The sequence below is a fragment of the Acetobacter sp. genome, from assembly GCF_047723915.1.
In the GTDB taxonomy this organism is placed as follows: Bacteria; Pseudomonadota; Alphaproteobacteria; order Acetobacterales; family Acetobacteraceae; genus Acetobacter.
Genome location: NZ_JBDOBQ010000001.1, coordinates 178,772 through 234,640 on the forward strand (window position 1 = coordinate 178,772; position 55,869 = coordinate 234,640).

Consider the following 55,869-nt stretch of genomic DNA (forward strand, 5'->3'; position numbering starts at 1 on the left):
AGTAGCCAGTAGCCAGTAGCCAGTAGCCAGTAGCCAGTAGCCAGTAGCCAGTAGCCAGTAGCTGAATGTTATGGGCGTGGGCGGGGGGATATTCGCCGCCTCCGGTCCGTACGCCGGAGGCGGGTCGTCAGGCGTTTCCTCGCGGGCCTTGGGGTTAGCGCAGCGGCAGCGGAAAGCCGTTGACTGTCAGCACGCCGCCTTCCCAGTTTGTGTCCCAGGTATTCTGTTCGCCCGAACGGTGGCTGACAAGGCGTGCGACCACGAGGGCGGCCGCGAGCTTGATCTGCTTTTCGTTCCGGGCTTTCTCGATCAGTGCTTCCAGATTGGTGATTTTGAGATGACCGGAGGCAGATGTGTTGCCCACATTGCCGGTCAGTGTTGCCTGACCGTGACCCTGTAGCCTTATGGCGCCCTGACTGGCTTCAAGACTGCTGATAGTGGCATGCACGGCCGGGCTTGAGGTGCTGCGCCCGCCAATGGCGTCCATCAGGGCGGGCAGTTCGTTCGCGGGCAGGGAAAACACAGCCCGTGCTGACGATGGCAGCAACCCCTGATTGGCGACATTGCGGTAGCTCAACTCGTTCATGGTCAGGGAAACCGAACTGACATGCTCGGGGTTTGTCGGCTGCATCTGGTAGCGTACGGTACCGACCCCGACCTGTGCCATGCCATGAACAATCGTGGCGTTCTGCCATGTCAGGTCATATCCGTGGCCGGCCTTAAGCGCTGCACTGACCTGCTGCCCCTGTGCCGCCAGCCAGTTCGAACAGGCCGGGTTATGTCGCCCGGACATGGCCGAGACCAGCAGGAGCGCTGCGGCTTCCGCCTGGTCGTGCCGGGCGTCCGCACCAGTGGCCGGACCATGAAAGACATACTGTGCCGCGTTCAGGCGCGTGCCGCCGTCGGGCGTGCTAATGGCAAAGCCGTCATATACCACGCCCTGCGGGGTGTCCTGCACGGCGGCATGGCGCACAATGGCGCAGCCTGCTGGGGGGGCGGCACAGGCTGTGGCTGCGATGCCTGAAACGGTACCCAGGCTCACGACACCGCGAACAAGAAAGTATAAAAAAGAGTTATGCTTCATTTCGGGTCGAGAGTGCCGTAAGTAAACACCGCAAGCAAGCCCGATCATGGAGGATCAAAGCCTGTGCGGTTTTTGAAAATGGACCCTTTTCTGCTCGGGTTGATATGCGCAATTCTGCTGGCGACATTCATACCCTGCCACGGTGCCGCCGTGCCGGTTTTCCACTGGCTGTCCATCGGGCTGATTTCGCTCATGTTCTTTCTGCAGGGGGCCAGACTGTCACGCGCCGCTGTGGTGGAAGGGCTGGTTGCCTGGCGGCTGCATGCCATTATTCTGTGCTGCACGTTCGTGCTGTTCCCGCTGATCGGGCTTGCGGCCCATGCGTTGGCACCCGGTCTGCTGCTGCCTGATGTGTGGCTGGGTATTCTGTTTTTGTGCTGCCTGCCGTCTACGGTACAATCTTCCATTGCGTTTACATCTATTGCTGGCGGGAACGTGCCTGCGGCGGTCTGTGCAGCGACCGCGTCCAATGTGCTGGGTATTTTCATAACGCCCGTTCTGGTGGGGCTGGTGCTGCGCCAGCATGGGGCCGTGGGCGGAAACCCGCTGGATATCGTCTACCAGCTTCTGCTGCCGTTCGTGCTGGGGCAGCTTGTGCAGCCCTGGCTGGGGGCGTGGGCGCACCGCAACAAGACCCTGTTGTCCTTTTCCGACCGGGGGTCCGTGCTGGTGGTGGTTTATGCCGCCTTCAGCGACGCGGTCATGCAGGGGCTATGGCACAAGCTGCCCGCGACAGAACTGGGCATGATCGCCCTGGCGGACACGGCATTGCTGGCCACGGTTCTTGTCATCACCATTCTGGGCTCGCGCGCGTTGGGCGTGCCCCTCAAAGACGAGATCGCCATCGTGTTCTGCGGTTCCAAAAAAACGCTGGCATCGGGGGTGCCCATGGCCAACGTGCTTTTCCCGGCAGCCACGGTCGGCATTATCGTGCTGCCGCTGATGATGTACCACCAGATCCAGCTTTTTGTCTGCGCCATGCTGGCCCGCCGGTTCGCCCGCCAGACTCGGGATGAAAACAGCCTGGCGGAACAGACGGTTTAGGCGGCACATCATGCAACACCACGGAAGGAACGCCTGTGGCTGGTCTTGATCCGGATGACTGGGACACCCTGCGCACCCAGGCGCACAGGATGCTCGACGCCATGATCGACAACATTCGTGCCGTACCGGCAGGGCCTGTCTGGCAGCCCATGCCACCCGCATTGCGGCAGGGTTTCGACACGGCTCCATTACCGGAACACGGTCGCGACCTTGCTGAACTGCATGCGCGCTTTGTGCAGGCCGTGCAGCCTTATTCGGTGGGGAACCGGCACCCGCGTTTCATGGGCTGGGTGCATGGGGGCGGCACCGTTCAGGGCATGCTGGCCGATATGCTCGCTGCGGGGCTGAACGCCAATCTGGGCGGGCGCAACCACGCGCCGGTCGATGTCGAACGTATGGTCATTCGCTGGGCGGCGGCCATGTTCGGTTTCCCCGCTACCACGACGGGGCTGCTGGTGACCGGGTCGTCCATGGCCAATTTCATCGCCATTCTGACAGCCAGCCGCGCCGTCGCGGATGGCGCGGCCCTTCGGCAGGGCGGTGTGGGCGGCCGCAGGCTGGTGGGGTATGCGGCCAGCACGGCGCATGGCTGTGTGGCGCGTGCCTTCGATATGGCGGGGCTGGGCACGCAGGCCCTGCGGCGCGTTCCGACAGGTCCCGACCACCGGATGGATATGGCAGCGCTGCGCCGCATGCTGGCCGAAGACCGCGCGACCGGGGCCGAGCCGTTCATGGTAATCGGCACGGCCGGAACGGTGGATACCGGCAGCGTTGACCCGCTGGATGAACTTGCCGACCTGGCCGAGGCTGAAAAGCTCTGGTTCCATGTCGATGGCGCATTCGGCGCGCTGGCGCGTCTGTCGCCGGAGCACGCACCCCTTGTGCGGGGGATGGAACGCGCCGATAGTCTGGCGTTCGATTTTCATAAATGGGCGCAGGTTCCCTATGATGCGGGCTGCGTTCTGGTGCGCGATCCGGGGGCGCAGGCCGCGGCCTTTGCGCAGACACTGGATTATCTGGCGCGCGAGGATAGAGGGCTGGCGGCGCATGCGCCCTGGTTCTGCGATCTGGGACCGGACCTGTCACGCGGGTTCAGGGCGCTCAAGGTCTGGTTCGCGCTGGAAGGATTTGGCACCCAGCGGCTGGGCGAGGTCGTGGCCCGGTCCTGTGCGGTCGCCCGGCATCTGGCCGCACGTGTCAGCCACACGCCCTGCCTGGAACTGCTGGCCCCCGTGACCCTGAACATCGTCTGTTTTCGACTGGTGGTGGACGGGCAGGACCTGGACCGGCTGAATGCAGAACTGGTGAAAGACCTGCACGAAAGCGGCATTGCAGCTCCGTCTACCACGCGGATCGGGGGCCAGCTTGCCATTCGCGCGGCCATGGTCAACCACCGCACGACCGAGCAGGATGCCGATATCATGCTCGATGCCTTGCTGGATCTGGCACAGGCCCGGCTGGGCTTTGCGCTTCAAACCCGGTCTTCAGCCCCGGTGGCGTAGCCCGTCACGTGTGGCCCGGGGTGCGTTGCCGGGGCGCGTAATGGCACATGGCCGAGCGACCCTGTTCGGCAGGTGTACGGGCCGGGAGCGCGGCCATACTCTTCTTGCATGGGGGCGCGTTTTTGTGTCTTTCGGCGCCCCCATGACTGGTGGGGGCGCGTGTCCTTACCGCCCGGAGCGACGGGCCCCGGGCTGTCCACGTTTTTCAGCGAACAGGGCAGAGAGCGACTGCAGCATTGTGCCGCCCAGTTCCTCGGCATCCGTAATGGTCACGGCGCGCTGGTAATAACGGGTCACATCGTGCCCGATGCCAATGGCGGTCAGTTCCACGGCGCTGCGATTTTCGATCATGTGAATGACTTCGCGCAGGTGATCCTCCAGGTAGGACGCCGGGTTGACCGACAGCGTGCTGTCATCCACCGGTGCGCCATCCGATATCACCATCAGGATCTTGCGCGATTCCGGGCGTGCTTTCAGGCGTTGCCAGGCCCAGAGCAGGGCCTCGCCGTCTATGTTTTCCTTCAATAGCCCTTCACGCAGCATCAGCCCCATATTGGCGCGTGCGCGCCGCCATGGTGTGTCCGCAGCCTTGTAGATGATATGCCGCAGATCGTTCAGCCGTCCGGGGTTGGGGGGCTTGTGGTTCTGCAGCCAGAGTTCCCGACTTTGCCCGCCTTTCCAGGCGCGGGTGGTAAAGCCGAGAATTTCCACTTTCACGCCGCAGCGTTCCAGCGTGCGGGCCAGAATATCCCCGCAGGCGGCGGCAACCGAAATGGGGCGCCCCCGCATGGAGCCCGAATTGTCGACCAGCAGGGTCACGACCGTATCGCGGAATTCCGTATCGCGTTCACGCTTGTAGGACAGGGACAGTCTCGGATTGGCCACGATCCGCGACAGCCTGCCCGCATCCAGAATGCCTTCTTCCAGATCGAACGACCATGAGCGGGTCTGCTGCGCCATAAGCCTGCGCTGCAGCCGGTTTGCCAGGCGCGAGACAATGCCGTGCAGGGTCGCCAGTTGCAGGTCAAGCTGGTGGCGCAGGCGGTTGAGTTCCTCCGGGTCGCACAGGTCCTCGGCCGGGATTTCCTCATCGAAACGGGTGGTAAAAGGGTGGTAGACCTTGCCGCAGTCGCCCGGTTCGATCTCGGACCGGCCACCGGGGCCCGCGGCATCTCCCGTCCCTTCGGCCGAGCCGGATTCCTGCTCTTCATCAGCGATATCGTCGGTGCTTTCGCCGCTGCCTGCCAGAAGCTGCGGCTGTGTCACCGCCTCGGACAGGTCGGGCTCCTGCGCGCTTGTTTCATCCTGTTCGTCGGGCGGGGGCTGGTTCGCGTCGTCATCGGGCGAATCGGTCGTGTCCGCGCCGGAATCGTCCTGTGTTTCCTCGTCCTCGGAAGTGGCTTCCTCTTCCGTCAGAGAACAGGCGGCCAGGAGCTTGCGTGTCGCGCGTGAATAGGCGCGCTGGCTGTCCTGGTCGCGCACCAGCGCGTCCAGTGCATTCAGGGCCTGCGGGGGCAGGGTTTCCTTCCACTGGGTCACGATCGCCCGGGCCGCTTCGGGCATGGGCTCGCCCGTCAGTTTCTCACGCGCCAGCAGTTCAAGCCCAACCACGGGCGAAAGCTGGCTGGGGTCGGTCATACGGTCCAGCCCGGAGGCATGCACCTCGCGCTCCAGCCGGTGGCGCAGGTTGGCCGCAACACCTTTCATGTGGCGCGCGCCCACAGCTTCTATGCGGGCCTGCTCCAGTGCGTCATACACCTCCCGCGCCACCGTGTCGGCGGGCTGGCGGCTGGCATGCAGCGCGAAGTCATGGTGTTTCAGGCGCAGGGCCTGGGCGTCGGCCGTGCCACGCAGGCGCTGTTTTTCAGCCTCGTCCAGCGCCATTGACGGGTTGGGCAGGCGCACTTTCTCGCCCAGGCTCAGGGGCGCAAGAGGCATGTTCCCGCTATGGAAAGACAGGTCAGCCTCGCGCTGGCCACCCATGGCCCGCAACGTGGCGGCTGTGGCCTGCTTGAAAGCGTCAGCCTGTTTTTCGGCTGCTTCGCGGCTCAGGCGGGAGGTTGGACCTGCCGGTCCCTTTGTGTGCTCGGCCATCGGGTCTGTGCTTTATCTACCTGCCCCTCAACCGCGACCGGGCAGGGGGCTGCTGTTGAAGCAGCGCTGATAATATTCCGCCACCATGCCGCGTTCGGCCTCATCGCATTTGTTCAGGAAGGTAACGCGGAACGCAAAGGCGGTATCCTTGAAAATGCGTTCGTTTTCCGCCCAGGCAATGACCGAGCGCGGTGACATGACGGTGGACAGGTCCCCCGCCATGAAGCCGGCCCGCGTCAGGGCGGCAAGAGCCACCATGTTGTCGATCTTCGCCCGTCCTGCCTTGTCATCCGCCGCAATGCCCAGACGGGAGCAGACAATGCCCACTTCCTGCTGGTGGGGCAGGTAGTTGAGTGACGTTACGATATTCCAGCGGTCCATCTGGCCCTGGTTGATCTGCTGCGTGCCATGGTACAGGCCGGTCGTATCGCCCAGACCGACGGTGTTGGCGGTGGCGAACAGCCGGAACCACGGGTTGGGGGTAATGACGCGGTTCTGGTCCAGCAGGGTCAGTTTGCCTTCCACTTCCAGAACGCGCTGGATCACGAACATGACGTCGGGGCGGCCGGCGTCGTATTCGTCAAAAACCAGCGCGCAGGGGCGTTGCAGGCACCAGGGCAGCAGCCCTTCCTGGAATTCGGTCACCTGCTGGCCGTCCTGCACCACAATGGCGTCCTTGCCGATCAGGTCGATACGCGAGACATGGCTGTCCAGATTGATACGGATACACGGCCAGTTCAGGCGGGCGGCGATCTGTTCGACATGGGAGGATTTGCCCGTGCCATGAAAACCCTGAACCATGACGCGGCGGTTGAACGCAAAACCAGCCAGAATGGACAGGGTTGTGTCGTGGTCGAACAGATAGGCCGTGTCGATTTCGGGCACGTGGTCGGTGCGGGTGGAAAAAGCCGGCACGGTCATGTCGGAGTCGATTCCGAAGACATCCCGGACCGAAACCTCCCGGTCCGGTACCGAAATGGCCGAAATGGGGGGCAGGTCGCTGGTGGATGTGGAGGAAAGGATATCCGTCATGATGGTCCGTCTGGTCGTGTGGTGGGGCAGGAGGCTGGCCCGCTGCGAAAAGAAGCGGGGCAAGGATACATGATCAGCCTGTTTTTTCGAGGTTTTCCGTCGCCAGATGTGTCTTCACGATCGTAAAGGCGACGTTGATCTGCTTGAGCCGTTCTTCCGCCGCCCGGCTGCCGTTGTTGGTGTCCGGGTGGTTCTTGCGGGCAAGGGCGCGGTACTGGGTCTTGGCTTCCTCCAGGGAGACCGGCCAGGGCAGGCCCAGAATGGCCAGGGGTTCGCGCAGGGCGGAGGGTGTGCGGGGGGCTGCCTGCGCGCGTGCGCGCTCGGCCCGGGCCTTGCGGTGCTGGCCCAGAATATCCAGCGGGTCCAGAATATCGTCATCCTGCGGGGCGGCCCGGCGGGCGGATGTGCTCTGGCCAAAGGCCCAGCTTGGGCGGTCCCAGCGCGTATCGGCCCTGAGCTGGGCTTCGATCTGGGCTGTTGTCATACCTTTATAGTAGTCCCAGCGTGCGTTATATTCACGCACATGCTCAAGGCAGAACCAGTAATACTGGTTCAGCGCGTCGCGCGAACGCGGCGCGCGGTACCCTGCCGGGCTTGCGCAGTCCGGCATGTCGCAGCAGCACTGCGGCGCGTTGGGGTCGGGGTCAAACGCGCGGGGACGGGTGTTCCTTCGCTTCATCATTCAATGTTATTTGCGTCGCAAACGTGTCGGTCGCAAGGGGTTAACGTGCATATGACCAGTCTTTCAGAATCTGCCGCCTCCGCCACCCAGGCCGGAGCGCGCGCATTGCGGGTGCGCCAGACGCTGGAGACCCGCTTCACGCCCGTGCGGCTGGACATTCAGGACGAAAGCAGCCGCCATGCTCACCATGTGGCCATGACGCGTGGACCCGAGGCAGGCGCGACGGAAACGCATTTCCGAGTTTATATGGTTTCCGAGGCGTTTGCAGGTGTAAACCGCGTAACCCGCTCGCGTATGGTCCATGATCTTCTGGACAGCGAATTTGCAAGCGGTCTGCATGCGCTTGCACTGACCCTGCGCACCCCCGAGGAAGAAGGGCGCAGCGCGTGACAGCCCGCTCCCGGAAAGTCCGCCCCCTGCCAGATCGCCCCGTGCCAGCCCGCCCTGTGGCAGTCCGCCCCATGACACGGCGGGGCTGGATGCTGCTTGTCCCCGCAGTTGCACTGACCGCCTGCGCGACACCGCAGACTCGCACCCCTGCCGTGGGACAGGACCCGCAGGTCGCGCGGGTTGAAGCGTATCTGCGCCACGTGAACCTGATCGACGCACCCTTTACCCAGGTCTGGCCCGACGGGGCGCAGGGCGGCGGTGTGCTGACCTATCGCCCCGGCACGCTGGACATGCGGTTCAGCGTGCCCCACGCCATGGAACTCCGGGCCGCGGAGCGCCATGCCATCTTCACGGACAGTCAGTCCGGTTCGGAAACGCGGATCGGTCTTGCGCATAATCCGCTCGGGCTTCTGCTGGATGATCCGGTGCGCCTGTCAGGCCCCGTGACCGTAACGGATGTGCGCCAGGGCAACGGTTTTCTCCAGCTTTCCCTGGCGCGGACCGACAACCCGTCTCAGGGGCTGGTGACGTTGCGGTTCCGTGACCAGGGTGACAGGCTGAGCCTGTACCAGGCCCATATTGTCGATGAACGGCGGCAGGTCACGCTGATCACCCTGGCTCCGCAGTAAGGGGACGGGCTGCAAGGTCCACCTCCGTCAGGGCGGAAGGCTTGCTTCCGAACACCGTCTCCCACGATGTCATCAGGGCGGCATCCAGTTCGGCCATTGTGGTGGCAAGCCCGAGCTTGCGAAAGCTGGTCACGCCGTAATCGCGGATGCCGCATGGCACGATGCCGTTGAAATCCGCCATGTCGGGCGACAGGTTGATGGCTACGCCGTGCCAGCTGACCCAGCGCGAGACACGCACGCCAATGGCGGCGATTTTTTCCTCCCGGCCGGTTGCAGGGTCCGTGACCCATACCCCCACGCGGCCGTCGCGCACTTCTCCCGCCAGACCGAAATGCGCCAGCGCGGTAATTACCCAGCGCTCAAGCGCCTGAACATAGGCACGCAGGTCACGCGGGGGCACCTGTGCATGCGCGCGGGCAAGGTCGAGCATGACATAGGCCGTTCGCTGGCCGGGGCCATGGTACGTCCACTGGCCGCCGCGCCCGGCATGATAGGTGGGGTAGCCGTGCGGGTTGAACAGGTCTTCGGGTTTTGCGGACGTGCCCGATGTGAACAGGGGCGGATGTTCAAGCAACCAGACCCGTTCGGCGGCGTTGTCAGCGCGGATATCGCGGGAAATCCGTTCCATGCGGTCGAGGGCAAGGGGGTAGGGAGCATGGTTTTTGCTGATTTCCCATAAAATTTGTTCTTTGGTCATTGCCGCCTGTTTATGGTTCGGTTATACGCATCTCACCTCACGGTATCGCTTTTCTGGTGCCGGTTGTCACGTGCGGTCGTGGCGGAATGGTAGACGCGCAAGCTTGAGGTGCTTGTGGGGGAAACCCCGTGGAAGTTCGAGTCTTCTCGACCGCACCATATTTTTCAGAACCTGTGACAGTATTCAGATGGCAAGTGCCACGCCCACCCGGGCGGGCGCCATACCCCCGCATGGCCTCTCCCTGCGGGGTTTTGTCCGTTTTTGGTCCCGTCTTGGTCATAATCACGCCGTTCTTTTCGTGTTTTTGGAAAAGATCGGCTACTCAGCTATATGTCGATAAAGCGGGGCTGCCGGTGGAAATGTCGTGATGTGTCATGACGTCTGGCGTGGCCTGTTATGATTAAGTATCGTGAATCGTATTGCGCGGGTCTGGCCGCGCGGGCCGGTTCAGACGGTCGATGTTCAACTATATTTTAAGGTGTTGCATTCGTGTCTAAACCCAAGCGTTTACGTAAAGCAGTTCTGCCGGTTGCAGGTCTGGGAACCCGGTTCCTCCCGGCAACAAAAGCCATGCCCAAGGAAATGCTGCCGGTCGTTGACAAGCCGCTCATTCAATATGCGATCGATGAGGCGCGCGCTGCCGGGATCGAGGAATTCTGCCTGATTACGGGCCGTGGCAAGGATTCCCTGATCGATTATTTCGATATCGCCTACGAACTGCAAAGCACACTGAAGGAACGCAACAAGATCGACTGCCTGGAGGCGCTGGCCCCCAGTTCGATCGAGGCCGGGTCGCTGATCGCGGTCCGCCAGCAGGAGCCGCTGGGGCTGGGGCATGCGATCTGGTGCGCACGGTCGTTCATTGGCGACGATCCGTTCGCCATTCTTCTGCCCGACGATATCGTGCAGTCCAAGGTAGGGTGCCTCAAGCAGCTTGCCGATGCCTATTATGAAACGGGCGGCAGCGTGGTCGCGGTGACGGAAGTGCCGCGCGACCATACCAACCGTTACGGTATTCTCGATATCGGCACGGATGACGGGCGTCTGGTTGAGGTCAAAGGCCTGGTGGAAAAGCCGCAGCCCGAAAAAGCGCCGTCCAACCTGTCCATTATCGGGCGTTATATCCTGACACCTCATGTCATGAAGCACCTGGCCAAACTGGAAAAAGGTGCCGGGGGTGAGGTGCAGTTGACCGACGCCATGGCCAAGACCATTGGCGAAGCGCCGTTCCACGGCCTGCGGTATGAAGGTACACGCCACGATTGCGGCAACAAGCTCGGCTTCCTGGAGGCGCAGATCGCCTTCGCGCTGGAACGCCCCGACCTTGCCGATGGCGTGCGGGAATTCCTCAAGCGTTATGCGGAAGCAGTCTGATGTCCTTTAACCATACCTTTGATCCGACAAGTCTGCGCGAATACGATATCCGTGGCATTGTCGGCAAAACGCTGAATGCGGAAGATGCGTTCGCCATCGGGCGCACGTTCGGCAGCATCGTGCGCCGCAACGGTGGCAAAACCGCCGTGGTCGGTTTTGATGGGCGTCTGTCCTCTCCCATGCTGGAACAGGCCCTGGTGGAAGGGCTGAGCGCCTGCGGGCTGGATGTAACACGCGTGGGACGCGGGCCCACGCCCATGCTGTACTACGCGTCGGCCACGCTCAAGGCGGACGGTGCCATTATGGTGACGGGCAGCCACAACCCGCCTGACTATAACGGCTTCAAGATGATGCTGGCGGGCAAGCCCTTCTATGGCGCGCAAATTCGCGAACTGGGCGAACTGTCCCAAAAGGGTGATGTGGTCGCGGCCGAAAAAGGCAGCGTGCGCGATATTGACCTGCGCGACGATTATGTCCGCCGTCTGGTCAAGGATTATGACGGCGGCGAGCGCAAGCTCAAGATCGTCTGGGACAACGGCAACAGTTCCGCTGGCGAAATACTGGAAAAGCTGGTGGCGGTCCTGCCAGGCGAGCATATCGTGCTCAATGCCGCCATTGACGGCACCTTTCCCGCCCACCACCCCGACCCCACGGTTGCCAAGAATCTTGAGCAACTGATCTCGGCAGTACGGGACAACAAGGCCGATCTTGGTATTGCCTTCGATGGCGATGCCGACCGGATCGGCCTGGTGGACGACAAGGGCGAAATTCTCTGGGGCGACCAGACCCTGGTACTGCTGGCGCGCGATGTGCTGAAAAGCCATCCGGGCGCGACCATCATTGCCGACGTCAAGGCCAGTCAGGTCCTGTTTGACGAGGTTGCGCGCGCGGGCGGCAAGCCGCTGATGTGGCGCACCGGGCATTCGCTCATCAAATCCAAGATGGCGGAGACGGGCTCTCCGCTGGCCGGTGAAATGTCAGGCCATATCTTCTTTGCCGACAAATGGTATGGTTTTGACGACGCGCTGTATGCCGGCGTGCGGGCTCTGGGTATTATCGCCCGGATGAACACCCCGCTTTCGGCCTTCCGCGAAGCGCTGCCGGGTACAATTTCCACCCCGGAAGTGCGTTTTGACTGCGACGATCATCGCAAGTTCAAGGTTATTGAGGAAGTGGCTGAACGCCTGCGTAAAGAGGGCGCGGACGTTTCGGAAATCGACGGTGTGCGGGTGAACACGACCGATGGCTGGTGGCTGCTGCGTGCGTCCAACACGCAGGCCGTGCTGGTGGCCCGGGCCGAAGGTCGCGACGCCGCAGGGCTGGAGCGTCTGAAAGGCGCGCTGGTGCTCCAGCTTGAGCAATCCGGTCTTGAACAGCCGGATTTCTCGGGCAATAACGCGGGCCATTAAGTCAACATCTGGCTGGCCCGGGTCGGTCAGGTGTTGCATTGGGGGCGGTTCCGGCATGACCGGGCCGCCCTTTTTTGCGTGCCGATACCGCGATCTGTCCGGTCCCTGCGTTGCCAACATGGTGGGGCTGCGGGGAATTTGTGTTTTAAAGCATCACTGCTTTCTGATATAGGGGACCTATGTTGTCCTCTTTAATGGACCCTGCCGGTCGGCGGATCTCCTACCTTCGTTTGTCGGTGACGGACCGGTGCGACATGCGCTGCACCTATTGCATGTCCGAAACCATGACGTTTCTGCCCAGGGCCGAGGTGCTGGATTTCGAGGAACTGCTGCGGCTGAGCCATGTCTTTGTGGGCCATGGCGTGCGCCACCTGCGTATTACGGGGGGCGAGCCGCTGGTGCGCAAGGATATCGGGTCGTTTCTGACCGAACTTGGCACGCTGCTGCACCGCCCGGATGATGCAGGACGCCTGCGGGAACTGACCCTGACAACCAATGGCAGCCGTCTGGCCGGGTTTGCTGACCTGCTGGTGCGGGCTGGCGTGCGGCGGATCAATGTCAGTCTCGATTCCCTCGATGCGGAACGTTTTGCGCGTATTACCCGGCGTGGAACGCTGGCCACCACGCTGGAGGGTATTCGCGCGGCGCGGCTTGCAGGGCTTGCGGTTAGGATCAACACCGTGGCCATGGCGGGCGTGAATGATGACGAGTTCGATGCCATGCTGGCCTGGTGCGGGCAGATCGGGGCCGATCTGTGCCTGATCGAGACCATGCCCATGGGCGATACAGGGGTGGCGCGGCAGTCGAGCTACCTGCCGTTATCCGATGTCAGGGCGCGGCTTGAAAAGCGCTGGACGCTGGATACGATTCCCGCTGCGGTCGCGGCAAACGGTCCGGCCCGCTACGTGCGGGTGAGGGAGACCGGGCAGAGGCTGGGTTTTATTACGCCGCTGAGCCATAATTTCTGCTCCACCTGCAATCGGGTCCGGCTGTCCTGTACGGGCAGGCTTTATACCTGTCTCGGTCATGAGGATGGGGCTGATCTGCGCTCCCTCCTGCGTGGCGGTGCGACCGACCGCGATCTGAACGATGCGATTGGTGCAGCCATTGCCCGCAAGCCCGCGCGGCATGATTTTCTGCTTGAGCGCGCGACGGGGCAGGTCATGGGGCCCGAACGGCATATGAGCGTAACCGGCGGCTGAGGGACGGCGGGCCGAGATGGTCTCTGTATCGTTTGGCAGGTCGGGCAGCGTTTGGACCTGTCGGCGGTGTTTATGCCCCGTCGGCTAAGTATTCTCCCAGATTGTGCTGGAACTGCCCCGGAGCCAGAGGTTTGGGTTGCGTGGGGGCAGGGGCCCAGCCAGAAAGCACGGCCATATGCAATGGCATGGCAAAGCTGCCTTCATCCGTGTCTTCCAGCATGGCGGTTGCGGCGGGAAAAAGCATGCGCGGCGTCATGCCGCGCGGGCGTAGCGCCAGGGCATTGGTTTCGCCCGCCGCGCGCAAATCCGCCATCAGGGCTCCCAGCGTGCGGTAACGCAGGTCCAGCACGTCGCTATCCACGACCGGCAGGGCAAAACCCGCCCGCTGCATGAGATGCGCGCAGCTTTGCTGGGTGGGCAAGGGCGACACACGTGGAGAAACACCGTCGCTCACGGCCAGTTCGGCGGTTTCCAGCGCTTTGCGCAACGGGCCAAGTGTCGGCAGGATGGGGAGGGACGCGAGAAAAAGCCCGTCAGGGCGCAATATATGCCGGATCTGGGCGAACAGCCCCGGCAGGTCGTTGACCCAATGCAGCGACAGGCAGGCCGTGACCAGATCGAAGCTGTGGGCGGCAAAGGGCAGGGTCTCGAGATCGGAGCAGAGGGCAGGTGCGTCCGACAGGGCTGCCTGTGGCGCCGAAATATCGAGCGCTACTGTCGAAATTCCGCGTTGCGCCAATGCGCGGCAGACCAGTCCTCTGCCCCCGATATCCAGGGCGGTGGCGAAAGGTCTTGCCATGTCGTCCAGCCGGTCTATCAGATGATCGGTGGCGGCTTGCAGGATCGGTAAAACCTCTGCCTGCCGACGGGCGGCGCGATCCCGGTGCAGCCTGACGGCGCGGTGGTCGAAAATCAGCGGTGTGCTCATGGAACAAGATGTGCGCGTTCGGGCGTGTTTTGCCAAGCCGGGCGGGTGGTAACGGGAGCGGGAGCCCAGAATGCGCGCGACTGTCATGGGCAGGGTGGGGCGGCAGGCGCTGGATCTGCTTTATCCGCCATCGTGTCTGTTATGCGGGACGGATGTGGTGCAGGCCGGGCTTGTCTGTACGCACTGTTTCGGTCGGCTTCAGCCGGTCAGTCATCCCTTCTGCAAGGCCTGTGCCGCTCCGCAGTCCTCGGCCGCCTTGCTGGGGTCGCAGGGGTTGTGCAGGGCCTGCGAACACCGGCACCCGCTCTGGGGGCAGGCCCGTGCGGCATTTCTCTATGCCGGGGCTGTGCGCGAGCTTATCCTGCAACTCAAATATGCCGACCGTCTGGACAATGCGGCCTATCTTGCGGCGCGCATGGTCATGGCCGGGGCGGATATTCTCCAGCCGGGCTGCCTGCTGGTGCCTGTGCCCGTGCACAGGTGGCGCCTGCTGACCCGCCGTTATAATCAGGCGGCCCTTCTGGCGCAGGGGATCGCGAGGCGGAGCGGCCTGGAGTGCATGCCCGACGCGCTGGTGCGTGAGCGACCTACGGCCCGGCTTGCACGTTTTTCCAGGGCGGCGCGGCAGAAAGAGGTCGGTCAGGCTGTGGGCGTGCGTGATTCCCGGCGCATATTGCTTGCTGGGCGGACGGTGGTGCTGGTCGATGACATGCTGACAACAGGCGCTACGGCTACGACCTGCGTGCGCGCGTTGCTGCGGGCAGGTGCGCAAAACGTGCATGTTCTTGTCGCCGGAGTGGTGCCTGAGCGTGCAGATGTTGATATAGAGTTGTCGGATATGAACAAAACCCGCGCCTGACAGGGCGGGGAGGCACGCCGGTTCTGGCCGGGTGCCCGTAACATGACAGAAGGTCTGCCCATGCCCAATATCGAAATATATACCCAGCCCGGTTGCCCGTACTGCATGCGGGCTGTGGCGTTGCTGGAACGCAAGGGCGTGTCCTTCAGGGAAATCAACGCGCCGCGCGGTACGCCCGAACGTGCCGCATCCACCAGCCGGTCCGGTGGGAGCACCACGGTCCCCCAGATTTTCGTTGACGATAAAGCGCTGGGTGGCTGCGATGACCTGATGGCACTGGAGCGTTCGGGCAAGCTCGATGCGCTGCTGGGTCTTGGCTGACCGGCGGCCCTTGCGGTTCATATCCACGCGAAAGTAAGGCGGAATGATCTGTTACCAGTTGCGCTGTGCGGCCGATCACGGGTTCGAAGGATGGTACCGCGACAGCAGCACTTTCGCGCGGCTTCAGCACGCGGGCCTGCTTTCCTGCCCGGAATGCGGTACGGCGCAAGTGGAACAGGCCCCGATGGCCCCGGCCATTGTCAGTGGTGGCCGCAAGCGTGCTGACCAGACCGGCCCGCAGGTGAATCAAGCAGGTCCGGAGCATATGGCGGGCGAGAGTGCTGGCGGAGGGGCGGCACAGAACCCGCCAGCCCCGGCAGTTACGCCAGATATGATCGTCAGCGCCATGCGGCAGATGCGCCGTACGATTGAAGACAACTGCGAGCATGTGGGTGAACGCTTTGCCGAGGAGGCTTTGCGCATCCATAACGGCGAAGCGCCTCAACGTGGCATTTATGGTGACATGACGCAGCCCCAGCGTGAAACGCTAGAAGACGAGGGGGTGGAATTCCATACCCTCCCCTGGATCGACAAGACCGAGAACTGAAGGGCGATGGACAAGGTTGTACCATAAGGGACTTTCGGCACGGTCGGGGCGTTTTCTCGCTGTTGCTGGCATAGGTATGGTACTATCCGTTCAGGGCCTGATGGAGGAAAAAGGCATGAGAAGGCACAGGGATATGGGCCAGGCAGGCCAGAGCCCCATAGGCCCAAGCCCCATAGGCCAGAGCCCGGCAGGCTGGTGCCGTAGGGTGTGCGCACTGGCGGTGGTGTTTCTGGGGGTATGCCTGGGACTGGCCGTTCCCGGAGCGGTGCATGCCGATACCGCAGCAGGGGCGCTGACCGGATACTGGCTCAGCCAGGATCACGACGGCGTTTTCAGGATCGAGCAATGCGGGCAAACCGTCTGCGGTCGTCTGGTGGGGCTGCGTTATGACGGCACGGATGTGCCGCACGGGCATGACGGCAAGTCCGAATGCGGAATTACCATGCTGACCGGCTTCGTCCCTCTTGGCGACAGTCAGGGTCGACTGGGCGGAAACATTCTCGATCCCGATACGGGTCATGTCTACGATGCGCAGATCTGGTCCCCACGCCCCGATGTGCTGAAGTTGCGCGGTTATCTCGGCCTGCCCATTTTCGGCGAAACCCAGACATGGACCCGTTACACCGGCCCCCCTATGGGGCCCATGTGTAAAATGCCCTGACATGACTGACGGAGGCCGCACGATGACAGCACGAATTTCGCGGCGTGTTTTTGGCCGGGGCGTGCTTGCCGCCGGGTTTGTGTCGAACGTTCTGCTGCCCGAAGGTGGCCACGCGCAGGAGCAGGTCGCCCAAAAGCCGCCTGTACCGGCTGATGCCGAAAAAGCCGCGCCACGGCGGATACTATGCTTCGTGGGCGGATATACCCAGCACGGGCCTCCAGGCGGGAATGCCGGTGGTCTGACGACGTTTGAAATGAACCCCGATACGGGTGCGCTGACCCATCTGGCTACGTATACGGATATTGCCAGCCCCTCCTTCATCGCATTGTCGCCTGACGGGCGGTTTCTGTACGCGGTGAACGAGATCAACGACTATAACGAAGAACATAGCGGTTCTGTGACGGCATTTGCCATCAACCAGGCCAGTGGCGCTCTGACCAAGCTGAATACGGTTGCGTCGGGTGGGGCGGACCCTGCCCATCTGAGCGTGCATCCCTCGGGGCAGTACGTCATGGTCGCGAACTATACCGGTGGCACGTTCTGTCTGCTGAAAGTCAGGCCCGACGGCGCGCTGGGGGAAATGACGACCCTTATCCATAATTCCGGCCCGCGCATGCCGGACCGGGCGGCGGATAACCCGCCGGGTAATTTTGCAATCAGCGATCATTCATCCGCCCATCCGCACATGATCCACGCCGACCCGTCAGGCCGGTTCGTACTTGTCGCGGATGCCGGGCTCGACAGGGTGTATGTCTGGCGGATCAATATGCAGAACGGCCGCCTGATCCCCGCCAGGGTGCCGTTCGTTCCCATGACCCCCGGTTCCGCCCCGCGGCATTTCCAGTTCAGCGCGGATGGTCGCAGGCTGTTTATTTTATGTGAACAGGATTCCAAGGTTGTCGTGGCCGATTTCGACCCGCAAAGCGGGCTGATTACCCCCAAGCAGACCGTCAGCAGCGTCACGGCGCATTTCCATGGCAGTACGCTGGCGGCGGGTATTCTGCTCTCGCCCGATGCGCGCTTTCTGTATGTGTCCAACCGGTTGGGGGATTCGCTGGCCGTATTCCAGATCGCTGCGGATGGCACACTCACGCTGGTGGACGAAATCTGGACCCATGCCGATTACGGGCGTGCGCTGAAATTCGACCCGACGGGGCGCTACCTGTACGTAGCCAACCAGCGGAGTGATTCCATTACGTCCTTCAGGGTCGACAGTCTGACCGGCAAGATCAACTTTACATGGGACTTCACGTCGGTGGGCAGCCCCACCTGTATCGAATTCCTGACCCTGCCGCCCAGACCTGAATAAAAACGACCCGGACCTGAGTAAAAAAGCTTTAAAATCAGGATTTTCTGAACGCAGCGATGTAGTTGATGCTCAGGTCACGGGTCTCTTTCCAGGGGCTGCTCAGGGGGATCAGGCTGGTGGGGGCCATGCCCGTCATGGCGTCCATGCGCAGGCCGGCACTACGGGCATAATGGGCGAGTTCGGCCGGGCGGATGAATTTGCGCCATTCATGTGTGCCAACGGGCAGCAGGCGCATGACATATTCCGCCCCGATCTTGCCCACGGCGAGCGAGCGCAGGGTCCGGTTGAGCGTCGAGACAATAACCACGCCACCCGGTTCCACCAATTGTGCGAGCATTACAAAAAATGCTTCAGGATCAGTGACGTGTTCTATAATTTCTAATGCTACAACAGCGTCAAAACGCTGCTGTTCCGCGACCAGTTCCTCCGCGCTGCCAGCCCGGTAGTTGAGCGGGCCCGATCCCTTGGGCAAAGGGTGTGCCTCAAGGTGGCGGCGGGCGGCTGCAATGCCGTCGGCGGATGCGTCCAGCCCCAGAACGTCGTAGCCCGCTTTTGCCAGCGCTTCACTCGCCAGACCTGCGCCACAGCCGATGTCCAGCACGCGGGCATGGCGCGATGTTTTGCCGCGCAGGGGCAGGTGGCGGCTAGCCCAGCCAATACGCAGGCCGTTCATGGCATGCAGGGGCTGCATGGGGCCGGTCGGGTCCCACCACTGTTCCGCCAGGGCGCTGAAACGGGCGATTTCCTCGGCGCAAACGGAGCCAGCGGGCTGGGGGTCTTTCTGCGGGTCTGCCTGGGGCATGGATGCAAACATACAACAAATTCCTTTCCTGCTGGTCTCCCCGCTGGACGAAAGGGGGCCGGGAAGGGTATGTGACGCGCCTTGTAAAGCTGCGCAACTGTCCGCGCGCCTCTTTTCTGTCATCGCTGATAGCAGGAGCGCGCGTGAGGGGCAGGTTTTTTTGCGACCTGCTCAGGTGGAGATAAAAGCTATGTCCGGTTCCGCACCCCGGGTTGTCATGAAGTTCGGTGGCACGTCCGTGGGGGATCTCGATCGTATTCGGGCTGTGGCCCAGCGTGTCAAAAAACAGAGGGACGCCGGGTGCGACGTGCTTGTGGTTGTGTCGGCCATGGCGGGCGAAACCAACAGGCTGGTCGGCTTCTGCCAGGCTCTGTCTCCCCTGCATGACCCGAAGGAATACGATTCGATCGTTGCCACCGGAGAGCAGGTGACAAGCGGGCTGGTTGCGATCGCACTTCAGGGTCTGGGTGTATCCGCGCGGTCGTTCGCGGGCTGGCAGGTGCCGATCCGTACCGATTCGGCGCATGGCAAGGCCAGCCTGGACACGATTGATGGCGAACACCTGCTGGGCTGCATGGCCGAAGGTGTGGTGCCGGTTGTCGCCGGTTTTCAGGGCGTTGCGCCGGACGGCCGAGTCTCGACCCTGGGACGTGGCGGTTCCGATACCTCGGCCGTGGCCCTGGCCGCCGCGATCAAGGCCGACCGGTGCGATATCTATACCGACGTGGACGGGATCTACACGACAGATCCCAGGATTGTTTCCAAGGCGCAGAAGCTCGATAAGATCACCTACGAGGAAATGCTGGAACTGGCGTCTGTCGGCGCGAAGGTCCTGCAGACCCGCAGCGTGGCTCTGGCCATGCGCGAAGGCGTGCGTGTGCAGGTGCTGTCGAGTTTTGAAGATGGTCCGGCGGTCATGGAAGGCCAGCTCCCCGGATCCCTGGTGGTGGATGAGGACGAAATCGTGGAAAAGAAACTGGTCACCGGCATTGCTTACTCCCGCGACGAAGCCAAAGTGTCGGTGCGGCGCATTCCAGATCGCCCGGGCATTGCCGCGGCCATTTTCGGCCCGCTGAGCGAAGGCAACGTGAATGTCGACATGATCGTGCAGGCCACCGGGGCTGACGGCACCACCAACATCACCTTCACGACCAGCAAGACCGATCTGCCGCGCGCCATCAGCGTGCTGGAATCCGTGCGCGACGCTGTGCAGTACGAGGAACTGCTGACCGACCCCGATATCGTCAAGGTCAGTGTGGTGGGCACGGGCATGCGCTCGCACGCGGGTGTTGCCAGCACCATGTTCCGCACCCTGTATGAGCGCTCGATCAATATCCAGGCGATTTCCACCAGCGAAATCAAGGTCTCGGTTCTGGTCGCCGCCGAATACGCGGAGCTTGCCGTGCGTGCCCTCCACACAGCGTACGGGCTGGACAATGTCTGAAGCAGTTCTGGCCGAACACCCGCCCACGGATGCGGAACGGACACGCGCGCGTAACCGCCTGAACCGGCTGTGGGCCCGTGGCGCCGATTTCCTGGGCACGCCTTACGCCATTCTGGGCGGGGCGATGTCCTGGCTGAGCGAACGGCATCTTGTTTCTGCCATTTCCAACGCGGGTGGTTTTGGGGTCATTGCCTGCGGGGCCATGGAGCCTGCTCGCCTGGCGGAAGAAATTGCCGCCACACGGGCAATGACCGACAAGCCCTTTGGCGTGAACCTGATTACCATGCACCCTATGCTGGATGACCTGATCAGGGTCTGTCTGGACGCCGGTGTGGGGCATATCGTGCTGGCGGGGGGTATTCCGCCCGGGGCCGCCATCAAGGCCATCAAGGATGGCGGGGCCAGGGTTATCGCCTTTTCGCCCGCGCTGGTTCTGGCCAAGCGGCTGGTCCGCATGGGGGTGGATGCGCTGGTGATCGAAGGCGCGGAAGCCGGTGGTCATGTCGGCCCCGTTTCGCTGACGGTTCTTGCGCAGGAAATCCTGCCCCATATCCGGGATGTGCCGATTTTTGTTGCAGGTGGTCTGGGGCGGGGCGACGCTCTTGTCTCCTATCTGGAACAGGGGGCCGCGGGGGGGCAGTTCGGCACGCGCTTTGCCGCCGCCGAGGAAAGCATCGCGCACGAAAAATTCAAGAAGGCGTTCCTGCGCGCCGCCGCTCGTGACGCGGTGACATCTCCCCAGCTGGACGAACGGTTCCCGGTGATTCCGGTGCGTGGTCTGGCGAACGAAGGCGGGCGGAAGTTCCTGGCCCATCAGGCCGATGTCATCCGCCGTTTTCAGGGCGGGGACCTGACGCGTGAGGCCGCCCAGCTCGAAATCGAACATTTCTGGGCTGGTGCGCTGCGACGCGCGGTCATTGAAGGCGATGTCGAACATGGATCGGTCATGGCGGGGCAGTCCGTGGGCATGGTTACGGCCGTGCAGCCTGTCGCGCAGATTATTGCTGACCTGATCGACCAGGCCGTGTTAGCTCTGGTCGGACAACAACGACGTATGGATGCTGATGGCTGAACACGCCCACGGTGCCGAGCAGGGGCAGGATATCCCGCCCCATGTCCTACCCGACGTCGCGACGCTTGGCGTGGGCCGGGCGCTGCGTGAGCGCCGTGAGCAACTGGGCTGGTCGCTTGCAGACGTGTCGGAGTGGCTGCGGATTCGTGATGTCTATCTGGGCGCGCTGGAGTCCGGGCAGCATGAACTGCTGCCGGCCGAAGTCTATGCGCTGGGCTTCCTGCGCACCTATGGGCAGGCTCTCGGGTTCGATCCTGCTGTCCTGATCAACCGCTACCGGCAGGAAACCCGGGCCGTGGCGCACAAGCCCGTGCTCGATTTTCCCGATCCGGTACCTGACCGGCGTCTGCCGCCAGCGGTATCGATTTCTCTGGGGCTTGTAGTCGTTCTGGCAAGCTATGTCGGATGGTACTGCTTCGTGGGGCGCTCGTCCCCACTGCCGGAGCATGTTCCGCCTGTAGCCAGTCTCATGCAGGGTGAGGCGACGCATAATGTGCCGTCTCCGCAGGTGGCGTCCCTTCTGCCCGAACATGCGGTTCCATTGCCGCAGCGGCTTGCTCCTTCTGTGGCGGATGCAGCGGCGCATGCGGTGGAACAGGGGCAGGCAGGCAGTTCTGCCTCTGATGCGACACAGGCTGCTCCGGCCAATTCTCCCGCGGCGCAGGCCGTAGCACCTGCAAACGGGCAGGGTGCCCTGGCCCCCCTGGCTGCCCCGCCGCCTCCGGCATCGCCTGTTGCCGGCTCGTCCGAAGCGCAGGCGCCATCCGCGCCACCCGTTGCACAGGCCGTGCCTGACGATCAGATTGTTGTGAAAGCGCTGGCGGCAAGCTGGGTGCAGGTCAAGGATGAACAGGGCAAGACGGTTTACGACCATGTCCTGCAACCGGATGAGGAATGGACGGTGCCCGCATCTGGCGGCCCTTATAGCCTGACGGTCGGCAATGCCGGTGGTATTGTGGTGCAGGCTGGTAGTGTGACAACGCCCCCGTTGGGGCGGAACGGTGCCGTACGCAGACATCTGGCGCTGAACGCGCAGGCAGTGCGCGACGGATCTCTTGCGACGGCTTCAGCCGCGCCCGTGGCGGGCGGAGCCGGGCAGCCGACAAGCCGCGTTCCGGGTCATGAAACACAGGCGGCGGAGGCGCCGCAGGGTGCTGCACCTGCGGTCGTGCCCGCTGCGGCACCGGCAGCACCGGTGGCTCCGCCGGTGTCCTCCGTCGCGGATGAGCCCAGTGCTGATGACCTGAACGCACGTCAGCTCCAGGGAACCGACGCGCGCTGAATGGCTCTTTCCATGCTTTATGTGTAGCCAACTGGCTCCGTTTTTGGCAGGACAACACCAAACCTCGCGTGCAAGCCGTGGCGCCGAACACGGTTGTGCCCGCCAACTGTCGTCTCGACAAAAGGATGTAAGATGAGCGGCTACCGGCCTTACCAGCATATTGAGCGTCGGAAATCTCGGAAAATCCATGTCGGCAAAGTCGCCGTCGGTGGGGATGCACCGATTTCCGTTCAGACAATGACCAATACGCTGACCAGCGACGCCCAGGCGACGATCGAGCAGATTCGCAGGGCTGAACTGGCCGGGGTCGACATCGTGCGCGTGTCCTGCCCGGACGAGGAAAGCACTGCCGCCCTGGCGGAAATCGTCAGGGAAGTGAACGTGCCGATCGTGGCGGACATTCACTTTCACTACAAGCGCGCGATCGAGGCGGCAAAGGCGGGGGCCGCGTGTCTGCGGATCAATCCCGGCAATATCGGCAGCCCGGAGCGTGTGCGCGAGGTGGTGAACGCCGCCAAGGACTATGGCTGTTCCATCCGCATCGGGGTGAATGCCGGATCGCTTGAGCGGCATCTTCTGGAAAAATATGGCGAGCCCAACCCTGAAGCGCTGGTGGAAAGCGCTCTGGAACACGCCAAAATTCTTGAAGATCACGATTTCCGCGAATTCAAGATCAGCGTGAAAGCATCAGACGTGTTCATGGCTGTTGCCGCCTACCAGCAACTGTCTGAATCCTGCGATTACCCGCTGCATATCGGCATTACCGAAGCGGGCAGCAAGCGGGCGGGAACGGTCAAGTCCTCCATCGGGCTGGGCAACCTGCTATGGGCCGGTGTGGGTGACACCATGCGTGTGTCCCTGTCCGCCGCCCCGGAAGAAGAAGTGCTGGTGGGCTGGGATATTCTCAAATCCCTTGGCCTGCGGCACCGGGGTGTGAAAATCATCTCCTGTCCGTCCTGCGCGCGGCAGGGTTTCAATGTGGTTGAAACCGTGCAGACGCTTGAAGACCGGCTCGCCCATATCAAGACCCCGCTGACGTTGTCCATTATCGGCTGCGTGGTGAACGGCCCCGGTGAGGCGCTGATGACCGACCTGGGTGTGACCGGCGGCGGTTCGGGGCGGCACATGGTGTATTCCGCCGGCAAGCAGGACCATACCGTGGCGGGTGGCGACATGATCGAACACGTTGTGGAACTGGTTGAGCAGCGTATTGCCGCGATCGAGGCGGAAGAGGCCAAAGCCAAGCAGGAAGGCCAGACGCCTGAACTGCCGGATATGGCTTCCGCCACCTGATATTCGGCCCGTGCGGTTCCGGCGTGGCGGCAATGCCGTCGTGCCGGTGGCTGCGCGCTTATGTCACAAAAAACAGCAAGGTCAGCCAGCCCCTGATCGGGGGCTGGCGTCCAGTCGGGAACAGAACATACCGTGAGCACCATTCAGCCTGTAAGAGGAACGCACGATCTTATCGGTGAGGAGCAGCGGCGCCATACGCATGTGATCGGCACTGCGCGTGAGATTGCCGGGTTTTACGGTTTCGATGAATGGTCGACCCCGATTTTCGAGGACACGCGTGTTTTCTCCCGGTCTTTGGGCGATACGTCGGATGTGGTGTCCAAGGAAATGTATTCCTTCAGTGACCGCGACGGTGAAAGCCTGACCCTGCGCCCTGAAGGCACGGCCGCTGTTTGCCGTGCGCTGGTGACGAACGCACTGACGCAGTCCCTGCCGCAGAAGGTGTTTTACGCCGGTCCCATGTTCAGGCATGAGCGCCCGCAAAAAGGTCGTTATCGACAGTTCCACCAGATCGGCGCGGAACTGATCGGCGCGGCCGAGCCCCTGGCCGATGCGGAAGCCATTGCCCTGGGTCATGCCGTGCTCAAGGCGCTTGGCATTGCCGATTATGTCACGCTGGAACTGAACACGCTGGGCGATACGGAAAGTCGCACCGCGTGGCGGCAGGCGCTGGTTGCATATTTTTCGGCTCACAAGGCAACACTGTCCGAAGACAGCCTGGCCCGGCTTGAGAAAAACCCGCTGCGCATTCTCGACAGCAAGGACGCGGCAGATCGCACGCTGGTGGCCGACGCACCGATGATGGCCGAGTTCCTGACCCCGCAGGCCAGCGCGTTCTGGGATCAACTGCGCCAGAAGCTGGACATGTTCGGCATTGCCTACACGATCAACCCCAGCATCGTTCGGGGGCTGGATTATTATAATCATACCACGTTCGAATTCGTGACCAATCGCCTGGGTTCACAGGGCACGGTACTGGCTGGCGGGCGGTATGACGGGCTGGTCAAGCAGATGGGTGGGCCGGATATTCCGGCCATAGGCTGGGCAGCAGGGGTCGAGCGACTGGCCATGCTGCTTGAAGATGTGGCGCAGGCACCCCGTTCTGTCGTTCTGATTCCTGTCGGCACCCCGGACGAGGCCGCAGTGTGTCAGATCCTGCAGGCTCTGCGCGCCCAGGGTGTGCGTACCGAAATCGGCTACAAGGGGTCCTTGCGCAAACGCATGGAGCGCGCAGGCAAGCAGAATGCGAGCCATGTGCTGTTTCTGGGCGAGGAAGAACTGGCCCGTGGTGCGTTCCGTGTCAAAACCATGGAAAGCGGTGAAGAACGCGAAGTCTCGCGCGATGTCCTGCTGACGGAAGCGCGGAGCGTTTTCGCACCATGACTCTGGATGAACGGCTGGACCGTATTGTCAGCCGGGCGCTGGAACTTGAGGCACAGCTTGCTGGTGGTTTGAGCGGCGATGCCTTTACACAGGCGTCGCGCGAATATGCGGATCTCGATGATCTTGTACGCCGGATCAATGACCTGCGTATGGCGGAGCAGGCCGTACTCCAGGCCGAGCAGCTTATGGCCGACCCGGAAATGAGGGAATTGGCCAGCGCCGAACTGGAAGAACTGCACGAACGCCTGCCGCACCTGCAACGGGATGTGCGACTGGCACTTCTGCCAAAGGACGTGGCGGATGAACGCAGCGCCATTCTGGAAATAAGACCCGCCGCCGGGGGGGACGAAGCCGCGCTGTTCGCGGCTGAACTGTTCGATCTGTACCGCCGTTATGCCGAATTGAAAGGCTGGCGCTTTACCGTCATGGATTATGACGAAAGCGAACTGGGTGGCCTGCGGGGCGGCATTGCCGAAATCAACGGCAAGGGTGTTTTTGCCCGCCTGAAATATGAATCCGGTGTCCATCGGGTGCAGCGTGTCCCCGCAACCGAAAGCCAGGGGCGTATCCACACGTCCACCGTGACCGTGGCTGTGCTGCCCGAAGCCGAGGAGGTGGATGTCACCGTCAATGAGACGGAGCTCAGGATCGACGTGTTCCGGGCTTCAGGGGCAGGTGGGCAGCATGTGAACAAGACTGAAAGTGCGGTGCGGATCACGCATCTGCCAACCGGTATTGTCGTGTCCATGCAGGAAGAAAAAAGCCAGCACAAAAACCGCGCCAAGGCGATGAAGATTTTGCGGGCGCGGCTTTACGAGCGGGAGCGTGAACAGGCTCATGCCTCACGCGCGGCGGACCGCCGTTCGCAGGTGGGAACGGGCGACCGTTCCGAGCGGATCAGGACCTATAATTTTCCCCAGGGCCGCGTGACGGATCACCGCATTAACCTGACGCTCTACAAGATCGATCGTGTCATGTTGGGTGAGCTTGACGAATTTGTGGATGCGCTGACACAGGAAGAACAGGCCATGCTTCTGGCGGCTGAAGGTTTCTAGGCCGGTATTCAGCTTATGGGTGCGGCGCACACGTCGGACCGGCCGGGGGAATGGGTGGCAATATCGGGTGCTGTCGGGTCCAGCAGGTAAAAGTCGGTAAAACCTGAAGAGCCGAGTGCGAAAAAATGATGCCCGTCCGGGTCGCGCAGGGTTCCGTTACTGCTGATTTCGTGCGTTTCCACTTTGCCCTGTTCGGTGCGGACCGTAATTTCTCCGCATAAGGTGTAGGTGTGCTGCTTCTGCCCCTCAGCCGTGGGGATTCGAACCGTTCTTTCCTGCCGTTGATCGTCCAGGCGGAAGGTGGCAACCAGTTTTCCGTCCAGGTAGATACGCGATACTTCAGAAACTTCGCTGTCCGCCTTGCCGTCCGTGACCGAGAAGTCGCCCGCCAGTGCGGGGCGTGCCAGCATGGCGGCCATGATGGTGGTTGCGGCAAGGGCTGGCAATGCGACACGAGAGTGCTGCCTGTCGCGGGCGCGGATAATACGGCTGAAACAGGTAATTCGATAAAACAAACGCATGGGAATACTACGCCAGACCACGACTGGGGGGATCGAAAGCATGACAGCAGACAATACTCAAAACCACCAGTCAATAGAGCAGCTTCTACGCCTGGGCACATCCAGGCTGTCAGAAGCCGGCATAGAAAATCCGCGGCGGGAGGCCCGGCTGCTGCTTCAGCACGCTTTGGGGCAGAGCGCCGAACAGATGCTGGCCCGTTCAGCGCGTGACACCGTTCCCGCAGTGCTGTTCCTGTCCTGGCTGGAACGCCGTGCGGCGCACGAGCCATTCGCCTATATCACCGGTAGCAAAGGATTCTGGAGCCTGGACCTTGCTGTTTCCGGCGCCTCTCTTGTGCCCCGGGCCGATACGGAAACCCTGGTGTCCTGCGTGCTGGAATATTGTCCCGATCATGGTCGTTCGCTTTCCGTGCTGGATCTGGGTACTGGCAGCGGGTGTCTTCTGCTGGCCGTTCTGGCCGAATATCCGGCGGCATGGGGGGTTGGGGTCGATATCAACCCGCAGGCTGCAGGTCTTGCCCGCCTCAACGCCGAACGGTCGGGGCTGGCGGGCAGGGCGGTCATGATGGCGGGGGAATGGGCGCAGGCTCTGGCGGACCATGCCCGGTTCGACGTGGTGCTGAGCAACCCGCCATACATTCCCACGCAGGATCTGCAGACCCTCATGCCCGAGGTGCGTGAGCACGAACCCATAGCCGCGCTGGATGGCGGGGCTGACGGGCTGGATGCCTACCGGGTCCTGTGTCAGCGCCTGCCATCCCTGCTGGCGCCTGGTGGGATCGGTGTGTTTGAAATCGGCATTGGCCAGGGACCGGCCTTGCGGGAGTTGGCCGCGCAAGCCGGGCTAAGCGTTGTCGCAGTGCAGCCTGATCTTGGCGGCATACCCCGCGCTGTTGTCCTGCGGGCCGTTGCGTCCTGATGGGTTTGCCTGACATGGAAAAAAGCGGTTGGCATTACACGCTATGGTTGGTATAGTTGCTCTGCTTGATTTTGCAGCAGCCGGAGATTGTGTAATCTCCACCCTGCCAGACAAGCGGTAAGGGCCTTTCGTCTGGCAACGCGTATACCGTTGCCGTTTAGAAGCCCCTCCCAAAAACAATTCGGCCTTCATTCAGGAACAAGCCTTTTCTATCGGACTGTTTCCTCATGCTAAGTGCCATGAACAGGAAAGCGCTGTGGTAAACCCATGAACGTAAAACGGATGCGGACCAGACATCATCGTTCCGGCGGGAGCAATGGAGCGTCCAGGCAACTGAACGGCCAGATTCCGATGAACCGGAATCATGTTTTTGATAGTCATGGCCCGGATGTACGTGTCAGAGGCACGGCCCAGCAGCTTTTTGAAAAATACCTTCAGCTTGGGCGCGACGCCACGGGTAGCGGCGACAGGGTCGCGGCCGAGGCTTATTTCCAGCATGCCGAGCATTATTTCCGTATCATGAACGCCATGGCTCAGGCTGCCCAGCAAAGCCAGCAGGAACGGGCGGAACGGCAAAGCACGCGCCAGCAGCGCCAGTCCCATGCGGTTGAAGAGGGTGAACCCCAGCCGGATATCGAGGACGGCCCGGAAGAAAGTGACCTCTCCTCCGAACCGCAGCCTGAACTCTCCGAAGGCTGAACAGACAATACCAGGCGCAAATCCCGGCCAGCATAGCGGCGGGCGAGGGATTTGCCGCCAGATATCCATGATCGGGTAGCAGGGCACTCTGCGGGGTAGCTGACGTTACCGACGTTAGGGCCCTTTTTTGACAGGGAAGAGTGGTTTCCGGTCCCCATAGCGGGCCAGCGTGCAGTCTTGTCCATTTTGGACGGGACATGACTGCCATTTCCCCAGCAGCTTTTTCCGGTTGCGATCCTTTAGGATGCAGTTCCGGTTTTGCTGTAGGATAATGCGTTATTTTTCAAGGAAAACCTGGTAGCGGCGGAAGGATTTGAACCTCCGACCAAGGGATTATGATTCCCCTGCTCTACCACTGAGCTACGCCGCCATCGTGTTGGTGGCGCTGATCTACCGTGTCCCGCATCACGCGTCAACCCATGGCAAGCGGTGGGGGAAATTTTTTTGGGTATCCAGCGCTTTTACGGCTTATTGGCCGAGCGATCCGACACCGAAAATGTAGTTGCTGACCTGCTGTTCCAGGCTTGTAGGTTCCATGGTGTGTGTCAGCATCGTGCCCGGGGCTGCGTAGTCGGTCGTGCTGCCGGGTTCGATCATCAGCGCGCTGTCGGAGGACAGAGTGGCGCTGCCGATGCTCAGCAGGCTGTCCTTGGGCAGACGCAACGCCTTGTCGAGCTGGAAGCGGACAATGGCCATCTGGGTCTGTGTATCCAGCGTTACGGATGAAACGCGGCCTACGCGTACCCCCGCCATATCGACATCGGCTCCGTGTGCGAGGCCGGTGGCCGAGACAAAGCGTGCTGACAGTTCGTAACTGGCCGTGCCGGGTGTTTTCTGGGTTTTATAGGCGTACAGCATGAAAGTCGCTGTACCGAGCAGCACCAGTATGCTGAAAATACTTGCGCCTATCTGGCCTTGCTTGCTCATAACCTGCGGGTTTCCTTGTCTGTGGGTCTTGGTCCCTGTCGTGGACAAGACAGAAAACCTTGTAGCACATGGGTGCTTGGTGCAAGAACAGCAGGGTAGCCTGCTAGTGTGGATCGTGACCGGACATGTCTTTTTTTCAAGCCCTTATCATGGCAATTCTTCAGGGTGCGACGGAACTTTTTCCCGTCAGCAGTCTGGGGCATGCGGTGATCCTGCCCTCCGTGCTGCGCTGGGCTTATGACCCGCACGACATAACGTTTCTGCCGTTTCTGGTCATGCTGCATCTGGGCACGTCGGTTGCGTTGCTGGTGTATTTCTTCAAGGACTGGGCTGCCCTGATCAAAGGCGTGCTGGGGTCGGAAGGGCAGCGTATCCAGCTGGAGAGCTTCCATATCTTCTGGCTGCTTATCGTCGCCACGATTCCCGCCGTGATCGTCGGGGGGCTGTTCGAGCATCTGCTACGGTCCATGTTCGGGTCTGCGTCTTCGGCCGCCATTTTCCTGTTCCTGAACGGGCTGCTTCTTCTGCTGACGGAAAAACTGCGCAGCGACGTTCCGGGCCGGGAAGTACGCTGCATCGCGGCCCTGACCTCGCGCGATGCGGTGGTGATCGGTCTTTTCCAGTGTCTGGCTTTTTTTCCCGGTCTTTCTCGTTCGGGGGCTACGATGTGCGGCGGGTTGCTGCGCGGCCTGCATCATGATGCAGCGGCCCGTTTTTCCTTTCTCATGGCGCAGCCGGTCATTCTGGCGGCAACCGTGCGCGAGGCATTTAAAATGCGGCATATCCCGTTGCAGCCAGGCCAGATGCACATTGCCCTGATCGCGGCGGTGGTATCGGCCATTACGGCGCTGATCAGCACGGCATTTCTCATGCGTTATTTCCGTAACCACGATAACTGGGCCATGACTCCGTTTGCAGTTTACTGCATGGGGGCAGGGGCTGCTGCGTGGTGTTTCCTGCATTTCGCGCTCTGATCGGTAGCCCGCGCGCGAGATGCCTACGCTAAAGCGGCGCAAGACGCTCGAACGACTGCGCTATGAAAACAGCACGCAGCGCCTGAAACGAACATTGGGGCCGTTGCAACTGACCGTACTGGGCGTGGGGTCCACAATCGGTGCGGGGATTTACGTCATGACCGGAACGGCGGCCGCCAACTACGCGGGCCCGTCCATTCTGCTGTCGTTTATCGTGGCGGGTGTTGCCTGCCTGTTTACCGCTTTGTCCTATGCTGAACTGGCTTCTGTCATGCCGGTATCCGGTTCGGCCTATACCTATGCCTATGTCAGCATGGGGGAAGGCTGGGCTTGGGCGGTTGGCTGGTTGCTGCTGCTGGAATATGGCGTGTCCTGTGCAGGGGTGGCCGCGGGTTTTTCCGGTTATGCGGTCAGTCTGGCGCAGGATCTGGGGCTACATGTTCCAAAAGCCCTGTCCTCCACCACGTTACAGATTGCAACCCAGGATGGTGGGCGATCGGTCATGGCCGGGTGGCGTTTCGACCTGCCTGCGGCGGCCGCCATTCTTGCGGTCAGTCTGTTGCTGGTGGTTGGCGTGCGGGAATCGTTCCGGATCAATGCTGGCGTTGTTTTTCTCAAGGTCGGTGTGCTGGTGCTGTTTGTGGCCTTTGGTATCCGGCATGTTCATCCGGCTTACTGGGTGCCTTTCATACCGCCACATGCGGGCGGTTTTCATTACGGCGTTCCGGGCATTTTTCGCGCGGCGTCGATCATTTTCTTTGCTTATGTCGGGTTCGAGGCTGTCTCCACCGCCTCGGCAGAGGCCCGTCATCCCCGGCGGGACGTGCCCGTCGGCATTGTGGCGGCCCTGCTTGTGTGTACGCTTGTGTACATGGTTGTTGCCGCAGTCCTGATCGGCGTTGTGCCGTGGCGCCTGCTTGATGTGGCAGACCCGCTGGCCATTGCCGTAAACGCCATGGGCGAGCCCTGGCTTGCAATATGTATCAAGCTCGGCGCGGTTATAGGGTTGTGTTCGGTATTACTGGGGCTGCTCTACGCCCAGAGTCGCATTTTTTACGCCATGGCGGAGGATGGGCTGCTGCCGGGGCTGTTTTCGCGCCTGCACGGTCATTTTCAGACACCCTGGATCGGCAGTCTTCTGCTGGGTCTGCTTGCCGCCATCGCTACGGCCGTGCTGCCGATCGATATCATCAGCGATCTCGTAAGCCTGGGCACGGCCTCCGCTTTCGGGATTGTGTGCCTGACCGTGATCTGGATGCGTAATACAGCGCCCGATGTGCCCCGCCTGTTCCGTGTGCCGCTGGGCGGCTTTAAGGTGCGCGGGGTATGGGTCGGTTATGTTCCGCTGCTGGGAATGGCCTTTTGCCTGGTCATGGTCGCCCCGTTATGCGTGGATATGATTCTGGCCCTGCTGGCGGGTGACCCGCTGCCATTGCTGCTATTGCTGGGCTACGCTGTGTGCGGGTGGGCTGCCTATCGCTTTTACGGTCACAGGCATTCACGGATGGGACAGGATGGTGTGCCCGGCATGCGCTGAATCCGGCTCAGTCGTTCAGGGGGTAGGACGCCAGCAGTCGTTTCTGCCGTCGCCACAGGCGGATGCCGCGCCATAGCGGTGTGGGCTTCCACCCGGCGGCTTTTTTCTTGGCGCCTATGCGAAACGCCTCCCCGTAATGATGGAACTGCGCGCGATAGGCTTCGCGCAGGGTGGTGCTGGCGTCCCAGATATGCGTGGCTTCCGAGCCTACACCGTTGATTTCTATAATTTCAAAATCCTCGCCCCGGCGCAGGCTTTCTTTGGTGCTGAATTTGATATCCACCCGCCCGAAATGAAAATCGGGAATATCGCTCATGATCGCGTCCATGCGTGCGCGCAACGCGGGGGTGATATCCGCGGCACCATTGCGAAAAATGGCTCCTTTGCAATGGTTGCCCGCAAAAACGAGATCGAGCTGTTCCCCCTCTGCCAGTACGCAGTGCAGGCGTGATGTCAGGCGGGGGGCATAAAGATGCAGCACCTTGCCGGTGCGCGGGTCTTGCTGGAGCAGTTCCATTACCGTATGCCGCCCGTCCCCCGTCAGGGTGGGAATTTCCTTGTAGGTAAGGGAGGAAATTTCCCCCTCGGTCCTGTCGGGGTGGCGGATGTAGAATACCCCGGCCTCGTGCGGCAGGCGTATCAGCTTCTGGATCACCAGTTCGGTCCCGCGCGGGAACGCTGCCAGTGCCGCGGCAAGCTCGGGTTCGGAGCGGACCAGTTTGACGCCCGTGCCGTTGCACCCGATATCGGGCTTGACCACAACAGGCAGTGTCAGGTTTCTGGCCTGCATGGCGTCAAGGGTGCGGGGCAGGTCGTTCCTGTCTGTTACAAGCGTGGTGTAGGGGGCGATCCAGCGCGAGGCATAGGGGCCGGCCATGTCCAGAATGCTGCTTTTGCTTTCTCCGCACAGCCCGCCGGTGACAATGCGGGGGTTGGCCGCAGTCGGCACGGTAACGTCACGGTAGCGCAGGCCCAGCAGAATCCAGTAAATGACAACCGGCGTGTAGAAAATCCAGCCGGGCCAGAATTCGAACAGTGAGAGCGGGTTGGGCTTTCTGTCGTGCTGTGTTGCGGCGGTGGCCCCCATGGGGTCTGTTCGGATTTTCATGTTTTATGCTTCTGGATGCGTGCGAACACATGCCCCATGAGACTGACGACAAGCACAAAGCCGCCCAGCCCCACCCAGCGCCATGCGCCCAGATGGGCGAGCAGGAAGTCACCCACCGGCAGGGACAGCGTAAATAACGCGGTTGTCCAGATCAGGGTCGCAAGTGCCGTGGCCAGGGTGAAGACGGGTAACCCCGCGCTGAGAAAGCCGCAGGTGGTGTAGAGGGGCAGGCGGGTGCCGGGAACGAAGCGGCTGACAAAAACCACCCAGAACAACCGGCGAGAAAGCCAGTCATGCGGTGCGCGGCCTTCGTTCAGGGTGACCCAGCGCCGCGCGGGGGGCCAGCAGGCGGCCAGACGCCCCAGACCATACAGGCCAATATCGCCAAGGATTATTCCCACATACAGCGCCAGGAGTGCCGTCATGGGGGTTATGATATGCAACCGGACCTGAATGGCGGTGATAACGGTTGCTGCGTCTTCGAGCACGAACGTGGCTAAAATGACAAGTGCTACCTGCAACAGCGGACTTGCCGCGCTCAGTTCCAGAAGATGGTCCAGCAAGGAAAATCTGTTCTCCCGGTCAAGGCGGGCCGGTACAGAAAGCACGGGCATACCGGCTGGTGGGGACGAGCAGTAACAGGCGCTTTTGCCTGCCGGATGTCAAGTTGTGACCGGGGCGGCACACCACGCCTGCGGGCATGCGGCCAATGCGCGAAAAGCGCGCAAGATATCCTGACAGATGGCGTATTGCACTGTAGTCTGGTGCCAAACAGTCCGAACGGATCATGAAGCCGATGCTGCGAAGAACTCTGCTTGTTTGTGGCGTGGCCGCCCTGGGATGTTCTCGGGCCGTGGCTCGGCCATCCCCGCCGCGTGAAAAGGTTCATGGCGGGTATGCGGTCTTTCTGGCCGGGGTGCGTCGGCAGGCGGTGGCGCAGGGGCTTTCACCCGCGCTGGTGACCCGTGCTCTGGCCCTGAGCCCCCACCCGAACCAGAAAGTTCTGCAGGCAGACCGGCACCAGCCTGAATTCACCCTGACATGGGCGCAATACAAGGCCCGTGTCCTGACGGAAAAGAAACTGTCGGACGGGCTGGAGGCGACGGCCCGGCGGGCCGACCTGCTCGGGCAGATCAGCCGTCATTACGGGGTAAGCAAAGGGGCCATTGCGGGCATATGGGGGCTGGAATCAGCCTACGGCACGCGTATGGGCACCTATTTCGTTATCGATGCGCTGGCAACGCTGGCGTATGACGGGCGCAGGTCGGCCTTTTTCCGGGCCGAACTGTTCAAGGCCCTGCATATTCTCGCCCAGGGCGCGGTCGCACCTGCGGGCATGATGGGCAGTTACGCGGGGGCCATGGGGCAGCCCCAGTTCATGCCCAGTGCCTATGAACGGTACGCCGCCAGTTTTCCCGCCGGTGGGCGGGGCGATATCTGGCATAATGAAGGCGACGTGTTTGCCTCTATTGCAAACTATCTTGCCAGGTGCGATTGGCAGGACGGCCAACCCTGGGGTGAAGAGGTGATCGTGCCCGACACGGTGGACCAGGCTCTTCTGGGGCGTGGCGCGGTCAGGCCGATGGCGTGGTGGGTGGCGCAGGGAGTAAGGCCGCGTGCGGGCAGTTTTGTGGGGTCAGCACCTGAAGGCGCGGTTATCAGGCCGGACGGGCCGGGGGGCGAGGCCTTTATTGTCTACCATAATTTCAACGTCATACGCCGCTATAACCCGTCCGACTTCTACGCGCTGGGTGTGGGCCTCCTGGGTGATGCAATAACGTGAAGAAAGCGGTTTTTTTTCTCGGCTGTGTGGCCCTTGCCGCCTGTACGCGCAAAGAACCTGTCCGGCCGGACCTCCATTACGTGGTGGGCGCGCCGTGGCAGGCGGATGGACGCTGGTTCTACCCCAGGGAGGAATTTTCCTGGCAGGGAACCGGTGTGGCGGTCAGGCAGACTGGCAGGGACGGTGAACTGACCACCGATGGTGAGGTACGCGATAGCGCAACCATGACCGGCAGCCACCAGAGCCTGCAGTTGCCTGCTGTCGTGACAGTCATCAACCTTGAAAACGGGCGCGAGGTCACGATCCGCGTGAATGACCGGGGGCCCGCCATGGCCGGGCGGATGATCGGCCTTTCGTCCCGTGCCGCGGACCTGCTGGGCATGGGCAAGGGGCCTGCACAGGTGCGTGTGGTGGAAGACGAGGCAGCCAGCCGCCAGTTGGCCGAAACATTGCCTGGCGGTCCCACGCTCCAGATCAGTTCGGCCCCTCTTGAACGTGTCACGCAGACAGACCTTGGCGGCGCACAGGGAACCAGCGTAGTCGGGGCGGAGAACTCTGCCGTGGCGGCCGGTACCCCGCATGGGCCAACCGTCCTGCCCGACCTGCCCGTCACCGTCAGGCAGGGGCAGCCGGGACCGGGCATGTTCTGGGTGGAGACAATGGATTTCACCTCGCGCTATGCGGCCATGGTGCAGGCTGCGCGTCAGGGTGGCGTGCTTCGTCCGGCCATGACCGGGAGCGGGCAGGGCACGCTGTGGGCTGTGCGCTACGGGCCATTTGTGACTATACAGGAGGCGGATGCGGCTTTGAAACGCGCGCTGGCCTCTGGTTTAACCGGATCTCACCTCGTCGTCGAATAGGGAAAAAAGTTGCAGACTCGACGGTTTTTGCTCGCAGGGGGCGCAGCCCTTTTTTCTGGCGGTTTTGCACTGAATGCAGCCGCACGCCCACGGCACGCGGCGGCAAAGCATGCCAAGGACAGCGCAGCCACCCCGGCGGAGGGGGCGCAGGCCGGCGGTGTTGCTGACAGCCCGGCCATGACGCTGGTCGGCCCGCTCGACACTGTTGCCCGCTGGGCCTGCATTCTCGATTACGGCAGTGGCGCGACCCTGCTGGAAAAAAATGCAGATGAGCGCATGACGCCATCCTCGCTGACCAAGATGATGACAGCCTATGTCACGTTCGGCATGCTGCGCGCAGGGCGGCTCAAGCTCGATCAGGCGCTGCCGGTCAGCGAGCGGGCGTGGCGCATGCAGGGTTCGAAAATGTTCGTCCCGCTTGGCGAGAGCGTGGCCGTTCAGGATCTGATACAGGGCATGGTCATCCAGTCCGGGAATGACGCCTGCATTGTTCTGGCGGAAGGGATTGCCGGGTCAGAGGACCAGTTCGTGGCCCTGATGAACGACACGGCGGGCAAGCTGGGACTGAGCAATTCCCATTTCATGAATGCGACCGGCTGGCCGGATGCCAACCATTACATGTCCGCGCGGGATGTGGCTTATCTGGCGTTGCGCCTTATTCATGATTTTCCCGAATATTATCATTTCTTTTCTGAAAAAGAATTTTTCTTCAACAAGATCCGGCAGGAAAACCGCAACAGTCTGGTGGTCAAGGGCCTGGCTGATGGTCTTAAGACAGGCCATACCGAGGCAGGCGGATACGGGCTGTGCGCTTCTTCCCAACGGGACGGGCGCAGGGTGATCGTCGCTCTGAACGGCCTGCCCAGTTCGGCCGCCCGCGGTAATGAAGGGGAACGGCTGATGGGCTGGGCGCTGGCCAATTTCGAAACGGCCCAGATCATCAGCAAAGGCGATGTCGTCGATCAGGCGCCTGTCTGGATGGGGGTCGCGCAGACCGTACCCCTGCTGGCAGGGCAGGACCTTAAACTTCTGCTGCCGCATGGCTGGCGGAACAGCACCCATATCGCGCTGGATTACAACGCGCCGCTTCTGGCCCCGGTCAGGCAGGGGCAGGAGGTGGGGCAGCTTACGGTTTCCCTGCCGGGCGGCAGGCAGGCGGCCATTCCTGTCGTGGCAGGGCAGGCTGTGCCCGCCCTTGGGCTTGTGGGGCGCGCGGCCCGTCGCCTGCATCTGTAACAGATGAGGCAGGGAGTGTTCATAACCCTCGAAGGGGGAGAGGGCGTTGGCAAGTCCACGCAGTTGCGGCTGCTGGCCGACGCCCTGCGTTCGCACGGTCAGGACGTGCTGGCCACGCGTGAACCCGGCGGGTCCGACGGGGCGGAGGCCCTGCGCAATCTTTTACTGTTCGGGGATGCGCCTCTGACGCTGCGGGCTGAAATTCTGGCCCATTTCGCAGCCCGGTTCGACCATGTGGAGCGGGTGATCCGCCCGGCGCTGGCAGCGGGGCAGGTTGTTCTGTGCGACCGGTTTACCGATTCAACCCTGGCGTATCAGGGCTATGGCCGCGCACATGGAGATGCGGCCATTCTTGAACTGATTCACGTATTGGACGGCCAGTTGGCCCTGCGGCCCGACAGGACATTCCTGCTCGAAGCCCCGCGTGAGATCGCTCGGCAACGCCTTGCGATACGCAAGGCCCCGACCGACCGTTACGAACAGGCCGATGAGGCGTTTCACGCGCGGGTTATCAAAGGCTTTCAGGACATCGCTGCCGCCAATCCGCAGCGGGTGCGGCGTATCGGCACGGCGCAGATCGCGGTGGAAGGCGTGAACAGCCTGATCATGAAAGAGATTCTGGCTGTTCTGTCGCATGGCTGAGGCAGAAGGCACAGACCCCAGGCAGGCCTCTGTCGCACTGCGGGGGCATGGCGCGGCCCTTGCAATGTTCCGTCAGGCTCTGGCGGGCGGGCGGTTGCCCCATGCCTGGCTGATTACCGGCCCCCCCGGCATTGGCAAGGCGACATTCGCATTTTTTCTTGCCCGTGTGCTGCTGGGCGGGGAAAATGCCCAAAGCCCGGCCGGTCGGCGTATTTCAGCCGCGACCCATGCCGACCTGCTGGTGGTCGAGCGCGGGTTTGACGAAAAACGCCAGCGCTACCGCGGGGAAATCGTGGCGGATGACGTTCGTCCCGTCAATGCGTTCCTGCACAGGACCGCCGCCGAAGGGGGGTGGCGTGTCGTGATCGTGGATGGCGCGGAATGGATGAACCGCAGTGCGGCCAACGCCATTCTCAAAATTCTGGAAGAACCGCCGCCAGCCACGGTTCTGCTGTTGACCTGTGCCATGCCGGGGCGGTTACTGCCGACTATCCGCAGCCGGTGCCGCAGGCTGGAACTGAACCCCCTGCCGCCATCTGACCTGATGGCCCTTCTGCACCGCTCCGCGCCGGATGCGTCCTCTGCCGAACTCGAACGCGTGGCGGATGCCGCGCAGGGGGCCCCGGGGCGCGCATTGTCGCTGCTGGCAGACAGGGGGGGAGAAATCGCAGGTTGTGTCGGGGCGGTGTTTGATGGTGTAAGTGCCCTGCGTGGATATGAGATTGCCGAAACCACATTGCGCAAGGACTATGGTTTCGGCCTGTTTTTTACCCTGTTGTCGGACCGGCTTCAGACTGCTGCACGTGCCGCCGCCCTGGAGGGAGACGCCCGCGCCAACACCCTTGCGCAAGCCTGGGAGGCCATAGGCCAGTTGCATACGCAGGCGGAGCGTTTCAATCTGGACAAACAGGAAGCCCTTCTTGAAGCCATGACGATTGCGAGCCAAGCATGACCCGTCGTTTTTATGTTACCACTCCCATCTATTACGTGAACGGAGCGCCGCATATCGGCCACGCCTACACATCTGTGGCGGCGGATGTGATGGCGCGTTTTCACAGGCTGGCCGGGCATGAGGTCTTTTTTCTGACCGGCACGGACGAACATGGCCAGAAGGTTGAGCAGGCGGCTGTTGCGGCGGGTGTCGCCCCCAAGGCGTTCGCGGACAGGGTTGCTGCGGATTTCCGGGCCATGGCGGATGCCATGAATATCTCCTACGACGACTTCATCCGCACAACCGAGGCGCGCCATATTACGGCAACCCAGGCCCTGTGGACACGTGTTGCGGATAATGACGCCATTTATCTGGGCGCCTATGAGGGATGGTACGCTCTCCGTGACGAATGCTTTTACGGGGAAGACGAACTGGTGGATGGCCCGGATGGCACCAGGCTTGCCCCCACCGGTGCGCCTGTCGAATGGCTGAAGGAGCCGTCCTATTTCTTCCGTCTTTCCGCTTTTCAGGACCGTCTGCTGGCGCTGTATGAGCAGCACCCGGAATTTCTCGGCCCACATGGCGCGCGCAATGAAATCATAAGTTTTGTCAAACAGGGGCTGCGCGACCTCTCCATCAGCCGGACCAGCTTCAGTTGGGGCGTTCCCGTGCCGGGCGACGACAGGCATGTCATGTATGTCTGGTTCGACGCGCTGGCCAATTATCTCAGCGCGCTGGGCTTCCCCGATGAAAATGCGCCGCGCATGGCGTTCTGGCCGGCTGACCTGCATCTGGTCGGCAAGGATATTGCCCGTTTTCATGCCATTTACTGGCCTGCATTCCTGATGGCGGCGGGCATCGATCTGCCTGAAAAGGTCTTTGCCAATGGCTGGTGGACCATTGAAGGCCAGAAGATGAGCAAGTCGGTCGGCAATGTCGTGGACCCGCGCGATCTCGTTCAGGAGTTCGGTCTGGATGCGGTGCGTTTTTTCCTGCTGCGTGAAGTTCCCTTCGGTGGGGACAGTGATCTGTCACGCAAGGCTCTGATTGCGCGCAACAATATCGAACTGGCGAACGATCTGGGCAATCTGGCCCAGCGCACGCTCTCCCTCGTGGCAAAGAACTGCGGCGGCATCGTGCCCGAACGGGGTGTTCCCACCGAGGAGGACACCCGACTGCTTGCTCAGGTCGCGCTGCTGCCGGGCCTTATGTCCACGCAGTTTGAGCGATGCGCCCTGACCGACGCGCTGGAAGAAGTGTGGAAGGTCATTCGCGCCTGTAACGCCTATATCGACCATCAGGCCCCCTGGGCCCTGCGCAAGACCGATCCGGAACGCATGGCCCATGTGCTGCGTGTGCTGCTGGATGCCATACGCGGTATTGCCACCATGTTGCAGCCTTTCATGCCGGACAGCATGGGCCGTATGCTCGACCAGCTTGGTGTCGCTCCCGAGGAACGGAGCTTTGCCGCGCTTGAGGTGCCCCTGCCGGGTGGCCGTGCGTTGCCGCCGCCGCAGGGCCTGTTCCCACGGTATGTGGAGCCAGAGGCGGAATGACCGGACCGGCACTTTCGGGGCTGATCGATTCCCACTGTCACCTCGATCATTTTTCCGAGGAGGAAATGCCCGCATTGCTGGAAAGCGCGCGGGCAGCCGGGCTTGGCGGCATGGTGACGATCGGCACGCGGCTGGCCCGTGCGGGACAGCAGAAGGCGCTGACACGCCTTGATACGCCGGAACTGCGCGTATGGTGCACGGTTGGCACCCACCCCGATCATGTGGCGGAAGAGCCAGTGCCGTCAGCGCGGCACATCGCGGAGATTGCCGATGCGCCGGGGGTTGTCGGGATCGGCGAGACCGGGCTCGATTACTTTCATGGTGCCGAGGACGTGCGGCCCACCCAGCATGAAAGTTTTCGCCAGCATATTCGCGCGGCCCGCCTGCTGAACGTGCCGGTCATCATTCATGCGCGGCAGGCGGATGATGATGTCGCGACCATTCTGGAAGAAGAATACGCAGCAGGTGCCTTTCCGATCCTGCTGCACTGTTTTGCCTCCGGCCCCGAACTGGCGCGGCGGGTGCTGGCGCTTGGGGGGTATGTCAGCTTCTCGGGTATCGCGACGTTCCCCAAATGCGATGACATTCGCGCCGTCGCGCGGGACGTGCCGGATGACCGGATCGTGGTTGAAACGGACTCGCCTTATCTGGCGCCCGTCCCCAGGCGCGGCAAACGCAACCAGCCTGCTTATGTGGCGTACACGGCCGAGCGTCTGGCACAGGAGCGCGGGATGGTGCTGACGGATTTCATAGCCCTGACCACTTCCAACTTTCAGCGACTTTTCCGCAAGGCGGCCTGATGATGGTGCGTATCCAGACAAGGTCTGCGCGGGTATGAAGGTCACGGTTCTCGGCTGCGGCGGATCGACTGGCGTGCCCATGGTAGGCGGGCCTGGCGGATATGGTGACTGGGGTGCGTGCGACCCGAAAGAGGCCCGGAACATTCGCACGCGCTCATCCATCCTGATACAGATGCAGGACGGGGCAGGGGTGCTTGTCGACACGGGGCCCGACCTGCGCGCGCAGTTACTGGCGCACGGCATTTCAAGATTTCAGGCAATTCTCTACACGCATGCCCATGCGGACCATATTGCCGGCATAGACGAGGTCAGGGGCATTAACCGCGTGATTGGCCAGCCGTTGACCGCCTATGGCGCTGCGGACGTGCTGGCTGAGCTGGAGGAACGTTTCACTTATATTTTCAAGCCCTGGACACCGCCTGGCTTTTTCCGCGCGGCTCTTGTCGCCCATCCTGTGCCATTCGGGCAGAAAGTCGCGGTCAACGGCTACGAGTTCCTGCTTTTCGAACAGGCCCATGGGCGCATCGGCTCGGCTGGCATACGCTGCGGCGACTTTGCCTACAGCACCGATGTCGTGGAACTGCCCGAAAGCGCCTTTCGACACCTCGCGGGGGTGGATACCTGGATGGTGGACTGTTTCCAGCGTCAGCCCCACAGTGCGCATGCATGGCTGGAACGTGTGCTCGAATGGCGTGAGCGTATTCAGCCGCGCCGCGTAATCCTGACCCATATGGGCCCGGATATGGACTGGGCATGGATGCAGGCCAATCTGCCCCAGGGCGTGGAACCCGGCTGGGACGGGCTGACCTTGGAACTGCCCGACCCACCGACCATACCATAAGCGCGCGGGAACACGCGGTGGCCCCGTAGGGCTTGCATGGTAGGGCTTACATGTTTTTCAGGCGTGCCCAGCTGCCTGCGTGTCTCTCTGTCGGCGTCGCTCGGAGCCGCCGATAGGCACGCAGGTGCCGGTTGGACTTACCGGCTCATCAGCACTGCAATTTCGGCGTGTTCGAGCACATGGCGTGTGACACCGCCCAGAATAAGCTGGCGCAGGCGCGAATGCGAATATGCGCCCATGGCCAGCATGTCTGCGTCAAAGTCCTTGCAGGCGGCCAGCAAACCCTTGCCGACATCCCTGTCCACGGGCGGGAATTCAACTGCGTCGGCCTTGATGCCGTGAATGGCAAGGTAGTCGAGAACTTCCTTCGCACTGGGGCCACGGCGCTGGTAATCATCGCAGTGCAGAACCCGCACGGCTTCGGCGGTCGCGGCCCAGGCAAGGGCGCCATGCAGGGCGGCGGAGGATTCGGCCGTGCCGTTCCAGCCAATGCATACGCGTTTGACCAACCCTTTGGGGGGGGTGCGTGACGCCATGACCACGGGGCGACCGCTGTCGAACAGCACGGCATGCAATGTCTCGGACGAGGAAATTTCCTCCCCCGAGTCCGGGTGTGGCACCAGGGTAAAATCGGAAAGACGCGCCTGGGAGGGAATGATGTCGCTCTCGGTCCCGCGGACGACCTTGAAGCTGACACTCGGCCCGGTCATGGGAATGGGGTCATGTCCCGACACCAGAACCAGATCTGGGTGTTCGGCCACGAACTGGTCGAACAGCGCGCGCACGTCATGTGCGTGGCGCGCACTTTCATGTTCGGCGGTGCGCATCAGGTCTTCCACCATGGCGCCAGACAGGCCTTCCCCCGCCAGGGGGGCGATGTCACGCCCGTCGGGGCGGACATGCAGTACCGCAAGATGGGCGCCAAACCGCCGGGCGAAGTTGTAGCCCCGGGTCAGCGCCGCTTCCCCATTGGAAATGCTGGGCATGGGGAGCAAAATCTTACGGACATCTTTCATTGTGTTCTCCTGGTTCCGCACGATGGGGCGGGGTTGCAGGCTGAAACGCCCTGCACCCCGGCAGTTCTTTATTTACGGATATAAACGCGTAACGTTCCATCCGCCTTCATGCGCGCTCCATACGGCGCGGTCATGCAGGCGGAAGGGGCGTTCGTTCCAGAATTCGAAATATTCGGGTTTGACGCGGTAGCCGGTCCAGTTTTCCGGACGGGGAATGGGCCCGTCGGGGTAGCGGGCTTCCGCCTCGTGCAGGCGGGCCTCGAAAACCGCGCGGTCGGCCAGGGGGCGCGACTGGTCCGATGCAATGGCCCCCAGCCGGGAGACACGGCTTCGACTCGCAAAATAGGCGTCCGCCTCTTCCGTGCTCACGGGGGAGACGGCACCTTCGATTCGAATCTGCCGCCGCAGGCTTTTCCAGTGGAACAGCAACGCGACATGCGGGTTGCGCGCCAGTTCATTGCCTTTGCGGCTATGGGCATTGGTGTAGAAAACAAAACCACGCCGGTCCATGCCCTTGAGCAGCACAATACGGCTGGACGGTCGCCCATCGGGCGACGCGGTGGCAAGCACCATGGCGTTGGGGTCGTTGATTTCGGTTTTTTCGGCGTCGTGCATCCAGGTTTCGAACAGGGCGAACGGATCGGCAGACAGGTCTATCAGGGGTAATTCCCTTGGTGCCTGCGCCGCAACCGGGCTGCTTGAATCGGTCATGCGTTCGAGCTCCATCATGCTGCACCGGCAAACCAGTTCTGCCGTGTTTTCCATATCTTCCATACTCCTGCTGCCCACGCGTTTGAAGTATGCTAATCGCCTTTGGGCTTGTTTCGCCCGGCATGGTGTGCGACCAACCGCTACATCACGCTTCCCGCCAGGCCCATACAGAGAATAGTCGAGGTTTCTGCATGTCATCTCCCAGCACCGCTCCACTCCCCTCGGGCACTTTGATGAAAGGCAAGAAGGGCCTGGTGATGGGCGTTGCCAATGACAGATCCATCGCCTGGGCCATTGCTTCGGCCGTTGCGGCGCAGGGCGGAGAACTGGCGTTTACGTACCAGGGCGAAGCCCTGGGCAAGCGTGTCCAGCCGCTGGCCGAAAGTATTGGTGCAAAGCTCGTGCTACCCTGCGACGTAACGGATGACGCCGCGATTGACGAAACCTTCGCGACCCTTGAGCACGAATGGGGCACGCTGGATTTTGTGGTGCATGCCATTGGCTGGGCCGACAAGCAGTACCTGCGCGGCCGTTATGTGGACACCCCGCGTGACGCGTTCCTCACGGCGCTGGATATTTCGTGCTATTCTTTCACGGCGGTTGCCCAGCGCGCGGCAAGGCTGATGAAAGATGGCGGCTCCCTGCTGACCCTGAGTTACCTTGGGGCCGAGCGCGTCATGCCGCACTACAACGTCATGGGTGTGGCCAAGGCGGCACTGGAAGCATCGGTCCGTTACATGGCGGCCGATCTGGGGCGCGACGGGGTACGCGTGAACGCGATTTCGGCCGGGCCGATCAAGACGCTGGCGGCCAGCGGCATCGGGGATTTCCGCTATATCCTGCGCTGGAACCAGTATAATGCGCCGCTTGAGCGCAACGTGACGCTGGAGGACGTGGGTGGGGCAGGGCTTTACATGCTGTCCGACCTGTCGTCCGGGGTGACGGGCGAGGTACATCATGTCGACTGCGGCTACCATATGGTCGGTATGAAAAACCCCACCGCTCCTGATATTTCCGTCGCCGGGGACTGAGGCGCGCCGTGTCGTACAATACGTTCGGTCATCTGTTTCGTGTTACCACATGGGGTGAAAGCCACGGTCCCGCCATAGGCTGCGTGATCGACGGCTGCCCCCCGCGTATTCCGTTGAATGAAGCCGATATCCAGCCTTTTCTCGACCGTCGCAGGCCGGGCCAGTCGGCCTTTACCACCCAGCGGCAGGAAGCCGATCAGGTGCGTATCCTGTCCGGTGTGTTCGAGGGGCAGACAACGGGCACACCCATTTCGCTCCTGATCGAAAACACCGATCAGCGTTCGCGCGATTACGGCGATATTGCCAGCACCTATCGGCCTGGCCACGCGGACCTGACCTACGACATCAAATACGGTGTTCGCGATTATCGCGGCGGCGGGCGTTCGTCCGCCCGTGAGACAGCCTGCCGTGTGGCGGCTGGTGCCGTGGCGCGCAAGGTGCTGGGCGAGGGGGTGCGTATTCGTGCGGCCCTTGTACAGCTTGGCCCGCATGATATCGACCGCACGCGCTGGGACTGGACGGAGGTCGATCGCAACCCGTTTTTTGCCCCCGATCCGGGCGTGGTGGAGGATTGGGAACGTTACCTGCACGAAATCCGCAAGGCGGGTTCGTCCATCGGTGCGGTGATCGAGGTCGTGGCCGAGGGTGTGCCGCCGGGTCTGGGGGCGCCCATTTACGGCAAGCTGGATGCCGATCTGGCGGCAGGTCTCATGAGCATCAACGCCGTCAAGGGGGTTGAGATCGGGGACGGTTTTGCATCCGCCGCCCTGACTGGCCCAGAAAATGCCGATGCCCTGTTCATCAGGGACGGCCAGCGTGTTTTCGGGTCCAACCATGCGGGCGGTATTCTGGGGGGTATTTCCAGCGGCCAGCCGGTGGTGGCGCGTTTTGCGGTCAAGCCGACCAGTTCCATGTTGACACCCGTACCCTCCATCACACGGGACGGGACAGAAAAACAGGTCATCACCAAAGGGCGGCATGACCCGTGCGTGGGGATCAGGGCCGTGCCGGTGGGCGAGGCCATGGTGGCCTGCGTTCTGGCCGACCATCTGCTGCGCCATCGCGGGCAGGTCGGCCAGAGCTAGGGCTTTTCAGCCAGGACCTTTCGGGGCTGATTTCAGCTTTCCAGCGTTGCGTTGAGTGTAATGGTGGCGCGGAACAGCTTGGAAACCGGGCAGCCTTCCTTGGCCTTGGTGGCGAGCGCCTGGAACTGCTCGTTCGTAGCGCCGGGTATGCGGGCTTTCAGGGTCAGGTCGATCTGGCTGATTTCAAAGCCGGAATCGAGCTTGTCCAGTTTTACCGCGGCATCGGTATCGATCGCGTCCGCGGTCAGTCCGGCTTCCCCCAGAATGGCCGATAGCGCCATGGAAAAACATGCGGCATGGGCAGCGCCGAGCAATTCTTCGGGGTTGCTGCCGGTTTTTCCCTCGAACCGGGTATTGAAGCCATAAGGCTGGTCGGTCAGTGCGCCGCTCTGGGTGCTGATAACGCCGCGCCCCTCCTTGAGAGAGCCTTTCCAGTGTGCGGTGCCGTGTTTGATAATGCTCATAAGGTTGTTTCCACCCTTGTCTGTTCGAATGCCGACACGGACCCCGCCATGCGGAAGAAAGCCGGGTCTGTAGCCGAATGAAACGCCTGGACCGCTCCCCGGGTTCGGGGTGTTTGCGGTAATCTCGCAGAGGTGAGAAGGCGGGACGGACAGATAAGCCTATACTGGCTTTACCAATCCGGCTAGCAATGCCCGCCCGTTTTCCAGATAATACGGAAAATGGTGGGCTTGCGGCAAAGAGTACAGCCCGGCCTTCATCGGAGCCGTAATGACGGGCGCGGCTGATAATGCGGAGACCATGATGAGTTCCAACTCGACCGATACAGCATCTTCCGTCGATGTCGTCCTGATCGGTGGCGGCGTAATGAGTGCGACCCTGGGCACGTTCCTGCGCCAGCTTCAGCCAGACTGGAGCATTGGCATTTACGAGCGGCTCAATACTGTTGCCCTGGAAAGTTCCAATGCCTGGAACAACGCGGGCACCGGGCATTCCGCCCTGTGCGAGTTGAACTATACGCCCCAGAAGGCCGACGGCAGCGTAGAGATCAACAAGGCTGTCGATGTGAACGAACAGTTCCAGATATCGCGGCAGTTCTGGTCCTACCTGGTTGAAAACAATATCGTTCCCGCAGCGCGCGACTTTCTGACATCCGTGCCGCATATGAGCTTTGTCTGGGGGGAGGAGAACGTGTCTTTCCTGCGCCGCCGACACGAAGCCCTGTCCCGGCATCCGCTGTTCGCGGGAATGGACTATTCGGAAGATCCCGGCCAGATCGCCCAGTGGGCGCCGCTGATCATGCAGGACCGGCCAGCGGGCCAGAAACTTGCCGTGACCCGCAGCCTGATGGGAACCGATGTCAATTTCGGCGCGCTGACACGGCTGTTGTTCGGTTATCTTGCCGGCACGCAGGGCTGCACCCTGCATACCGAACATGACGTGACCCATCTGCGCCGGGCGGCCGATGGCCGCTGGGAAATCAAGGTACGCGACCTGCGCCAGAATACGGAACGCCTGGTACTGGCGCGGTTTGTCTTTATCGGCGCGGGTGGCGGCGCACTGCCGCTTTTGCAGAAAACAGGCATTCCCGAGGCTGAAGGGGTTGGGGGCTTTCCCGTCAGTGGCCAGTTCCTGCGTTGCAGGAACGAAGAACTGATCGCCCGTCACCATGCCAAGGTTTACGGCAAGGCTTCGGTCGGTGCGCCCCCCATGTCGGTCCCGCATCTGGATACCCGCATGATCGACGGCAAGCCGGCCCTGCTTTTCGGGCCTTATGCCGGGTTCTCTACACGTTTTCTCAAGCAGGGTTCGCTGATGGACCTGCCGAAATCGGTAAGGCGTGGCAATATCGGCGCGATGATGGCGGTTGGTCGCGACAACTGGCCGCTGACCAAATACCTGATCGAACAGGTATTGCAGTCGGAAAACGACCGTATCAAAGCCTTGCAGGACTTTATTCCCAATGCGCAGAGCAAGGATTGGGAACTGGTTGTGGCGGGGCAGCGTGTCCAGATCATCAAGAAAGATCCGGTCAAAGGCGGTGTGCTGCAATTCGGCACAGAGGTTATCGCCAGTGAGGATGGTACTGTCTCGGCCCTGCTGGGGGCATCCCCCGGGGCGTCCACTGCCGCCCCCATCATGCTGACGGTGCTGAAGAAGTGCTTTGGCAGCAAACTGCCCGAATGGAGCGAAAAGCTGAAGCAGATGGTGCCGTCCTATGGCCAGAAGCTGTCTGCCAGTCCTGACCTGTGCAAGCAGGTGTTCGACAAAACCAACAGCGTTCTGGGGCTGACCCACTGACTGGTTTCTCCCGCCCCATGAGGGCGGGAGTTGCTTTTTTGTATAGTGCTGCCTGTTTTATGGGCCTGCTCAAAAAGACCGTGGTGCCGGAGCAGGACGGGTTTCGGAACGCAAAGGACCGATACGGGGTATTGAGCACAAGTCAGGCGAAGCGCTCACGCATTCAGCGCCAGCACAAGCCTTCGTGCCTGAAAAACCTGTCCAGATCCGGTGTGTTTTTAAAGCATCGTTTCAGTTCGCAGGATCGGCAATGCTCATATCGGCCCGGTTCCACCAGCAGGTGGCAGGTGGCCTGCCGGCCGGAATGAAATCAGCCGGGTTGCCGCTGAAAGTGACCGTATTGGTTGGCGTTTCCTCAAGGCTGAGTTCGCTACAGCGCAGCACGTCACCTTCGGCCATGAGAAACGCGTTGAGCTTCGCCATAAGCAGGCAGGTCATCAGTTCGGTCGTCGGGTCGCCGGGGGTTACGACAATTCTTGCCGCGCGTGCGGGTTCATGGGTCTGGAACCATGCCAGCAAGGGGTCATCGGCGGCCAGTTGCAGCGCATGATCGATACGTTCATCGATGAAGCGGTGCCACGTGCTTTTGGCCTTCTGGAACGAAACGGGCATGTTGCCGTGCCCATCCAGCCTGGTCGGGGCTGTTGGCGTCAGTCTGACAGTTACGAATTCATTATGGCCATGGGGCAGGGCGCAGCTTTCGCTGGCGCCGTGGATCAGCCGATGGCCCATGGAAAAACGCCGGGTAAAAACAAGATCAGGCATGGTCGGTTTTCTCTGCCAGGTAGGTTTCCCACCCGGCGCGACGGAGCTGGCAGGCGGGGCATGTGCCGCAGCCATATCCCCACGGATGAAACGTGCCACGGTCCCCCATGTAACAGCTATGGCTGTCATGGTTTATGAGTGAGACAAGGGGCATTCCGCCCAGGTCTTCGGCCATGCACCATGTTTCAGCCTTGCTGAGCCACATCAGCGGCGTATGCAGGACATATCGGCTTTGCATGCCCAGATTCAGCGCAACCTGTAACGCCTTGATCGTATCGTCCCGGCAGTCGGGGTAGCCGGAATAATCCGTCTCGCACACGCCGGTCACGATATGGCGAATATCGCGCCGGGCGGCGAGGGCTGCGGCAAAGGTCAGGAACAGCAGGTTGCGACCGGGTACGAACGTGTTGGGCAGTCCGTTTTCCATCAGGGCAATTTCGGCGTTTCGTGTGAGCGCCGTGTCCGAGATGGAGCCAAGGGCCGCGAGCGGGAGCGTGTGGTCCGGCCCCAGACGTTCGCGCCAGGTGGGGGTCAGCGCGGCCAGTCCGTCACGCAGCGTGCTGCGGCAGGTCAGTTCAATGGCATGGCGCTGACCGTAGTCGAAACCCAATGTCTCGACCCGGCCAAAACGCGCCAGTGCCCAGGCCAGACATGTCGCGGAATCCTGCCCGCCCGAGAACAGGACAAGGGCTGCCTCGCTTCGATCACGCACCGGGTAGGACATGCTCAGGGAATTCCGGTCAGTTTATGGGTCTGCAACGACAGGCCCCATTGCGGATGTTCGAGACAGTATTCTATGGCACCCGCCAGATTGGCGGCCTGCTGGGGGCCATCCATAGGTTGAAGCCAGAACTGCTCGAAATCAAGCGTGGCAACGGCCTCAGGCAAAAGACCCGGCTGGGGATAAACCAGTTTGAGTTCTGTCCCGCTGGTCTGCACCAGCGGGGCGCCGGCCTTGGGGCTGATGCACAGCCAGTCCACGCCCGCAGGTGCGGCAAGGGTGCCATTGCTTTCTACCGCGATAAAAAAGCCGTGCTGGTGCATGGCGTCGATCAGAGCAGCATCAAGCTGGAGCAGGGGCTCACCCCCCGTAAAAACGACCAGCTTCCGGGCATGTGCGCCATGGCTTACGGCCGGGCGTGCCTGTGCTGCCGTCTCAACCGGCCAGAGGGTGTCAATTGCGCGGGCGAGATCGGCTGCGGTTTCGAACTTTCCGCCGCCTTCTCCATCGGTGCCGACAAAATCCGTGTCGCAGAACTGGCAGGTGGCACTTGCCCGGTCCACTTCACGGCCGGACCACAGATTGCAGCCAGTAAACCGACAGAAAACAGCGACGCGTCCGGCCTGTCCACCTTCGCCTTGCAGGGTCAGGAAAATTTCCTTGACGGAATAGGTCATCCGGCCGCGCCTGGCCTTACAGGCCGATCCCCGTCGTGTGCATGCCCAGCCGGTCAAGCAGGGCCCGGTCACGCTGGGCCTGCGGGTTGGGGGTGGTCAGCAGGCGTTCGCCATAAAAAATGGAATTCGCTCCGGCCAGAAAGCACAGGGTCTGTGTTTCATCGCTCATGTTCTCGCGCCCGGCGGCCAGCCGTACACGGCTTTTGGGCATGGTAATACGGGCGGCAGCGATCATACGCACAAAGTCCAGGGCTTCAACCTCGTCCGCTTTGGCGAGCGGTGTGCCTTCGACCCGCACCAGCAGGTTGATCGGCACGCTTTCGGGGTGCACCGGCAAGGTGGCCAGGGCCGCGATCAGGCCCGCGCGATCGGTCTCGCTTTCGCCCATGCCGACAATGCCGCCACAGCAGACGCTGATACCGGCATCCCGCACGGAACCCAGCGTGTCCAGCCGGTCCTGATAGGTGCGGGTGGTAATGATTTCGCCATAATATTCGGGAGAGGTATCGAGATTGTGGTTGTAGTAGTCGAGCCCGGCGCTTTTCAGGCGCTTTGCCTGCATGTCGTCAAGCATGCCCAGGGTTACGCAGGTTTCGAGCCCCAGAGCTTTCACGCCCTCGACCATGGCGCAGACCGTATCCAGGTCGCGTTCCTTGGGGGACCGCCAGGCGGCTCCCATACAGAACCGGCCCGCACCCGCGGCCTTGGCCTTACGGGCTTCGGCCAGGACCTGTTCCACCGCCATCAGTTTTTCGGCTTTTACGCTGTCTTCGTGCAGTGCGCTCTGGGGACAGTAGGCGCAATCTTCCGGGCAGCCGCCGGTCTTGATGGACAGCAGGGTGGAAATCTGGATTTCGGTCGGGTCGAACGTAGCGCGGTGAACGGTCTGTGCCTGGAACATCAGTTCGGGCATGGGCAGGTTCAGCAACGCGCGGATTTCATCCACCGTCCAGTCATGCCGGGTGCCCGTAAGCCGGGTGGAAGAGGGAAGGGAGGACGAACCATCGGGCATAGTATTTACCGGACCAAGGATAAGCGGAATTAAGGGAGACCGAACATAGCGGGTATCGTCTGCCAAGACCAGTTTTCAGGATGAAAATGTTGGAAGGCCGCAAGAGGAAGAAAATGTTGGAAATATCGGTATGCAAACCCGATGAAGTGCAGGAATAGTAACCATCGGGGTAGGAGACCTGTCCTTCATTCACGCCCGTTCAGGAGCGCGGAGGCCAGAGGACAGCCAGCATCCCATGGATGAGCGAAAGGATCGGGTATGAAAAACCGCACTATTGTCATGAAGACCGCCATGCTGGCTGCTGTCATGACGGGAATGCTGGGGGGCTGCCAGCATGATGAGAGCGCAGGCGGTCAGTCATACCGCAGCGTCCGGCCACTCCGCATTCCCAACCCGGCGTCTTTATACTGTGTCAAGAAGGGGGGGGCGCTCTCCATGGAACACACGGATAAAGGCCAGGTCGGCTATTGCCATTTGCCAGATGGCACCGTGATTGAGGAATGGACGCTGTTCCGCCGGGATAATCCCAGCCCGTCGCAGTCAGGCGCCAGCTCGCAGCAGCCCTGAAAAAAAGAGGGTGACGTGGGGGTACGCCGGGCGCTCAATGCTCTGTGTGTCAGTGTATCCCCACCTCCTGCTGCCCGGACAAAAGGCTGGATGCCGCCCGGCCATAAATTGCATAAGATATATTATGCCAACAAAATATGGAGCGGGTATCCGGGCGTATGGCTGGCACAGGGCGCACGACGATGCAGGCAGGTTTAACCGGCATAATCGTGCGGATTATGGAATGGGATCGTTCTTGTGGAATACGTCTTGCGTGCCTATCTTTTTAATAACCCGCTACAAGTGCGGAATTAGGTGAAAACCAAAGAAAATTGCGGGTTTCTAATGTCTTGCTGGCCCCTGCGGTGGGTTGGCAGGGGCGTCGATTGAGGTCATTAAGCACTCATGAGTCTAGTTAATTTGTCGTAAACTTTGCGCTATGGGCAAAAATATATGTTGTTTTTGCGAAAAATATCCCTATATGCAGCCAATAAATCCTTTTCTAACGTTTTGGGCGGTGTTTCGCGTTGAACAAGACCCTTGATATCACTGAGGTCATTGCGGAGTTGGAGCCTGTGGAGGGTCATCCCGTCACATTGCTGCGCAAGGCGCGTGATCTGCTTGGGGATCGCCTGGGTGTGATGTCGTCTTTCGGCGCGGAATCGGCTCTGTTGCTGGCTATGGTGGCGCAGGCCGATCCTGCAATGCCTGTGCTGTTTCTGGATACGGGCCGGCATTTCCCCGAAACCCTGACCTATCGTCGCGATCTGGCTCAGGCTCTGGGTTTGCGTAATGTGATCGATATTACGCCCGATGAGCGTGATACTGCGCGGCGTGATCCTACGGGGGAATTGTGGGCGTTCGATCCTGACGCGTGCTGCGCCCTGCGCAAGGTGGAGCCCCTGCGGGTAGCGTCCCTGCCCTATGCAGGGCTGGTGACCGGGCGCAAGCGGGTTCAGGCATCCACACGGTCGCAACTGGCTGTGGTGGAGCGCCGGGGCGATGGTGCGGACGCACAGTTGCGCCTTAATCCTCTGGCATTATGGAGCGCGGAAGACATAGCGGCGGAAATGGACCGTCGTGGCCTGCCGCCGCACCCTCTGGTGGCGCAGGGGTATCTGTCCATTGGCTGTGCGCCGTGTACTCAGCCAGTCAATGGTGTGCAGGACGCCAGGGCTGGACGCTGGGCGGGTCTGAACAAGACCGAATGCGGTATTCACCTCGGCGGCTGAGAGTTTCTGCCACCACCACTTGTCTCACTTTTACCTGAATACGGGTGCCCGAAAAACGGGGTTATGGAAGCTATGGATCATCTCGATCAACTGGAAGCTCAGAGCGTTTTCATTCTGAGGGAAGCCTACCGGAAGCTGAAGCCGCTGGCCATGCTGTGGTCGCTGGGCAAGGATTCGAACGTCATGGTCTGGCTGGCCAAGAAGGCGTTTCTGGGTCGGGTTCCCTTCCCCGTCATGCATGTCGATACCGGCAAGAAATTTCCCGAAATGTACAAGTTCCGGGATGAATATACCAAAAAATGGGACCTGGAACTGCTTCTGGGCGACTGCCCGCCGGTAGAGGAAATGGACCCTTCCCTGCCGCCTGCCGCGCGTTCGGCTGCCCGCAAGACGGCGGGACTTGCCGCCATGATCGAGAAACACAAGCTGCAGGGCGTTATTGCAGGTATCCGGCGTGACGAGCAGGGAACCCGTGCGAAGGAGCGCGTGTTCAGCCCGCGTGGGGCCAGCCATAAATGGGATATCCGCAACCAGCCGCCCGAATTCTGGGACCAGTACGCCACCCCACACGAGGAGGGCATGCATATTCGCGTTCATCCGCTGCTTGCGTGGCGTGAAATCGATATCTGGCGCTACATCGAGCGCGAAGGCATTCCGCTGGTCGATCTGTATTTTGCCAGAAACGGCAAGCGCTACCGTTCTCTTGGCGATTCGGACATCACCTTCCCCGTCGACAGCAATGCCGCAACGCTTGCCGAGGTAATCCGGGAACTGGAAACGACCAAGACCTCCGAGCGGTCCGGACGGGCCATGGACCATGAGTCCGAAGATGCTTTCGAACGCCTGCGTGTGGCGGGTTATCTCTGATAAAGTGCGGACCGGAACAGACTGACATGAGCGATAAAAGTTTTTCCAGCCAGGATGCGGCAACCCCGATCGTCATCGTCGGGCATGTCGACCATGGCAAATCCACCCTGATCGGGCGGCTGCTGCACGATACGGATAACCTGCAGGACGGCAAGGTTGCCCAGATTATCGAATCGTCCAAAAAGCGCGGCCTGAAAATCGAGTGGAGCTTTCTGCTCGACTCTCTCCAGATCGAGCGCGACCAGGGTGTAACGGTCGATTCCACGCGTATTCCGTTCCGCCTCGGGCAGCGTGAATACGTCATTGTAGATGCACCCGGACACCGGCAGTTCCTGCGCAACATGATTACGGGCGCTGCCGATGCGGAGGCCGCCGTGCTGGTGGTGGATGCGGCTGAAGGCGCTCGCGAACAGACACGTCGCCACGCCATGCTGCTGCACCTGATCGGTATCCGCCACGTGATCGTGCTGCTGAACAAGGTCGATCTTCTGGCCTTTGACCGGACAAAGGTGGAAGCGGTCGAACGTGAGGTTACGGACCTGCTGACCCGCCTTGACCTCAAGGCAGCGGTGTTCGTTCCGGCTTCAGCCCGCGATGGGGATAATATCGCCACCCGGTCGGCTAACATGCCGTGGTATGTCGGCCCGACCCTGACCGAGGCCCTGGCCAGTGTGCCCAGCCCGGATTCCCGCGTGGAACTGGCCCTGCGCCTGCCCGTGCAGGATGTCTATCGGTTCGAGGACAAGCGCTACGTTGCAGGCCGGATCGAGCGCGGGCGCGTGCGTGTGGGCGATACGGTCGTGATCGGTACGCAGAAAACCCCTGCCCGTATTGCCTCGATCGAAGGCTGGCATACGGCGCCGCATCTGTCGGCCCATGCCGGGCAGTCTGTTGCCGTGACACTTGAGCCCGATGTCATTCCCGACAGGGGGGATCTGCTTCACCACCCGGCTTCACGTCCGGTGGAGGCATCGCGTATTCGTGCTCGACTGTTCTGGTTGCGGCAGGAGCCCCTGCGGGTGGGGGAAAGCTTCCGCCTGCGGCTTGCCACGGCGGAACATGCTGTCACGGTGACGGCGATCGAGTCTGTCCTGAACCTGGATGACCTGACTGAAAATCCCGGTGACGAAGTGCCGCCCGAAGGCTTTGCCGAGGTTGTGCTCTCTGCCGCCGAAACCATCCAGTTCGACCCGTTCACACCCGGGACGACCGACGGTCGTGGCGTTCTGGTCGATCGCCAGCAGCGTATTGTCGGCGGTGCGCCGCTGATCGGTCCGGCGGGTATCGCCGCGGGCGAAAAGGTTATCCATCCGACTGCCAGCGCCGTGACGGTGCATGATCGTGAACGGGTCAAGGGGCATAAGGGGGCTGTGTTCTGGCTGACCGGGCTTTCGGGGGCAGGCAAGAGCACGCTGGCCCGCGCGGCGGAAACGCGCCTGTTCGCTGCTGGTGTGGACGTAACCGTTCTGGACGGCGACACGCTGCGCACCGGGCTGTGCAAGGATCTGGGCTTTGCCGAGGCCGACCGGACGGAAAACGTCCGGCGTGCGGCAGAGGTCGCGCGAATCCTGCGGGACGCCGGGCATGTCGTGCTGGTCGCCCTGATTTCTCCGCTCAGTTCGGATCGCGAACTGGCGAGCCGGATCGTTGGCGAAGGGTTTGCCGAAATTTTCGTGGATGCGGATTTGCAAACCTGCGAACAGCGTGACCCCAAGGGGCTTTACGCGGCTGCGCGGGCCGGCAAGATAAGCGGTTTCACCGGCATCGATGCACCGTATGAGGCTCCTGCTCACCCTGCCCTGCGTCTGCGCACCGGCCAGGGCAGCGCGAATGACGCCGCCAGCGAACTGGTCTCTTTTGTCGAGGGCACTGTAAGGTTGCCGGGTGGACGCCGTCTTCAGTCCTGATTGTTCATCCGACTGGAACGGGGTGCCATGGCTTGATACCGTGGCAGTCTTGGGGGGTGGCCGGTCATGCCGGTGGCCCCCGTCCCATACGGGAAGGCCGGAATTGAACGCCGTACCATGAAACACACGTTTTTTGCTTTCATGCGCAGGACAGGCAGCACTTTGCCGGGTTTTCGCTTTACCCTGTCCGCTACAGTGATCTGGGCGGGGTTTCTGGTCGCTTTTCCGTTGTGTGCGCTGCTTGCGCGGCCATGGCAGGATGGCGTGGGGGCCATGGTCTCGGCCTTGCATGACAGCCGCATGTTTGCGGCATTATGGACCAGCTTTTCCTCCGCTGCGATTGCCGCTGCCTGCAACCTGCCTTTCGGGCTTATGCTGGCCTGGGCGCTGGCGCGCGGGCAGTTACCCGGCCGCTGGCTGGCCGATGCGCTGATAGACCTGCCGCTTGCGCTGCCCACGGCGGTGTCGGGGATCACGCTTGCAACGCTTTACGGGCCGAATGGCTGGCTGGGTGCGCCTTTGTCCCGCCTGGGTGTGAGCGTGTCTTACACACGCACCGGGATTATCGTGGCGCTGATGTTTGTCGGCCTGCCTTTTGTTGTCCGCGC

General features: G+C 61.7%; 56 protein-coding genes and 2 tRNA genes (1 of these 58 running past the window's edge). 39 read left to right on the plus strand and 19 right to left on the minus strand.

The window, feature by feature from the left end; translation table 11 throughout:
* Positions 1–154: 154 nt before the first annotated feature.
* Positions 155–1,042, minus strand: coding sequence for a hypothetical protein (locus ABF990_RS00765; RefSeq protein ID WP_415499616.1), 888 nt, complete (start codon positions 1,040–1,042; stop codon positions 155–157).
* A gap of 105 nt (positions 1,043–1,147) precedes the next feature.
* On the opposite strand from ABF990_RS00765, the gene ABF990_RS00770 reads away from it, so the two are divergent.
* Positions 1,148–2,128 (plus strand): bile acid:sodium symporter family protein, encoded by a 981-nt coding sequence (locus ABF990_RS00770; protein ID WP_415490604.1) that lies wholly within the window; start codon positions 1,148–1,150, stop codon positions 2,126–2,128.
* Positions 2,129–2,163: 35 nt separating this feature from the next.
* Positions 2,164–3,630, plus strand: coding sequence for a pyridoxal phosphate-dependent decarboxylase family protein (locus tag ABF990_RS00775; RefSeq protein ID WP_415490603.1), 1,467 nt, complete (start codon positions 2,164–2,166; stop codon positions 3,628–3,630).
* 165 nt (positions 3,631–3,795) lie between these two features.
* Here ABF990_RS00775 and ABF990_RS00780 read toward each other — a convergent pair whose 3' ends face one another.
* The 3 genes from ABF990_RS00780 to ABF990_RS00790 form a co-directional block, all read right to left on the minus strand.
* A complete protein-coding gene (locus tag ABF990_RS00780; RefSeq protein ID WP_415499615.1) occupies positions 3,796–5,724 on the minus strand; it encodes a cobaltochelatase CobT-related protein in 1,929 nt (642 codons plus the stop codon).
* Between the two features lie 27 nt (positions 5,725–5,751).
* Complete coding sequence (locus ABF990_RS00785) at positions 5,752–6,756, minus strand: AAA family ATPase (protein ID WP_415490601.1); 1,005 nt, start codon at positions 6,754–6,756, stop codon at positions 5,752–5,754.
* 73 nt (positions 6,757–6,829) lie between these two features.
* Positions 6,830–7,438: a J domain-containing protein gene (locus tag ABF990_RS00790; RefSeq protein ID WP_415490600.1), complete on the minus strand. Its 609-nt coding sequence runs from the start codon at positions 7,436–7,438 to the stop codon at positions 6,830–6,832.
* A gap of 51 nt (positions 7,439–7,489) precedes the next feature.
* Between ABF990_RS00790 and ABF990_RS00795 the strand changes: the two genes are divergently transcribed.
* Both ABF990_RS00795 and ABF990_RS00800 read left to right on the plus strand, forming a co-directional pair.
* Positions 7,490–7,828, plus strand: a complete 339-nt coding sequence (locus tag ABF990_RS00795) for a BolA family protein (RefSeq protein WP_415490599.1) — start codon at positions 7,490–7,492, stop codon at positions 7,826–7,828.
* Positions 7,825–8,457, plus strand: a complete 633-nt coding sequence (locus tag ABF990_RS00800) for a LolA family protein (RefSeq protein ID WP_415490598.1) — start codon at positions 7,825–7,827, stop codon at positions 8,455–8,457. The genes ABF990_RS00795 and ABF990_RS00800 overlap by 4 nt, the downstream gene beginning before the upstream one ends.
* Here the strand turns inward: ABF990_RS00800 and lipB are convergent.
* Positions 8,438–9,154 (minus strand): lipoyl(octanoyl) transferase LipB, encoded by a 717-nt coding sequence (lipB, locus tag ABF990_RS00805; protein ID WP_415490597.1) that lies wholly within the window; start codon positions 9,152–9,154, stop codon positions 8,438–8,440. The genes ABF990_RS00800 and lipB overlap by 20 nt on opposite strands.
* Positions 9,155–9,226: 72 nt before the next feature.
* Here lipB and ABF990_RS00810 point away from each other — a divergent pair.
* The 4 genes from ABF990_RS00810 (at position 9,227) to moaA (ending at position 13,139) form a co-directional block, all read left to right on the plus strand.
* Positions 9,227–9,312, plus strand: a tRNA-Leu gene (locus ABF990_RS00810).
* Positions 9,313–9,643: 331 nt separating this feature from the next.
* Positions 9,644–10,528: a UTP--glucose-1-phosphate uridylyltransferase GalU gene (gene galU / locus ABF990_RS00815; RefSeq protein WP_415490596.1), complete on the plus strand. Its 885-nt coding sequence runs from the start codon at positions 9,644–9,646 to the stop codon at positions 10,526–10,528.
* Positions 10,528–11,937 carry a phosphoglucomutase/phosphomannomutase PgmG gene (gene pgmG, locus ABF990_RS00820; RefSeq protein ID WP_415499614.1) on the plus strand — a complete coding sequence of 470 codons (1,410 nt, stop codon included), beginning with the start codon at positions 10,528–10,530 and terminating at the stop codon, positions 11,935–11,937. The genes galU and pgmG overlap by 1 nt, the downstream gene beginning before the upstream one ends.
* A gap of 179 nt (positions 11,938–12,116) precedes the next feature.
* Positions 12,117–13,139 carry a GTP 3',8-cyclase MoaA gene (gene moaA, locus ABF990_RS00825; RefSeq protein WP_415490594.1) on the plus strand — a complete coding sequence of 341 codons (1,023 nt, stop codon included), beginning with the start codon at positions 12,117–12,119 and terminating at the stop codon, positions 13,137–13,139.
* A gap of 70 nt (positions 13,140–13,209) precedes the next feature.
* Here the strand turns inward: moaA and ABF990_RS00830 are convergent, their stop codons facing one another.
* On the minus strand, positions 13,210–14,067 hold the full coding sequence (locus ABF990_RS00830) for a methyltransferase domain-containing protein (RefSeq protein ID WP_415490593.1): 858 nt from the start codon (positions 14,065–14,067) through the stop codon (positions 13,210–13,212).
* Positions 14,068–14,137: 70 nt separating this feature from the next.
* Between ABF990_RS00830 and ABF990_RS00835 the strand changes: the two genes are divergently transcribed.
* From ABF990_RS00835 to ABF990_RS00855, 5 genes are all read left to right on the plus strand, one after another.
* Positions 14,138–14,926 (plus strand): double zinc ribbon domain-containing protein, encoded by a 789-nt coding sequence (locus tag ABF990_RS00835; protein ID WP_415499613.1) that lies wholly within the window; start codon positions 14,138–14,140, stop codon positions 14,924–14,926.
* A 60-nt stretch (positions 14,927–14,986) separates the two neighbouring features.
* Positions 14,987–15,247, plus strand: a complete 261-nt coding sequence (gene grxC, locus ABF990_RS00840; RefSeq protein ID WP_415490644.1) for a glutaredoxin 3 — start codon at positions 14,987–14,989, stop codon at positions 15,245–15,247.
* Positions 15,248–15,290: 43 nt separating this feature from the next.
* The gene (locus tag ABF990_RS00845) at positions 15,291–15,794 is read left to right on the plus strand and encodes a DUF1178 family protein (RefSeq protein WP_415499611.1); all 504 of its coding nucleotides are present in this window, start codon (positions 15,291–15,293) and stop codon (positions 15,792–15,794) included.
* 76 nt (positions 15,795–15,870) lie between these two features.
* Positions 15,871–16,455, plus strand: a complete 585-nt coding sequence (locus tag ABF990_RS00850; RefSeq protein ID WP_415499610.1) for a DUF2147 domain-containing protein — start codon at positions 15,871–15,873, stop codon at positions 16,453–16,455.
* Positions 16,456–16,477: 22 nt separating this feature from the next.
* Positions 16,478–17,764 carry a lactonase family protein gene (locus ABF990_RS00855; protein WP_415499609.1) on the plus strand — a complete coding sequence of 429 codons (1,287 nt, stop codon included), beginning with the start codon at positions 16,478–16,480 and terminating at the stop codon, positions 17,762–17,764.
* A 34-nt stretch (positions 17,765–17,798) separates the two neighbouring features.
* On the opposite strand, the gene ubiG is transcribed toward ABF990_RS00855, so the two are convergent.
* Entirely contained in the window at positions 17,799–18,578 is a 780-nt protein-coding gene (gene ubiG / locus ABF990_RS00860) for a bifunctional 2-polyprenyl-6-hydroxyphenol methylase/3-demethylubiquinol 3-O-methyltransferase UbiG (protein WP_415499608.1), read from the minus strand.
* Positions 18,579–18,756: 178 nt separating this feature from the next.
* Here ubiG and ABF990_RS00865 point away from each other — a divergent pair, with 178 nt between their 5' ends.
* The 6 genes from ABF990_RS00865 to prfA all read left to right on the plus strand — a co-directional run bounded on the left by ABF990_RS00865 (position 18,757) and on the right by prfA (position 26,095).
* The gene (locus ABF990_RS00865; RefSeq protein WP_415490587.1) at positions 18,757–20,010 is read left to right on the plus strand and encodes an aspartate kinase; all 1,254 of its coding nucleotides are present in this window, start codon (positions 18,757–18,759) and stop codon (positions 20,008–20,010) included.
* Complete coding sequence (locus ABF990_RS00870) at positions 20,003–21,082, plus strand: NAD(P)H-dependent flavin oxidoreductase (protein ID WP_415490586.1); 1,080 nt, start codon at positions 20,003–20,005, stop codon at positions 21,080–21,082. Before ABF990_RS00865 ends, ABF990_RS00870 begins: the two co-directional genes overlap by 8 nt.
* Entirely contained in the window at positions 21,075–22,364 is a 1,290-nt protein-coding gene (locus ABF990_RS00875) for a RodZ domain-containing protein (RefSeq protein WP_415499607.1), read from the plus strand. The genes ABF990_RS00870 and ABF990_RS00875 overlap by 8 nt, the downstream gene beginning before the upstream one ends.
* Before the next feature lie 132 nt (positions 22,365–22,496).
* Positions 22,497–23,657, plus strand: coding sequence for a flavodoxin-dependent (E)-4-hydroxy-3-methylbut-2-enyl-diphosphate synthase (gene ispG / locus ABF990_RS00880; protein ID WP_415499606.1), 1,161 nt, complete (start codon positions 22,497–22,499; stop codon positions 23,655–23,657).
* A 132-nt stretch (positions 23,658–23,789) separates the two neighbouring features.
* On the plus strand, positions 23,790–25,040 hold the full coding sequence (gene hisS / locus ABF990_RS00885; protein WP_415499605.1) for a histidine--tRNA ligase: 1,251 nt from the start codon (positions 23,790–23,792) through the stop codon (positions 25,038–25,040).
* Positions 25,037–26,095: a peptide chain release factor 1 gene (gene prfA / locus ABF990_RS00890; protein WP_415490582.1), complete on the plus strand. Its 1,059-nt coding sequence runs from the start codon at positions 25,037–25,039 to the stop codon at positions 26,093–26,095. Before hisS ends, prfA begins: the two co-directional genes overlap by 4 nt.
* Positions 26,096–26,103: 8 nt before the next feature.
* On the opposite strand, the gene ABF990_RS00895 is transcribed toward prfA, so the two are convergent.
* Complete coding sequence (locus tag ABF990_RS00895; protein ID WP_415490581.1) at positions 26,104–26,616, minus strand: hypothetical protein; 513 nt, start codon at positions 26,614–26,616, stop codon at positions 26,104–26,106.
* 40 nt (positions 26,617–26,656) lie between these two features.
* On the opposite strand from ABF990_RS00895, the gene prmC reads away from it, so the two are divergent.
* Entirely contained in the window at positions 26,657–27,535 is an 879-nt protein-coding gene (gene prmC / locus ABF990_RS00900) for a peptide chain release factor N(5)-glutamine methyltransferase (protein WP_415490643.1), read from the plus strand.
* A 267-nt stretch (positions 27,536–27,802) separates the two neighbouring features.
* On the plus strand, positions 27,803–28,234 hold the full coding sequence (locus tag ABF990_RS00905; RefSeq protein WP_415490580.1) for a DUF4167 domain-containing protein: 432 nt from the start codon (positions 27,803–27,805) through the stop codon (positions 28,232–28,234).
* Between the two features lie 295 nt (positions 28,235–28,529).
* Here ABF990_RS00905 and ABF990_RS00910 read toward each other — a convergent pair.
* Both ABF990_RS00910 and ABF990_RS00915 read right to left on the minus strand, forming a co-directional pair.
* Positions 28,530–28,604 (minus strand) — tRNA-Met (locus ABF990_RS00910).
* A gap of 98 nt (positions 28,605–28,702) precedes the next feature.
* Positions 28,703–29,161, minus strand: coding sequence for an MlaD family protein (locus tag ABF990_RS00915; RefSeq protein ID WP_415490579.1), 459 nt, complete (start codon positions 29,159–29,161; stop codon positions 28,703–28,705).
* A gap of 125 nt (positions 29,162–29,286) precedes the next feature.
* Between ABF990_RS00915 and ABF990_RS00920 the strand changes: the two genes are divergently transcribed.
* Entirely contained in the window at positions 29,287–30,135 is an 849-nt protein-coding gene (locus ABF990_RS00920) for an undecaprenyl-diphosphate phosphatase (RefSeq protein WP_415490578.1), read from the plus strand.
* A gap of 19 nt (positions 30,136–30,154) precedes the next feature.
* A complete protein-coding gene (locus tag ABF990_RS00925) occupies positions 30,155–31,672 on the plus strand; it encodes an APC family permease (protein ID WP_415490577.1) in 1,518 nt (505 codons plus the stop codon).
* Positions 31,673–31,679: 7 nt separating this feature from the next.
* On the opposite strand, the gene ABF990_RS00930 is transcribed toward ABF990_RS00925, so the two are convergent.
* Both ABF990_RS00930 and ABF990_RS00935 read right to left on the minus strand, forming a co-directional pair.
* Positions 31,680–32,759 carry a D-alanine--D-alanine ligase gene (locus ABF990_RS00930; protein WP_415490642.1) on the minus strand — a complete coding sequence of 360 codons (1,080 nt, stop codon included), beginning with the start codon at positions 32,757–32,759 and terminating at the stop codon, positions 31,680–31,682.
* A 17-nt stretch (positions 32,760–32,776) separates the two neighbouring features.
* Positions 32,777–33,343, minus strand: coding sequence for a DedA family protein (locus ABF990_RS00935; protein ID WP_415499647.1), 567 nt, complete (start codon positions 33,341–33,343; stop codon positions 32,777–32,779).
* 233 nt (positions 33,344–33,576) lie between these two features.
* On the opposite strand from ABF990_RS00935, the gene ABF990_RS00940 reads away from it, so the two are divergent.
* The 8 genes from ABF990_RS00940 to ABF990_RS00975 are packed head-to-tail and all read left to right on the plus strand — an operon-like array spanning position 33,577 to position 41,429.
* Positions 33,577–34,563, plus strand: a complete 987-nt coding sequence (locus tag ABF990_RS00940; protein ID WP_415499604.1) for a lytic murein transglycosylase — start codon at positions 33,577–33,579, stop codon at positions 34,561–34,563.
* Entirely contained in the window at positions 34,560–35,423 is an 864-nt protein-coding gene (locus tag ABF990_RS00945; protein ID WP_415490574.1) for a septal ring lytic transglycosylase RlpA family protein, read from the plus strand. Before ABF990_RS00940 ends, ABF990_RS00945 begins: the two co-directional genes overlap by 4 nt.
* A gap of 9 nt (positions 35,424–35,432) precedes the next feature.
* Positions 35,433–36,659, plus strand: a complete 1,227-nt coding sequence (locus ABF990_RS00950; protein ID WP_415490573.1) for a D-alanyl-D-alanine carboxypeptidase family protein — start codon at positions 35,433–35,435, stop codon at positions 36,657–36,659.
* A gap of 3 nt (positions 36,660–36,662) precedes the next feature.
* On the plus strand, positions 36,663–37,301 hold the full coding sequence (gene tmk, locus ABF990_RS00955) for a dTMP kinase (RefSeq protein WP_415490572.1): 639 nt from the start codon (positions 36,663–36,665) through the stop codon (positions 37,299–37,301).
* Positions 37,294–38,253 carry a DNA polymerase III subunit delta' gene (locus ABF990_RS00960; RefSeq protein ID WP_415490571.1) on the plus strand — a complete coding sequence of 320 codons (960 nt, stop codon included), beginning with the start codon at positions 37,294–37,296 and terminating at the stop codon, positions 38,251–38,253. The genes tmk and ABF990_RS00960 overlap by 8 nt, the downstream gene beginning before the upstream one ends.
* Positions 38,250–39,788 (plus strand): methionine--tRNA ligase, encoded by a 1,539-nt coding sequence (gene metG / locus ABF990_RS00965; protein WP_415490570.1) that lies wholly within the window; start codon positions 38,250–38,252, stop codon positions 39,786–39,788. Before ABF990_RS00960 ends, metG begins: the two co-directional genes overlap by 4 nt.
* The gene (locus ABF990_RS00970; RefSeq protein ID WP_415490569.1) at positions 39,785–40,588 is read left to right on the plus strand and encodes a TatD family hydrolase; all 804 of its coding nucleotides are present in this window, start codon (positions 39,785–39,787) and stop codon (positions 40,586–40,588) included. The genes metG and ABF990_RS00970 overlap by 4 nt, the downstream gene beginning before the upstream one ends.
* Before the next feature lie 34 nt (positions 40,589–40,622).
* Complete coding sequence (locus ABF990_RS00975; RefSeq protein ID WP_415499603.1) at positions 40,623–41,429, plus strand: MBL fold metallo-hydrolase; 807 nt, start codon at positions 40,623–40,625, stop codon at positions 41,427–41,429.
* 137 nt (positions 41,430–41,566) lie between these two features.
* Here ABF990_RS00975 and ABF990_RS00980 read toward each other — a convergent pair whose 3' ends face one another.
* Together ABF990_RS00980 and pdxH are read right to left on the minus strand one after the other, a co-directional pair.
* Complete coding sequence (locus tag ABF990_RS00980; protein ID WP_415499602.1) at positions 41,567–42,445, minus strand: universal stress protein; 879 nt, start codon at positions 42,443–42,445, stop codon at positions 41,567–41,569.
* Between the two features lie 72 nt (positions 42,446–42,517).
* Positions 42,518–43,156, minus strand: coding sequence for a pyridoxamine 5'-phosphate oxidase (gene pdxH, locus ABF990_RS00985; RefSeq protein WP_415499601.1), 639 nt, complete (start codon positions 43,154–43,156; stop codon positions 42,518–42,520).
* Between the two features lie 191 nt (positions 43,157–43,347).
* Here pdxH and fabI point away from each other — a divergent pair, with 191 nt between their 5' ends.
* On the plus strand, positions 43,348–44,187 hold the full coding sequence (fabI, locus tag ABF990_RS00990) for an enoyl-ACP reductase FabI (RefSeq protein ID WP_415499600.1): 840 nt from the start codon (positions 43,348–43,350) through the stop codon (positions 44,185–44,187).
* Positions 44,188–44,195: 8 nt separating this feature from the next.
* Positions 44,196–45,272, plus strand: a complete 1,077-nt coding sequence (aroC, locus tag ABF990_RS00995) for a chorismate synthase (RefSeq protein WP_415499599.1) — start codon at positions 44,196–44,198, stop codon at positions 45,270–45,272.
* Positions 45,273–45,304: 32 nt separating this feature from the next.
* Here the strand turns inward: aroC and ABF990_RS01000 are convergent, their stop codons facing one another.
* On the minus strand, positions 45,305–45,736 hold the full coding sequence (locus ABF990_RS01000) for an OsmC family protein (RefSeq protein ID WP_415499598.1): 432 nt from the start codon (positions 45,734–45,736) through the stop codon (positions 45,305–45,307).
* Positions 45,737–46,004: 268 nt separating this feature from the next.
* On the opposite strand from ABF990_RS01000, the gene ABF990_RS01005 reads away from it, so the two are divergent.
* Positions 46,005–47,534: a malate:quinone oxidoreductase gene (locus tag ABF990_RS01005; RefSeq protein ID WP_415499597.1), complete on the plus strand. Its 1,530-nt coding sequence runs from the start codon at positions 46,005–46,007 to the stop codon at positions 47,532–47,534.
* A 231-nt stretch (positions 47,535–47,765) separates the two neighbouring features.
* Here the strand turns inward: ABF990_RS01005 and ABF990_RS01010 are convergent, their stop codons facing one another.
* The 4 genes from ABF990_RS01010 to bioB are packed head-to-tail and all read right to left on the minus strand — an operon-like array spanning position 47,766 to position 50,709.
* On the minus strand, positions 47,766–48,299 hold the full coding sequence (locus ABF990_RS01010) for a 6-pyruvoyl trahydropterin synthase family protein (RefSeq protein WP_415499596.1): 534 nt from the start codon (positions 48,297–48,299) through the stop codon (positions 47,766–47,768).
* Entirely contained in the window at positions 48,292–49,023 is a 732-nt protein-coding gene (gene queC / locus ABF990_RS01015) for a 7-cyano-7-deazaguanine synthase QueC (protein ID WP_415499595.1), read from the minus strand. The genes ABF990_RS01010 and queC overlap by 8 nt, the downstream gene beginning before the upstream one ends.
* A gap of 2 nt (positions 49,024–49,025) precedes the next feature.
* Positions 49,026–49,697 carry a 7-carboxy-7-deazaguanine synthase gene (gene queE / locus ABF990_RS01020; protein WP_415499594.1) on the minus strand — a complete coding sequence of 224 codons (672 nt, stop codon included), beginning with the start codon at positions 49,695–49,697 and terminating at the stop codon, positions 49,026–49,028.
* A 16-nt stretch (positions 49,698–49,713) separates the two neighbouring features.
* Positions 49,714–50,709 carry a biotin synthase BioB gene (bioB, locus tag ABF990_RS01025; RefSeq protein ID WP_415490558.1) on the minus strand — a complete coding sequence of 332 codons (996 nt, stop codon included), beginning with the start codon at positions 50,707–50,709 and terminating at the stop codon, positions 49,714–49,716.
* 258 nt (positions 50,710–50,967) lie between these two features.
* Here bioB and ABF990_RS01030 point away from each other — a divergent pair, with 258 nt between their 5' ends.
* The 5 genes from ABF990_RS01030 to cysT form a co-directional block, all read left to right on the plus strand.
* Positions 50,968–51,276 (plus strand): DUF333 domain-containing protein, encoded by a 309-nt coding sequence (locus ABF990_RS01030; protein ID WP_415499593.1) that lies wholly within the window; start codon positions 50,968–50,970, stop codon positions 51,274–51,276.
* 506 nt (positions 51,277–51,782) lie between these two features.
* Complete coding sequence (locus ABF990_RS01035; protein WP_415499592.1) at positions 51,783–52,487, plus strand: phosphoadenylyl-sulfate reductase; 705 nt, start codon at positions 51,783–51,785, stop codon at positions 52,485–52,487.
* Between the two features lie 72 nt (positions 52,488–52,559).
* Complete coding sequence (cysD, locus tag ABF990_RS01040) at positions 52,560–53,354, plus strand: sulfate adenylyltransferase subunit CysD (protein ID WP_415490556.1); 795 nt, start codon at positions 52,560–52,562, stop codon at positions 53,352–53,354.
* Positions 53,355–53,380: 26 nt separating this feature from the next.
* Entirely contained in the window at positions 53,381–55,261 is a 1,881-nt protein-coding gene (cysC, locus tag ABF990_RS01045; protein WP_415499591.1) for an adenylyl-sulfate kinase, read from the plus strand.
* Between the two features lie 117 nt (positions 55,262–55,378).
* Positions 55,379–55,869: the 5' portion of a sulfate ABC transporter permease subunit CysT gene (gene cysT / locus ABF990_RS01050; protein WP_415490554.1), read on the plus strand. It continues 361 nt past the right edge of the window; only the first 491 of its 852 coding nucleotides appear in the window; its start codon is at positions 55,379–55,381; the stop codon falls past the right edge of the window.

Coding starts and splice junctions, on each gene's coding strand:
- ABF990_RS00780 (WP_415499615.1), bottom strand. CDS start 5,724: ATGGCCGAGCACACAAAGGGACCGGCAGGTCCAACCTCCCGCCTGAGC.
- ABF990_RS00785 (WP_415490601.1), bottom strand. CDS start 6,756: ATGACGGATATCCTTTCCTCCACATCCACCAGCGACCTGCCCCCCATT.
- ABF990_RS00790 (WP_415490600.1), bottom strand. CDS start 7,438: ATGATGAAGCGAAGGAACACCCGTCCCCGCGCGTTTGACCCCGACCCC.
- ABF990_RS00795 (WP_415490599.1), top strand. CDS start 7,490: ATGACCAGTCTTTCAGAATCTGCCGCCTCCGCCACCCAGGCCGGAGCG.
- lipB (WP_415490597.1), bottom strand. CDS start 9,154: ATGACCAAAGAACAAATTTTATGGGAAATCAGCAAAAACCATGCTCCC.
- pgmG (WP_415499614.1), top strand. CDS start 10,528: ATGTCCTTTAACCATACCTTTGATCCGACAAGTCTGCGCGAATACGAT.
- moaA (WP_415490594.1), top strand. CDS start 12,117: ATGTTGTCCTCTTTAATGGACCCTGCCGGTCGGCGGATCTCCTACCTT.
- ABF990_RS00830 (WP_415490593.1), bottom strand. CDS start 14,067: ATGAGCACACCGCTGATTTTCGACCACCGCGCCGTCAGGCTGCACCGG.
- ABF990_RS00835 (WP_415499613.1), top strand. CDS start 14,138: ATGCGCGCGACTGTCATGGGCAGGGTGGGGCGGCAGGCGCTGGATCTG.
- grxC (WP_415490644.1), top strand. CDS start 14,987: ATGCCCAATATCGAAATATATACCCAGCCCGGTTGCCCGTACTGCATG.
- ABF990_RS00845 (WP_415499611.1), top strand. CDS start 15,291: ATGATCTGTTACCAGTTGCGCTGTGCGGCCGATCACGGGTTCGAAGGA.
- ABF990_RS00850 (WP_415499610.1), top strand. CDS start 15,871: ATGGTACTATCCGTTCAGGGCCTGATGGAGGAAAAAGGCATGAGAAGG.
- ABF990_RS00855 (WP_415499609.1), top strand. CDS start 16,478: ATGACAGCACGAATTTCGCGGCGTGTTTTTGGCCGGGGCGTGCTTGCC.
- ubiG (WP_415499608.1), bottom strand. CDS start 18,578: ATGTTTGCATCCATGCCCCAGGCAGACCCGCAGAAAGACCCCCAGCCC.
- ABF990_RS00865 (WP_415490587.1), top strand. CDS start 18,757: ATGTCCGGTTCCGCACCCCGGGTTGTCATGAAGTTCGGTGGCACGTCC.
- ABF990_RS00870 (WP_415490586.1), top strand. CDS start 20,003: ATGTCTGAAGCAGTTCTGGCCGAACACCCGCCCACGGATGCGGAACGG.
- ABF990_RS00875 (WP_415499607.1), top strand. CDS start 21,075: ATGGCTGAACACGCCCACGGTGCCGAGCAGGGGCAGGATATCCCGCCC.
- ispG (WP_415499606.1), top strand. CDS start 22,497: ATGAGCGGCTACCGGCCTTACCAGCATATTGAGCGTCGGAAATCTCGG.
- prfA (WP_415490582.1), top strand. CDS start 25,037: ATGACTCTGGATGAACGGCTGGACCGTATTGTCAGCCGGGCGCTGGAA.
- ABF990_RS00895 (WP_415490581.1), bottom strand. CDS start 26,616: ATGCGTTTGTTTTATCGAATTACCTGTTTCAGCCGTATTATCCGCGCC.
- prmC (WP_415490643.1), top strand. CDS start 26,657: ATGACAGCAGACAATACTCAAAACCACCAGTCAATAGAGCAGCTTCTA.
- ABF990_RS00905 (WP_415490580.1), top strand. CDS start 27,803: ATGAACGTAAAACGGATGCGGACCAGACATCATCGTTCCGGCGGGAGC.
- ABF990_RS00915 (WP_415490579.1), bottom strand. CDS start 29,161: ATGAGCAAGCAAGGCCAGATAGGCGCAAGTATTTTCAGCATACTGGTG.
- ABF990_RS00920 (WP_415490578.1), top strand. CDS start 29,287: ATGTCTTTTTTTCAAGCCCTTATCATGGCAATTCTTCAGGGTGCGACG.
- ABF990_RS00925 (WP_415490577.1), top strand. CDS start 30,155: ATGCCTACGCTAAAGCGGCGCAAGACGCTCGAACGACTGCGCTATGAA.
- ABF990_RS00930 (WP_415490642.1), bottom strand. CDS start 32,759: ATGGGGGCCACCGCCGCAACACAGCACGACAGAAAGCCCAACCCGCTC.
- ABF990_RS00940 (WP_415499604.1), top strand. CDS start 33,577: ATGCTGCGAAGAACTCTGCTTGTTTGTGGCGTGGCCGCCCTGGGATGT.
- tmk (WP_415490572.1), top strand. CDS start 36,663: ATGAGGCAGGGAGTGTTCATAACCCTCGAAGGGGGAGAGGGCGTTGGC.
- ABF990_RS00960 (WP_415490571.1), top strand. CDS start 37,294: ATGGCTGAGGCAGAAGGCACAGACCCCAGGCAGGCCTCTGTCGCACTG.
- metG (WP_415490570.1), top strand. CDS start 38,250: ATGACCCGTCGTTTTTATGTTACCACTCCCATCTATTACGTGAACGGA.
- ABF990_RS00970 (WP_415490569.1), top strand. CDS start 39,785: ATGACCGGACCGGCACTTTCGGGGCTGATCGATTCCCACTGTCACCTC.
- ABF990_RS00975 (WP_415499603.1), top strand. CDS start 40,623: ATGAAGGTCACGGTTCTCGGCTGCGGCGGATCGACTGGCGTGCCCATG.
- ABF990_RS00980 (WP_415499602.1), bottom strand. CDS start 42,445: ATGAAAGATGTCCGTAAGATTTTGCTCCCCATGCCCAGCATTTCCAAT.
- pdxH (WP_415499601.1), bottom strand. CDS start 43,156: ATGACCGATTCAAGCAGCCCGGTTGCGGCGCAGGCACCAAGGGAATTA.
- fabI (WP_415499600.1), top strand. CDS start 43,348: ATGTCATCTCCCAGCACCGCTCCACTCCCCTCGGGCACTTTGATGAAA.
- ABF990_RS01000 (WP_415499598.1), bottom strand. CDS start 45,736: ATGAGCATTATCAAACACGGCACCGCACACTGGAAAGGCTCTCTCAAG.
- ABF990_RS01005 (WP_415499597.1), top strand. CDS start 46,005: ATGACGGGCGCGGCTGATAATGCGGAGACCATGATGAGTTCCAACTCG.
- ABF990_RS01010 (WP_415499596.1), bottom strand. CDS start 48,299: ATGCCTGATCTTGTTTTTACCCGGCGTTTTTCCATGGGCCATCGGCTG.
- queC (WP_415499595.1), bottom strand. CDS start 49,023: ATGTCCTACCCGGTGCGTGATCGAAGCGAGGCAGCCCTTGTCCTGTTC.
- queE (WP_415499594.1), bottom strand. CDS start 49,697: ATGACCTATTCCGTCAAGGAAATTTTCCTGACCCTGCAAGGCGAAGGT.
- bioB (WP_415490558.1), bottom strand. CDS start 50,709: ATGCCCGATGGTTCGTCCTCCCTTCCCTCTTCCACCCGGCTTACGGGC.
- ABF990_RS01030 (WP_415499593.1), top strand. CDS start 50,968: ATGAAAAACCGCACTATTGTCATGAAGACCGCCATGCTGGCTGCTGTC.
- cysD (WP_415490556.1), top strand. CDS start 52,560: ATGGATCATCTCGATCAACTGGAAGCTCAGAGCGTTTTCATTCTGAGG.
- cysC (WP_415499591.1), top strand. CDS start 53,381: ATGAGCGATAAAAGTTTTTCCAGCCAGGATGCGGCAACCCCGATCGTC.